This window comes from Micromonospora sp. NPDC092111 (assembly GCF_044755745.1).
Classification (GTDB): Bacteria; Actinomycetota; Actinomycetes; order Mycobacteriales; family Micromonosporaceae; genus Micromonospora.
Map to the genome: position 1 here is coordinate 1 of NZ_JBIVRQ010000019.1, position 57,671 is coordinate 57,671.

The 57,671-nt window shown below is 69.3% G+C and carries 40 protein-coding genes, 1 tRNA gene, 4 pseudogenes and 2 CRISPR repeat arrays (1 of these 47 running past the window's edge); of the genes and pseudogenes, 21 read left to right on the forward strand and 24 right to left on the reverse strand.

Annotated elements, in window-relative coordinates:
- The coding region (locus ACIQG9_RS26235; RefSeq protein ID WP_400407404.1) for a transposase family protein at positions 1–254 on the forward strand (254 nt) is incomplete at its 5' end.
- On the opposite strand, the gene ACIQG9_RS26240 is transcribed toward ACIQG9_RS26235, so the two are convergent.
- Together ACIQG9_RS26240 and ACIQG9_RS26245 are read right to left on the reverse strand one after the other, a co-directional pair.
- Positions 242–760 carry a hypothetical protein gene (locus ACIQG9_RS26240; RefSeq protein ID WP_400407406.1) on the reverse strand — a complete coding sequence of 173 codons (519 nt, stop codon included), beginning with the start codon at positions 758–760 and terminating at the stop codon, positions 242–244. The genes ACIQG9_RS26235 and ACIQG9_RS26240 overlap by 13 nt on opposite strands.
- Before the next feature lie 524 nt (positions 761–1,284).
- Positions 1,285–1,788: a hypothetical protein gene (locus tag ACIQG9_RS26245; protein ID WP_400407408.1), complete on the reverse strand. Its 504-nt coding sequence runs from the start codon at positions 1,786–1,788 to the stop codon at positions 1,285–1,287.
- 185 nt (positions 1,789–1,973) lie between these two features.
- Between ACIQG9_RS26245 and ACIQG9_RS26250 the strand changes: the two genes are divergently transcribed.
- The 3 genes from ACIQG9_RS26250 (at position 1,974) to ACIQG9_RS26260 (ending at position 6,351) form a co-directional block, all read left to right on the forward strand.
- Entirely contained in the window at positions 1,974–3,149 is a 1,176-nt protein-coding gene (locus ACIQG9_RS26250) for a metallophosphoesterase (protein ID WP_400407410.1), read from the forward strand.
- A gap of 585 nt (positions 3,150–3,734) precedes the next feature.
- Entirely contained in the window at positions 3,735–4,007 is a 273-nt protein-coding gene (locus tag ACIQG9_RS26255; RefSeq protein WP_400407412.1) for a hypothetical protein, read from the forward strand.
- A gap of 598 nt (positions 4,008–4,605) precedes the next feature.
- Positions 4,606–6,351, forward strand: coding sequence for a hypothetical protein (locus ACIQG9_RS26260; RefSeq protein ID WP_400407414.1), 1,746 nt, complete (start codon positions 4,606–4,608; stop codon positions 6,349–6,351).
- A gap of 75 nt (positions 6,352–6,426) precedes the next feature.
- On the opposite strand, the gene ACIQG9_RS26265 is transcribed toward ACIQG9_RS26260, so the two are convergent.
- A complete protein-coding gene (locus ACIQG9_RS26265) occupies positions 6,427–8,145 on the reverse strand; it encodes a hypothetical protein (RefSeq protein ID WP_400407416.1) in 1,719 nt (572 codons plus the stop codon).
- 160 nt (positions 8,146–8,305) lie between these two features.
- Between ACIQG9_RS26265 and ACIQG9_RS26270 the strand changes: the two are divergent.
- A pseudogene (locus ACIQG9_RS26270) lies at positions 8,306–9,570 on the forward strand (IS256 family transposase).
- A 186-nt stretch (positions 9,571–9,756) separates the two neighbouring features.
- Here ACIQG9_RS26270 and ACIQG9_RS26275 read toward each other — a convergent pair.
- From ACIQG9_RS26275 to ACIQG9_RS26300, 6 genes are all read right to left on the reverse strand, one after another.
- Entirely contained in the window at positions 9,757–10,113 is a 357-nt protein-coding gene (locus tag ACIQG9_RS26275) for an NADPH-dependent F420 reductase (RefSeq protein WP_400407541.1), read from the reverse strand.
- A complete protein-coding gene (locus ACIQG9_RS26280) occupies positions 10,061–10,237 on the reverse strand; it encodes an NAD(P)-binding domain-containing protein (protein WP_400407418.1) in 177 nt (58 codons plus the stop codon). Before ACIQG9_RS26280 ends, ACIQG9_RS26275 begins: the two co-directional genes overlap by 53 nt.
- Before the next feature lie 65 nt (positions 10,238–10,302).
- A complete protein-coding gene (locus ACIQG9_RS26285) occupies positions 10,303–11,244 on the reverse strand; it encodes an SDR family oxidoreductase (protein WP_400407421.1) in 942 nt (313 codons plus the stop codon).
- Positions 11,245–11,296: 52 nt separating this feature from the next.
- Positions 11,297–11,428, reverse strand: coding sequence for a hypothetical protein (locus ACIQG9_RS26290; protein ID WP_400407423.1), 132 nt, complete (start codon positions 11,426–11,428; stop codon positions 11,297–11,299).
- Positions 11,429–12,003: 575 nt separating this feature from the next.
- Positions 12,004–12,621 carry an NADPH-dependent F420 reductase gene (locus tag ACIQG9_RS26295; RefSeq protein ID WP_400407427.1) on the reverse strand — a complete coding sequence of 206 codons (618 nt, stop codon included), beginning with the start codon at positions 12,619–12,621 and terminating at the stop codon, positions 12,004–12,006.
- Between the two features lie 86 nt (positions 12,622–12,707).
- Positions 12,708–13,454 carry an SDR family NAD(P)-dependent oxidoreductase gene (locus tag ACIQG9_RS26300; protein ID WP_400407433.1) on the reverse strand — a complete coding sequence of 249 codons (747 nt, stop codon included), beginning with the start codon at positions 13,452–13,454 and terminating at the stop codon, positions 12,708–12,710.
- 151 nt (positions 13,455–13,605) lie between these two features.
- Here ACIQG9_RS26300 and ACIQG9_RS26305 point away from each other — a divergent pair, with 151 nt between their 5' ends.
- Both ACIQG9_RS26305 and ACIQG9_RS26310 read left to right on the forward strand, forming a co-directional pair.
- The gene (locus ACIQG9_RS26305) at positions 13,606–14,517 is read left to right on the forward strand and encodes a LysR family transcriptional regulator (protein ID WP_400407437.1); all 912 of its coding nucleotides are present in this window, start codon (positions 13,606–13,608) and stop codon (positions 14,515–14,517) included.
- Positions 14,518–14,758: 241 nt separating this feature from the next.
- Positions 14,759–15,196: a hypothetical protein gene (locus tag ACIQG9_RS26310; protein WP_400407440.1), complete on the forward strand. Its 438-nt coding sequence runs from the start codon at positions 14,759–14,761 to the stop codon at positions 15,194–15,196.
- 758 nt (positions 15,197–15,954) lie between these two features.
- Here ACIQG9_RS26310 and ACIQG9_RS26315 read toward each other — a convergent pair.
- Positions 15,955–16,329, reverse strand: coding sequence for a peptidase inhibitor family I36 protein (locus tag ACIQG9_RS26315; RefSeq protein WP_400407442.1), 375 nt, complete (start codon positions 16,327–16,329; stop codon positions 15,955–15,957).
- Between the two features lie 224 nt (positions 16,330–16,553).
- Between ACIQG9_RS26315 and ACIQG9_RS26320 the strand changes: the two genes are divergently transcribed.
- Together ACIQG9_RS26320 and ACIQG9_RS26325 are read left to right on the forward strand one after the other, a co-directional pair.
- A complete protein-coding gene (locus ACIQG9_RS26320; protein WP_400407444.1) occupies positions 16,554–19,076 on the forward strand; it encodes an ATP-binding protein in 2,523 nt (840 codons plus the stop codon).
- 18 nt (positions 19,077–19,094) lie between these two features.
- Positions 19,095–19,244 (forward strand): annotated as a pseudogene (locus ACIQG9_RS26325) (IS30 family transposase); the annotation flags it as partial.
- Between the two features lie 376 nt (positions 19,245–19,620).
- Here the strand turns inward: ACIQG9_RS26325 and ACIQG9_RS26330 are convergent.
- Positions 19,621–19,845 carry a hypothetical protein gene (locus tag ACIQG9_RS26330; protein ID WP_400407446.1) on the reverse strand — a complete coding sequence of 75 codons (225 nt, stop codon included), beginning with the start codon at positions 19,843–19,845 and terminating at the stop codon, positions 19,621–19,623.
- A gap of 516 nt (positions 19,846–20,361) precedes the next feature.
- On the opposite strand from ACIQG9_RS26330, the gene ACIQG9_RS26335 reads away from it, so the two are divergent.
- The 6 genes from ACIQG9_RS26335 (at position 20,362) to ACIQG9_RS26360 (ending at position 28,369) form a co-directional block, all read left to right on the forward strand.
- Positions 20,362–21,420: a LacI family DNA-binding transcriptional regulator gene (locus ACIQG9_RS26335; RefSeq protein ID WP_400407448.1), complete on the forward strand. Its 1,059-nt coding sequence runs from the start codon at positions 20,362–20,364 to the stop codon at positions 21,418–21,420.
- Between the two features lie 80 nt (positions 21,421–21,500).
- Positions 21,501–22,805, forward strand: a complete 1,305-nt coding sequence (locus ACIQG9_RS26340) for an ABC transporter substrate-binding protein (RefSeq protein WP_400407450.1) — start codon at positions 21,501–21,503, stop codon at positions 22,803–22,805.
- A 63-nt stretch (positions 22,806–22,868) separates the two neighbouring features.
- Positions 22,869–23,840 carry a carbohydrate ABC transporter permease gene (locus ACIQG9_RS26345; protein WP_400407452.1) on the forward strand — a complete coding sequence of 324 codons (972 nt, stop codon included), beginning with the start codon at positions 22,869–22,871 and terminating at the stop codon, positions 23,838–23,840.
- Position 23,841: 1 nt separating this feature from the next.
- Positions 23,842–24,735 (forward strand): carbohydrate ABC transporter permease, encoded by an 894-nt coding sequence (locus ACIQG9_RS26350; protein WP_400407454.1) that lies wholly within the window; start codon positions 23,842–23,844, stop codon positions 24,733–24,735.
- Positions 24,732–26,963: an alpha-xylosidase gene (gene yicI / locus ACIQG9_RS26355; protein ID WP_400407456.1), complete on the forward strand. Its 2,232-nt coding sequence runs from the start codon at positions 24,732–24,734 to the stop codon at positions 26,961–26,963. The genes ACIQG9_RS26350 and yicI overlap by 4 nt, the downstream gene beginning before the upstream one ends.
- A complete protein-coding gene (locus ACIQG9_RS26360) occupies positions 26,960–28,369 on the forward strand; it encodes a GH1 family beta-glucosidase (protein WP_400407459.1) in 1,410 nt (469 codons plus the stop codon). Before yicI ends, ACIQG9_RS26360 begins: the two co-directional genes overlap by 4 nt.
- On the opposite strand, the gene ACIQG9_RS26365 is transcribed toward ACIQG9_RS26360, so the two are convergent.
- Positions 28,335–28,706: a hypothetical protein gene (locus ACIQG9_RS26365; RefSeq protein ID WP_400407461.1), complete on the reverse strand. Its 372-nt coding sequence runs from the start codon at positions 28,704–28,706 to the stop codon at positions 28,335–28,337. The two genes, ACIQG9_RS26360 and ACIQG9_RS26365, sit on opposite strands and share 35 nt — an antisense overlap.
- A gap of 263 nt (positions 28,707–28,969) precedes the next feature.
- On the opposite strand from ACIQG9_RS26365, the gene ACIQG9_RS26370 reads away from it, so the two are divergent.
- Positions 28,970–29,443 carry a carboxymuconolactone decarboxylase family protein gene (locus tag ACIQG9_RS26370; RefSeq protein ID WP_400407463.1) on the forward strand — a complete coding sequence of 158 codons (474 nt, stop codon included), beginning with the start codon at positions 28,970–28,972 and terminating at the stop codon, positions 29,441–29,443.
- 155 nt (positions 29,444–29,598) lie between these two features.
- Positions 29,599–30,552 (forward strand): RNA polymerase sigma-70 factor, encoded by a 954-nt coding sequence (locus ACIQG9_RS26375; RefSeq protein ID WP_400407465.1) that lies wholly within the window; start codon positions 29,599–29,601, stop codon positions 30,550–30,552.
- A gap of 113 nt (positions 30,553–30,665) precedes the next feature.
- On the opposite strand, the gene ACIQG9_RS26380 is transcribed toward ACIQG9_RS26375, so the two are convergent.
- On the reverse strand, positions 30,666–30,800 hold the full coding sequence (locus tag ACIQG9_RS26380) for a hypothetical protein (protein ID WP_400407467.1): 135 nt from the start codon (positions 30,798–30,800) through the stop codon (positions 30,666–30,668).
- Positions 30,801–31,099: 299 nt separating this feature from the next.
- On the opposite strand from ACIQG9_RS26380, the pseudogene ACIQG9_RS26385 reads away from it, so the two are divergent.
- The 3 genes and pseudogenes from ACIQG9_RS26385 to ACIQG9_RS26395 form a co-directional block, all read left to right on the forward strand.
- A pseudogene (locus ACIQG9_RS26385) lies at positions 31,100–31,843 on the forward strand (class I SAM-dependent methyltransferase); the annotation flags it as partial.
- A gap of 493 nt (positions 31,844–32,336) precedes the next feature.
- Complete coding sequence (locus tag ACIQG9_RS26390) at positions 32,337–39,803, forward strand: LamG-like jellyroll fold domain-containing protein (protein WP_400407469.1); 7,467 nt, start codon at positions 32,337–32,339, stop codon at positions 39,801–39,803.
- Between the two features lie 206 nt (positions 39,804–40,009).
- Positions 40,010–40,870 carry a DUF4240 domain-containing protein gene (locus ACIQG9_RS26395; RefSeq protein WP_400407471.1) on the forward strand — a complete coding sequence of 287 codons (861 nt, stop codon included), beginning with the start codon at positions 40,010–40,012 and terminating at the stop codon, positions 40,868–40,870.
- A gap of 31 nt (positions 40,871–40,901) precedes the next feature.
- On the opposite strand, the gene ACIQG9_RS26400 is transcribed toward ACIQG9_RS26395, so the two are convergent.
- From ACIQG9_RS26400 to cas3, 10 genes are all read right to left on the reverse strand, one after another.
- Positions 40,902–41,333: a hypothetical protein gene (locus ACIQG9_RS26400; protein WP_400407472.1), complete on the reverse strand. Its 432-nt coding sequence runs from the start codon at positions 41,331–41,333 to the stop codon at positions 40,902–40,904.
- Positions 41,334–41,577: 244 nt separating this feature from the next.
- Positions 41,578–41,644, reverse strand: a tRNA-Arg gene (locus ACIQG9_RS26405).
- Between the two features lie 299 nt (positions 41,645–41,943).
- A CRISPR array of direct repeats spans positions 41,944–43,491; the repeat unit is 22 nt; unit sequence CCCCCACGTGCGTGGGGAGGAC.
- A gap of 18 nt (positions 43,492–43,509) precedes the next feature.
- Positions 43,510–43,842 carry a type I-E CRISPR-associated endoribonuclease Cas2e gene (cas2e, locus tag ACIQG9_RS26410; RefSeq protein WP_400407474.1) on the reverse strand — a complete coding sequence of 111 codons (333 nt, stop codon included), beginning with the start codon at positions 43,840–43,842 and terminating at the stop codon, positions 43,510–43,512.
- A 12-nt stretch (positions 43,843–43,854) separates the two neighbouring features.
- Complete coding sequence (gene cas1e / locus ACIQG9_RS26415) at positions 43,855–44,817, reverse strand: type I-E CRISPR-associated endonuclease Cas1e (protein ID WP_400407476.1); 963 nt, start codon at positions 44,815–44,817, stop codon at positions 43,855–43,857.
- Positions 44,814–45,434, reverse strand: a complete 621-nt coding sequence (locus ACIQG9_RS26420) for a type I-E CRISPR-associated protein Cas6/Cse3/CasE (RefSeq protein ID WP_400407478.1) — start codon at positions 45,432–45,434, stop codon at positions 44,814–44,816. The genes cas1e and ACIQG9_RS26420 overlap by 4 nt, the downstream gene beginning before the upstream one ends.
- A complete protein-coding gene (gene cas5e, locus ACIQG9_RS26425) occupies positions 45,431–46,189 on the reverse strand; it encodes a type I-E CRISPR-associated protein Cas5/CasD (RefSeq protein WP_400407480.1) in 759 nt (252 codons plus the stop codon). Before cas5e ends, ACIQG9_RS26420 begins: the two co-directional genes overlap by 4 nt.
- Positions 46,186–47,328 carry a type I-E CRISPR-associated protein Cas7/Cse4/CasC gene (gene cas7e / locus ACIQG9_RS26430; RefSeq protein WP_400407482.1) on the reverse strand — a complete coding sequence of 381 codons (1,143 nt, stop codon included), beginning with the start codon at positions 47,326–47,328 and terminating at the stop codon, positions 46,186–46,188. The genes cas5e and cas7e overlap by 4 nt, the downstream gene beginning before the upstream one ends.
- Entirely contained in the window at positions 47,325–47,981 is a 657-nt protein-coding gene (gene casB, locus ACIQG9_RS26435) for a type I-E CRISPR-associated protein Cse2/CasB (protein ID WP_400407484.1), read from the reverse strand. Before casB ends, cas7e begins: the two co-directional genes overlap by 4 nt.
- Positions 47,978–49,468, reverse strand: a complete 1,491-nt coding sequence (gene casA / locus ACIQG9_RS26440; RefSeq protein ID WP_400407543.1) for a type I-E CRISPR-associated protein Cse1/CasA — start codon at positions 49,466–49,468, stop codon at positions 47,978–47,980. Before casA ends, casB begins: the two co-directional genes overlap by 4 nt.
- A gap of 92 nt (positions 49,469–49,560) precedes the next feature.
- Entirely contained in the window at positions 49,561–52,314 is a 2,754-nt protein-coding gene (cas3, locus tag ACIQG9_RS26445) for a CRISPR-associated helicase Cas3' (RefSeq protein ID WP_400407545.1), read from the reverse strand.
- A 138-nt stretch (positions 52,315–52,452) separates the two neighbouring features.
- Positions 52,453–56,566: direct repeats of the CRISPR family, unit length 29 nt; unit sequence GTCCTCCCCACGCACGTGGGGGTGTTCCG.
- 20 nt (positions 56,567–56,586) lie between these two features.
- On the opposite strand from cas3, the pseudogene ACIQG9_RS26450 reads away from it, so the two are divergent.
- Positions 56,587–57,094: pseudogene (locus ACIQG9_RS26450) on the forward strand (transposase); the annotation flags it as partial.
- Between the two features lie 283 nt (positions 57,095–57,377).
- On the opposite strand, the gene ACIQG9_RS26455 reads toward ACIQG9_RS26450, so the two are convergent.
- Positions 57,378–57,671, reverse strand: partial view of a hypothetical protein gene (locus ACIQG9_RS26455; RefSeq protein WP_400407486.1) — the 3' portion only. 144 nt of this gene lie beyond the right edge of the window; the window shows 294 of its 438 coding nt (coding positions 145–438); the start codon falls outside the window, past its right edge; the stop codon is at positions 57,378–57,380.

Here is a 57,671-nt window from a genome sequence, read left to right on the forward strand (position 1 = left end):
AGGGCTATCAAGGCGCCCACGGCAGCGTGCGCACCCCGTTCAAGCGGCGCCGCTTCCGGCCGAAGCTGTCACGCCGGCAGAAGGCCGTCAACCGGACCCACGCGAAGATCCGCGCCCGCGGCGAACGCGCGATCGCCACACTCAAGACCTGGAAAATCCTGGTCAAGCTGCCCTGCTGCCCAAGCCGAGCAACCGCGATCGTGCAGGCCATCCTCATCCTGCACCACGTCGAAGCCAACCGCTACGCAGGATGAAAATGGCTCGGTGCAGAGGTAAGTACAGCTGATCTTGCAGAGGTCAACGCTGGTGCCTGATCCGTCGAGGGCGGCGGCCAGTACCAGGCCGCCTGCAAGTACACCCAGTGCATGTCACCCCACTCGAGGTACGGGTCGTCCGCCAGGTGCTCCCAGATCAACGCCCGCAACTCACCGGCATGACGGCGCACGTACTCCGAGCCGAACTGCGTGATCTTCTTGTCGAACACGACGGCCGGGATCCCACGGCCGTCCAACGCCCCGACAACATGACCGACAGCGGTTGTTTTGCCAGCCCCGTCGGCCAGCCCCAGACTGATCACGTTCTCCACCGCCCCGTCGAGCTTCACCAACGACACACTCACCCCAGCCTCGGCCAGGTACTTCCCGACCAGAGTCGGGTAACTGGTGGCCACACTCAACCCCGACAGGTCAACAAGCCGCTGCGGGCCGTCCGGTCGGGCCGCGACGTGGAACCGCGACCGCGAAAACCCCAACCGCCACACCTCACTTGCCGGAGCACCCGAATCCAGAAGCGCGAGTTTGGCTGGCGCTACGCCGACGGCACCCGCGAGGGCCCCGGTGTCCCGCTCGTTCTACCGGGCCAGCGCCCGCGACCCGCGAGGGAGCACCTGACGCGATTCAGGTCGCCGACCGGTGGCGCCTTCTGAAGAACCTCGGCGACGCGGTCGAGAAGGTCGTCCGGGGGGCATCGCCGGTGCCTGCGGGAGCACACCAACCCGACACCCGCCCTGGCGGCGCCGACCACGGACGAGCCGGTCAGGACGGGCCGCCGGGCGGCGAACACCCGCCAACGCCACGCGGCCGTGCACGCCCTGCGGGCCGACGGACTGTCATCAGAGCGACCGCCCGCCGCCTCGACATGAACGTCAAGGACCGCCCGCAGGTACGCCGACCAGCAGGAACCCGACGAGCGACGAACGCCGGTCGGGGATCAGCGTGGCCGCGGCGAGGCCGCAGGCCGTGACCGTGGCACTGAGGCGAGGTCACGGCGGCCCCTGGCTGCCGATCACCATGTGGGAGACACCGTGGCGGTGGCAACGGTGCGCCCGGTGCCGTCGTGTGCGGTAACCGTCGGCGGCCGGCGAGAGCCCCAGACCACGATCAGGTGACCGTGGTACGGGACGGGTAGGTGGCGGCCGTTGACATGCAGTTCTGCGACCCCATGGCCGACGAGCACCGCCGACCCGCGCACCCATCGCGTGCCCCGGGGCAGCAGGGGGTCGCCGTCGCGCACGACGCCAGCGCCCCCACTGAGCGCCACCTGGTACGGCGCGAGGTCGTCGCGGGCCCGCTCGAACTCTTCCGCAGTGGGGTCTTCGTCGTCCGACGATCCGCCGCCGCCGAGCGTTCGCCAGGCTCCGTGGTTGTCGACGGCCAGCAGGTGCGTCTCGTCCCAGCAACAGCCAACGCCTCGGCGTAGGAACCGTGTGGCGGCGACGTCGCCGTCCACGTCGACCGCGACCGGCGCGAAACGACGGCGCCGACTCAACCGCACGGGGCCGTCCGGCAACCCTCAAATGATCAGGCGCAGGCTCTCGGCCAGGGCGTCGTACGCCACCCGCTGACCGTACCCGAACCGAGGCACCCCCGGGTCGCGGGTCGATCACCTACGGGCCGGATCCGTCCCGGGTTCCGGGCGTGGTCGATCCGGCCCGGACCGTGTCATGCTGCACGGACCCCGACGGGAGGACGACGATGGCTGCTGGCGATGCCGTACAGGTGCGGCCGGCGCGAGAGCTGCTGCGACCGCTGGTGTCCGGGGCGACGCTGGTCGCGGTCCTGGCGTTGCTGTTCGGGCTGCCGTGGTGGACGTTGACGGTGGCGGCGCGGTGGCCGGCGCCGGTGGTGGCGGCCGGCACGAGCGTGTTCGTCGTCGCGCTGGTCGCGTTCCCCGTCCTGATGTATCTCGGGCACGGCCGCCGGCGGTGGGACGCGGCTGCGCGCGCCGGGGACTCACTGCTTGGCCTGATCTGGATCCTGTTCGTCTGGACGCTGATCGCAAACGTGGCCCGGCTCCCGCTCGCCGCGGCGGGAGTCGCCGATCCGGTCCGGTCCCGATCCGTGGCGGTCGGCGCGGCGGCCGTCTCGATCGTCCTGGCCGTCTGGGGCTACACCGAGGCGATGCGGGTGCCCCGGGTCCGGCAGGTGGACGTCACCATCGACCGGCTGGGTGCCGGTCTCGACGGGGTCCGGGTGGTGCTGCTGACCGACACCCACTACGGCCCGATCGACCGGGCCCGCTGGTCCGCCCGTACCATCGAGGTGGTCAACGGCCTGGCCCCCGACATCGTCTGCCACACCGGCGACATCGCCGACGGTACGGTCGACCAGCGCCGGGCGCAGGCCGCGCCGCTGGGCGCCGTCCAGGCCCGGCTGGCCCGGGTGTACGTGACGGGCAACCACGAGTACTACGGCCAGGCGCAGGGCTGGGTCGACCACATGCGGGCCCTCGGCTGGGAGGCCCTGCACAACCGGCATCTCGTGGTGGAGCGGGGCGGCGCCCGGCTCGTCGTCGCCGGGGTGGACGACGTGACCGCCGCCTCGTCCGGCGTCGCCGGTCACCGCGCCGACCACGCCGCGGCGCTCGCCGGCACCGACCCGCGGCTGCCCGTGCTGCTGCTGGCGCACCAGCCGAAGCAGATCGACGACGCGGTCGCGGCCGGCGTTGATCTGCAACTGTCCGGGCACACCCACGGCGGCCAGATGTGGCCGTTCCACTACCTGGTCAGGCTCGACCAGCCGGTCGTGCAGGGCCTCAGCCGGCACGGCCAAACCCAGCTCTACACGAGCCGGGGGACCGGTTTCTGGGGTCCGCCATTCCGGATCTTCGCGCCGAGTGAGATCACCCTGCTCACCCTCCGGGCGGGTTAGCCCGACCGGGCCGGCACCCACGCCCCCACCTGACCGTGGCCGGGATGCCCTCGGTCAAACCCCGTCGGCTATCCCCGGGCCCCGGGATCCACCCGCATACAACCGATGCCAAGCCTCCCGGGCGACGAGGGATCCTCATCTGCCCGGCAGGCTACGTGGTCGCCCTGGAACTCCTCACCCAAAGCCCGGGTAGCGATCGCGCTGGTCATCGGCGCGGTCAGTACGTCACCGACCCTAGATGCGCTGGACCTGGCGTAGCTGCTGTAGGGCCGCCGGCGGGTCGACCGCGAGTTGCTGGCCAACTCGTGATGGAGGCCCGAAGGGAGAACGCCGGCGGACGCGCCTACACCTCGCACCGGATGAACACCGGCACCCATCATCGACCGGCCTGACGCCGGACCGCGTGTACTGTCCGTGCCCGGACACTGGCGGCCAGGCGACAGCGCCCAGCGCGATGCCGATGGTGAACCAGGGTCGCGAGCCACTACGACTGCCGCCTCGCACCAGATTTCGGACGCCATCGCCGGGCCAGGTGGTGGTGGAACGTCAGCCGCCGAGGCGTCCACACCGGATCGACGGCTCACGGTGCGCGTCGACGGCCTGCCCGGTGCCGGCTACGAACTGCGCCACCGACGGGTCGACGCGGAGCACAACAGCATCGCCGGCTCGTGGGCCGCACTCGGCGATGGCGACTGGCCCGATGAGACACGGTGGCAGCAGCCGACGGCCGCGGACCGCCTCGAGGAACTGGACCCGACCCGGGCGGTGACCCCGGCTGACGGCACGGTCCACCTCGACCTCGACCTGCCGATGCCGTCGACCTCCTACTTCGAACTGACCCCTCTCCCGCGTCCGTAGACCGCACGCCCGCCGCCGTCCATCAGCACCCCGGGCGGCGCGCGTTTGCTCCCGAACGTTCTGACACTGCTTGGACGTCGATCGCCAGTTCGAAATGGCCGCCGCCGAAGTTCGATCTCGACAAACGATCTCGGCGTCTTGTCGATGATCGTCTTTCCCTTGACTCAACTTTCGAAGATGATAATATCGTCAACGATATATGCGCTGCGCGGGGCGGCGCTACGCGTCCCGTCGAATGTCGTCTCATCGGACTGCGACCACCCTGGACGGGAGCGTGCACCCCACATTCGCCGCCGCCGGGATGGTCGGGTCGGACAGGCCAGCTTCGACGCCGCGACCTGATCAACAGGCTCGACGGCGCCCACCTGCCCGAGCAGCTCGCCTTCGACGTGCACGAACTCGGGACCGACTTCCTCAGCGGCTTGGATTCGAAATACCCCGGTGCGGCCCGATGGGCACCGGGGTATTGCACGCGCGCACCAAGGTGATCCTTGTACAACCCGCTGCTATTGCCGGCACTCTGGCCAGTCTTGTGGACGCCATGATCAAACTCACCGCCGACATGTCCTGACAGGAGCAAGCCATGTGGAGACAGCACGTGCCGAGACTGCATATCCCTCGTGTCCCCGGCATCGCGGCGGCCGTCGTCCTGGTCGTCGTGGCCAGCACGGGCCTGGTCGCGGCGCCCGGCAGCACGGCCTACGCCGTCACGCAGGTGTCCTCGAGCGTGCGGGGCTCGGACAACCGAACGTACACAGCCACCAACCACCTCACGGCGGCGGCGCTGCGCGGCGGTCCCCGTGAGTGGCTGCTGGCCTGGGCCGGTGCGGCGAACGCATCGGATCCGGCGGCCAAGGACTTCATCGCCGTCATCGACGCGACGCGGGACTCGCGGACGTACGGGCAGGTGGTCAACACGGTGACGTTGAGTCCGCAACGTCAGACCGAGCCGCACCACATGCAGTACATCTGGCACAAGGGCCAGCGGATCTTCGCCGCGAGCATTCTGAGCGACACCAGTTTCGTGTTCGACTCGCGAAGCCTGCCGGCGCTTCGCCTCACCGGCGTCAACCTCGCCGCCGACACGCCGTGCGGCTCCGCGCCGGACGCGTTCTGGTCCTTGCGCGACGGCACCGCCTACGCCACCTACCTCGGCGGTCCCGATATCGCCGGACCCTGCCGCTACACCAACGGTCAGGTCCGCATCGGCAACGGCGCCAACGGCTCGCCCGGTGAAGTGGTCCGGATGGCGGCCGACGGGCGCACGCTGGCCGAGATCCCGATGGCGCTGCCGAACGGCGAGGACCCGGCGATCTGCCACAACAAGCCAAGCATCACCCCGGCGACGTGCGCCAACCCGCACGGGCTGCAGGTCCGCGAGGACCTCAACGTGATGGTCGTGAGCGACTTCGCCGAGCTCAGGAGCTTCGTCGAACCGTCCGATGTGCAGACCGACCCGCTCCTGTTGCGCAGCAGCATTCGGGTCATGGACATCACCAACCGGAACAATCCGACGATGCGCTCCGTGTCGTATTTGACGGACGGGCCGCGCGTGGACGAGTCGACCGCCGTCAACGAAAACCGCATGGTGATGGAGAATGCGGTCACCAACCAGCACCGGCACCGGGGTGCCTTCGCCTCCACGATGGCCGGCGGTGCCATCTTCTACACCCCCGACATCACCAGTCCCTCGCCGAAGTGGCAGGAGGTCTTCGACGACACGACGGCGTACCGCGGGTTCGACTCGAGCGGCGTGCTCACCGGGTCGAATGCCGGCGGCAGCTGGCTGCAGGTCACACCCGACGACCGGTACCTGATCCATACGGTCATGGGCACCGACCCGCGGTTGCCACGCGACGTCACCAGCGGCATGGTCTTCGTGCTCGACATCCAGAAACTCCTCGCGGCCGGCGCAAACCCCGCGTGCCGGATCGACACGATCGAGGAGGTCGCCGCCGGCGGGGCGGAGTCTGACTGTCCCGCCCTGACCAGTGTCGTGCCGATCGCTGACAAGGTGACGCCGAATATCGGCGTCGGGCCGCACTGGGGCAGCCAGGATCTGTTCACCCGCGACCGGAAGGGCTTCTACCGGGAGGCCGACCACATCGAGCGGATCGCGACCTCGAACTACTTCGTCGCCAAGACCGGCCTCGACGGTGACCACCGCATCTGCATGTTCGACCTCAACCACGCCGGCGTCTTGTCCTCCGACACCGCGTTCCGAGATGAGCAGACGCACCAGCCGTGCGTGAGCTTCAACCGACAGGACTGGCCGCACGGCAGCGTCGGCGTGGCTCGCCCGCACGGCGTGCTCTTCGTGGTCAGCGACAGCGTCCTGCGCTGAACCGGTAGTAACCCCAGACGAGGCGCAGCGACCGCTGCGCCTCGTCTGCTGTCGGGGTGTTGTTGGGGGTGTTGGTCAGGGCAGCTGGCCGCTCACCGCCGTGACGGTGCCGTGGGGCACCCAGGTGGTGCTCTGGTGGTGGCCGTCGGCGCCCGGAACGAACAGCTGGCCCGCCGCGTAGAGGCGCAGCGGCTCGGCGGGAACGCCGCGCTGGCGCATCCACGTCGTGTACCCGGTTCCGGTCGGCGGTTCGAGCGGGAACAGCTCGGAAAGCTCGGCCAGGTACGCCGACGGGGTGTCGTCGCGCACATCGAAGCGCAGCGGCAGCAGCGGACTGCTCGGGATGGCCAGCAGCGGGCCGGTCAGCAGCCACGGCGCCAGGTAGCTGCCCTGCGCGGGCAGGCGGTCGGCCGCCACCTCACGGAGGGTTGTTTCGGCCGCCGCCCATCCGGACACCACCAACAGTGGGTGGTCGCCGGGGTCGGTGACCCGGAGGTTCTCGGCGGCGCCGGCGGCCTCGACGACCTGCCGAGCCGCGACGCTGCGGGGCGAGTCGTCGGACCTGACGGAGATCGTGGTGGCGCCGCGCCCCGCGATGAAGGACACCATCGCCCGCAGCGCGTCGGCGTCCTCGGCGGTCAACTCCTGGGCCGGACAGGCAGCCAAGGGTCGCCTGGCGCCGGCGAGCAAGGCCCCCAGGCTCGCGCTGGCGCACTCGGGGCCGTCAGGGGTGGTCACGTCCGGGCCGGGGTCGGCCTGGCCCGTGTCGACGGCGAGGGAGGCGGTGGCGCCACCGTGGGTGAGCCAGAGCCGGCTGCGGCCGGTCGGCAGCCAGACGAGCCCCCACGATCCGGTGGTGCCGGGCCGGGCGTCCGTCGTGGCCAGCCGGCCCGGGTCGAGGCCGACCCGCACGTCGTCGGCGCCGATGTGGACGAGGTTCCAGCCCGGGCGCTGCGGGGTGACGAGCACGGGCAACTGCTGGCCGGCGGCGTCGACCTGCCGCACCATCGGGATCCCGGCGTCGGCCGGCGCGGGCGGCAGCGGGACGCCGACCAGCCCGACCCCCGCCACCAGCGCGGCCGACGCCGTCACCGCCTGGAACCGGCGCGACACGGGCCCCACCGTCACCGCCACGGCGGCGAGCCCGAAGTACGCGATGCTGAGCCAGCCGAACGTGAACCACAGCACCGTGGCGTCCAGCCGCACCTCGCCGCGCACGCAGTACGCCGTGGCGACGCCGGCGGTGACCAACGCCGCCCCGGTGGCCACCGGGCCCAACGCGACCGGACCGGCGCTGCGGCGACCAGCGAGCATCGCGGAGATCGCGCCCACACAGCACATCGCGGCCAGGAGCCCGGCGGCGGTGAGTGTCCGGGCCGGTGACCCGTCCGGCACGGCCTGCAGGACGCGACCCGCGCCGATGACCGCGCCGAGCGCGAGCGCCGCCCGGGGGCGGGTCACCAGCCATGGCAGCGCCAACGCCCCGAGCGCGAGGAGGGTCGAGGGCACCACCGCGGTGCCGCACGCCTGGATCGCGCCGATGTTCGCGACGGCGGCGATGACCGCGGCGACGGATGTCCGCGACCGCCCCGCCCGGCCGCCGCCCCAGGCCGTCGCCACGGCGGCCGCTGTGGCCAGCAGGCTCAGGCAGTGGATGAAGACCGCGCTGCCATCGAACGGGGCCACCCCGGAAGGGGCACCGTGATCGTGCGCCCAGGCCGGGGTGGTGCTGATACCGATCGGCACGGCGGCCAGGACGGCCACCGTCCCGGCGCGGTGCAGATGTTTCCTCATCGGACGGAGCGATTGCTGACGACGCAGCGCAGGATGATCGACACCGGCGACTCCAGTCCCAGGTGATGATGGCGATCAATTACCTCCCGCACCATAGACAATGCCGCCGCAGAATTCCATATCGTGATCCCGCGGTGTCAGTGGGACGGCGCTCCCCCAGATGGCGGCCGAGTTGGGCGGCGGCGAGCAGGTAGTTGTAGCGGGTGGTTTGCGGGTAGGTCCCGGCCCGCAGCGACCGGTCCCAGTCGCGGAGGAACCCGGACCAGGTCCGGGACTGCGTAGATTTCCGTGTTTGACCTGGGTGTGGTCCGTTGGACAGGACGTTGATCCTGTCTGGGAAGGACCACGTCATGGCAGACAAGAAGAAGGCGGTTCAGCTTCCGCAGCCGTCGGCGGTGGAGGTAGAGTTCGTGCAGCAGCTGGTCGAGCGGGCCAAGGCAGACGGGGTGTCGTTGGTCGGGCCGGGTGGGCTCCTCGCCGGGATCACCCGTACGTCCTGGAATCGGCCCTCGATGCGGAGCTGGACGCCCATCTCGACGAGGCCGGAGTCGATGAGACGACCGGTCGGCGGGCCAACGTTCGTAACGGGCACGGGGCGAAGACGGTGCAGACCGAGGTCGGGCCGGTGCGGATCCAGGTTCCCCGGGACCGGGCCGGGTCGTTCACCCCGAGAATCGTGCCCAAGCATGCCCGCCGCCTGGACGGGTTCAACGAGGCGATCCTGTCGCTGTATGCCGAAGGGTTGACGACCGGGGAGATCTCCGCGCATCTGGCGGATGTGTATGACGCCGATGTGTCCCGGGAGTTGATCAGCCGGGTCACCGACAGCGTCCTAGAGGAGATGGAAGCGTGGCGGCAGCGGCCCCTGGACCGGGTCTATCCGGTGGTGTTCATCGACGCGCAGGTAATGAAGATCCGGCAGGGGCAGGTCGCGAACCGGCCCGTCTACGTCGTGGTCGGGATCAGCCTCGACGGGGAACGCGACGTCCTCGGTATGTGGGCCGGGACCAGAGGTGAGGGAGCCAAGCAGTGGGCCGGCTACCTCACCGAACTCCGCAACCGGGGCGTCGAGGACGTGTTCATGGTCTGCTCCGACGGACTCAAGGCATGACCGACGCCATCGAGCAGGTCTGGCCGCAGGCGGTGCACCAGCAGTGCGTCGTGCACCTGGTACGGGCGTCGCTGCGCTACACCAACCGCAAGGACTGGCAGAAGATCACCACCGCCCTGCGAGAGATCTACACTGCTCAGGAGCCGCAAGTCGATACCTCGGCTATACAGTTCTGCCATGTCTGGAGGTCAGCCGAAGCGCGGCAAGTACTCCCAGGTCAGCTCCGGAATCCGAATGAACCCAGTGCCGGGCGAGCCGGCCGGGTCCCCTTCGAGACGCACGAAGACGCCCGAAATTGTGGATCTCCGAAATGATTCCATGCACCACCGCGTTGCGGTGGCCAGTGCGGCGCGGACGGCGTCCTCGCCGGCCGGCTGGCCCTTCTCGTTCGAGTACGGCCCGTACGGGACCCCCCACCGGCATGCCCGTCGCCTGCCGCCAACTGTCGGCCAGTGGTCCCGAGCCCACCACGCTGTACCCAATGGACTCGATGAATTCGGTCACCGCCGCCTTCGCGGGCGGGGAGTCCCCGGCGATCGGCAGGTACGAGCGGTCGCCCGCCCCGTCGGTCGGGCGAGTGACAGCAGGTGCTTGAGGAAGATGTTGTTGGACGCTTTCACGAGCATGGCGTCCGGGAGGTACCGCAGCAGCAGCTCGCTTGAGGTGAGCGACTTGCTGTCGAGCTCGGGGATGTTCCCGTCACGCTCGGGGCCGTAGTTGCACGTGTCGATGACCGTTTTCCCGGCCAGTGGCGCGGCGGGCATGTCGGGGAAGGCATTGACTGGCACCGTGATCACGACGATGTCACCGGCTGCCGAGGCTTCCCCGCTGGTCGCCGCAGACGCCCGCGGCCCCAGTTCCGCGGCCCGTGTCCGCGAGCGTTTCGGGACCGCGTGCGTTGCTGTGCACGACCTGATGCCCGGCCTCGACGGCGAGCCGCGCGATGGTGCTGCCGATGGCGCCGCTGCCGATGAATCCCACAGTAGTCATATTCTGAGCCGTCCTCCTTTCCTGTGCCGGACTCGTTGCGATTCGGGTCCTTCCCGTCAGCTGGCGGGAAAGTAGTGGCCGTTGTCCAGATCGGCGAGCAGGCGGGGCTGAGCGGGTTTCCAGCCGAGGGTCCGGCGGGTAATGAGGTTGGACGCCGGGTAGCTCTGCGTGACGATGTTCGCAAGAAACCCGAAGTATCCCGGCAGCACCAGTTCGTCCACGGGAACGCTCACGGCGGGCAGGCCCAGACGGCTGCCGATGGCCTCAGCAATCTCGCGGAACGGGATGCCCCCATCGTCGACCGCGTGCCAGTAACTGCCGGCCGGGCCCTTCTCCAGCGCCAGGCGGAACAAGGAGGCGACATCGCGGGCATGCACGGCGTTCCACAGGTTCGCGCCGTCTCCGGGGTAACCGACGAAGCCCTTCTCCTTCGCGAGCGCGATCAGCGTCGGGAGGAAGCCGGCACGATCGGTCGTGTCGTGCGCGATATTGGCGATCCGCACGACCGAAGACCGCACGCCCCGTTCGGCGAGGCCGATTACGGTGGTCTCCACGACGTTACGAGCCCGCAGGCTGCCCTTGTGCTCATCGCCGCTGGGAAGGGCCGGGTCCTCCTCGGTGGCCATCCGGCCCAGCAATCGCTGCCCAGGCGAGCCGATGCTTCCCGCCGCGACCAGCGGCTTTCCGGTTCCCGCCAGTGCCTCGCCGTACGCAAGCATGATCGGGACCTCCGCGGCGGCCACGGCGTGGACCCCGCCGGAGAAAAGCAGGTCCTGCCGGTGCGCGACGTGGATGACGCCGTCGGAGTCCGCAGCCGCCTCCTTGAGCCCGTCGAGATCCCCGAGGTCGCCGCGACGCACCTTCGCGCCGAGCGCGGACAGCGCCGCCGCGGCCGTGTCCGACCGGGCCAGGCCGGTGACCTCGTGGCCAGCGGCGATGAGCTCGGGGACGATGTACGAACCGGAATGGCCGGTCCCGCCAGTGACGAAAACACGCATTCTGCTGCTCCGAGTGAGTGATGTGACGCGAGAAGTGGTGGTGCGTGTGTGCTCAGCCGAGATTGCTGACGCCGAGGGAGAAGTTGAAGTCCCCCACGCCGTGGCGGGCCAGGTTGACCATCAGCAGGCCCGTCCCTTCCAGCCAGTGCGCCATCTCCAGGCCGCCGGCATCCAGGGGGCGCAACCCGAGACTCTCGATGAACGCCGACACGCTCGCCTTGGCCGGCACGTCGTCCCACGCCGGCGAAGAGCACGTCCAGTGGGCGTCCCGGGGCCAGGACGTGGCCGAGGACAGTGTTGAACGCCTTCACGACGTGCGCGCTGGCCGGGGCGGCCTTGGCGATCTCCTGCGCGGCGGAAGTGCCGTCGGGGGTGGTCAGCCCGCTCGCGTCGGCTTTCATGGGGTTGGTGATGTCGATTATGACCTTGCCGGCCAGCGCGTCCCCGTGCTGGACAACGACCGGCACGGCGCTAGCGTTCGGCACGGCAAGCATGACGATGTCGCCGGCCGGGCGCTGCCGAACGTCCCGGCCGTGGCGCCGCCGCCGAGCGCGGCAGCCAGGTCCCTGGCCTTGGCCGCGTCGCGACCGACGACCTGGACGGCGTGGCACCAGCGAGCGCCCGGGCGGCCAGGGCGCGGGCCATGGTCCCCAGGCCGATAATGCTGATGCTGCTCATGAAGTGCCTGATTTCCGGAGATGAATGGGGACGCCATGCCCGCCGGTCGCGAGCTGTTTGGCGTAGTCCGGTAGCCGTGCTTCAGCGGACCTCGGCGCCCAGGGCGATGTCGAAGCCGGCGCCGCTGCGGGCCAGGCCCACCAGGAGGATGCCGGCCCATTCGAGGACGTGGGTCATCTCGAGCCCTCCTGCGTCGAGAGCCCGCATGCCCAAGCTCTCCAGGAAGGCAGCGACACGTGCCTTCGCCTCGGCGCTGTCGCCGGCGTAGAACGCGTCCAGGGGCTTGTCCTCGGCGATGACGCCGCCGAAGATCGTGTTGAAGGCTTTCACGACATGTGCGCCCTCGGGGGCGACGGCGGCGATCTGCTGGGACACCGAGTTGCCCGCGGTCGTCACGACACCACTTGCGTCGGCGTTGAACGGGTTGGTGATGTCGATGAGGACCTTGCTGGCCAGCGCATCGCCGTAGTGCTCGACCACGTCGACCGCGCTGGCGTACAGGACGGCCACGATGACGATGTCACCCACCGGCCTTGCGCCGAACGTGCCGACGGTGGCTCCGTTGCCGATCTGGTCGGCGAGCGCCTGAGCCTTGGCCCTGTTGCGGCTCATGATCTCGATGGTGTGGCCGTGCTTCGCGGCCCGGGTGCCGATGGCGGTGGCCATGTTGCCCGAGCCGATGATGCTGATCGTGGTCATGACGTGTGTTCCCCTTGTTGTGTATGAATCAGTTGGTCGGGGGCCCGGCGTGCTGGGCCGGGTGTCGAAGGGTTCGCCGAACGGGCTCAGATCACTGTGGTGCCGCCGTCGGCGACCAGTTCCATGCCGTTGACGTAGCTTGAGTCGTCCGAGGCTAGGAACAACGCGACCGACGCGATCTCCTCAGGGCGGCCCATCTCTCGCCGCGGGATCACGGACTCGAACTGCGCCTTCATTCCCGCGTCCATGACCTGCTCCATCATCGGCGAGGCGACCTGGCCGGGCGTCAGCACGTTCACCCGAATCCGCCGGTCCCTCAGCTCGGACACCCACACCCGGGCGTAGGCGGGCAGCACGGCCTTGCTCGCTGCGTAGACACTCCAATCGGGGTAGCCCCGCAGTGACGCGTTCGACCCGGTCATGAGGATCGAGCCGCCATCATTGAACAGCGGCAGCGCCTTCTGGACCGTGAACAGCGTGCCGCGTGCGTTCAGCGAGAACGCGGCATCGAACTGCTCCTCGGTGATCTCGCCGAGCCTGCCCTGCTCACCCGTCCCGGCACTCGCCCACAACACGTCGACCGTGCCTTTCTCCTGCTTGACAGTATCGAACAAACGGTCCAGATCATCGAGGTCGGTCGAATCAGCCTGCACGCCGGTCACATTCCGGCCGATCAGCTTGACGGCTTCGTCCACCGCGTCCTTCCGCCGGCCGGAAATGAAGACGTGAGCTCCTTCGTCAACAAACAATTTCGCACCGGCCAGCGCCATACCACTTGTCGCGCCCGTGATCACCGCAACCTTGCCATCGAGCTTTCCCACGACTGCCTCCATTCACATAACCGTACCGAGTCGTGTTTCTCGGACGGAATTCAATTCCGGCCCATCAGTCACTTATCGAGCATGCCATTGGCTCGAGTCGGTTGTCCAAGACCTCTTTCGGCCGCTGCGATACCCTTGAGGTATCGCCGGAACGGGAGGCTCCGTGGATCTGGACCTGCGCAAGTTGCGTTACTTCGCCGCTGTCGCCGACAAGCTGCACTTCGGCCGGGCCGCCGATGAGCTGCACATCGCGCAGCCGGTGCTCAGCCGGCAGATCCGCGCACTGGAGAAGGAACTCGGCACTGCGCTACTGACCCGGGACAGCCACGGCGTGGCGCTGACCGACGCCGGCCGGCAGTTGCTGACCGACGCCGGCCCGCTGCTGGCCTCCGCGCACGCGGTCCGCCGCCGGGTGACCCTGGCCGCGCAGGGCAGCCGGCGGCTGATGGTCGGCTTCCGGGCGGGCATCGCGGTCACCCCAGCGGTACGGCAGTTCGCCATCCAGCACCCGGACGTACTGGTGGATCTGCGGCGGATCGAAGGAGACGACCAGGCCGCGATGCTGCTCGACGGCCGCATCGACGTCGGCTATGTGCGGCTGCCCATCGACGAGGCCGGCCTGCGCGTCACCCCGCTGTACACCGAGCCGCGGGTAGCAGTACTTCCCGCCGGCCACCGATTCGCCGGCAAGGAACAGATCACCGAGGCCGACCTGGTCGGCGAGCCGCTGCTCTGGCATGCCGACACGAGCACACAGCCCACCAAACGCCCGCACCCTGACGCCGGATACCGGGTGCGCGGGGTGGACGAGACGCTCGAGCATGTCGCGGCCGGCCGGGGCATCTCGTTCCTGGCCCGTTCGGCGACCGTATTCTATTCGCATCCGGAGGTCAGGTATGTGCCCATCCCGGATCTGGCACCCGACCAGGTGTGCCTCGCTGTGGCGGAATCGCGCACCTCGCCGCTGATCGACGACTTCCTCTCCGCGGCTCAGGTGACGTCCGAGATCACGGCAGAATGTGGGAATTATGAAATGTGGCAGCTTGGAGGCGATGCCGCTTCGAAGCAGGGTTGAGCAGTTCGACCGACAACAGCAGCGCCAACAGAGGGCACGAAGGTTGAGCGTTCTGGCTGGAACTCTGGTCTCGTGTCGCGTTGTTCAGTTGCTCTCGGATGCCCAGTGGTCGTTGATCGAGGGGATGCTCCCGAAACCGACGGGACGCCCGGGCCGGAAGGGAATGGCCGGCGACGTATAGTCGCGGTGAGGGCGAAGCGCCAGGCCGAGGTTCCGGCACCGGTGTGAGGGAGGGGCCAGGATGTTCGGTTCGAAGAAGAAGCTCAACGATCTGATGGCGCAGCTCAGGCCCGACCTGAGTCGGGAATCGCTCGGCGTCGGGCCCGACTTCCCGGGCGTCGCCCCGAACCCGATCCTGAGCAGTGATGCACGGAAGCGCAATGCGGAACTGCGTACGGGGGCGCTTGCGCTCGGTGTTCTCGTCGACTGGCGGGAGGTGAACAGCAACCCTCGCGTGGTCCTGATGTTCGACGTGGAGACCGCCGACGGCATCTCGTTCCGCGGTATCGCAGACGAAGACCTCACGATCACCGAGCTCACCCGACTCGCCCCAGGACAGACGTTGCCCGTGCGTTACCGGCCGGCCGTCATGGACCACTACGTCGCCCTTGCCCGGGACGCGGACCCGGCCCGTGTGCAGCAGCTCTCTGACGAGATCGCGAGCCGCAAGCGGACCTGACCCGAAGCCATTGGCCGGGTGCGGCTAGGATCAGAGGGTCTGGCTTGGGAGCCACGCGTGGAGCCACCGGGTCGAACGGAGCCGGACGAGCCCGGACCGATCCAGTTGCCGAGAGCGCGGCGACCAGGGCGACGCGGACGTTGCCGAGCTGCGGAGTGGTCTTGGGAATCTACGGATCAGAAGGTTAGGGTTTCGAGTCCCTTCGGGCGCACTTCAGGATCAAGGCCGCGACCAGCCGAAACGCGGGTCACGGCCTTGTTTGCGTCCCGGCATGTACCGTGGCCTTCCATCATGTGGACGCGTGGTGCTCCGTTGGTGCTCCTCTGTTTCGACGGGGATGTTTTCCGTTCTGTGCCACAACTGTCGGTAACGGTCTGCTGGTGCGCGATGGGTCCAGGCACGTAGTGCTCGGCGAGCCACCGCAGCAGCTGATGGTCGCGGATGGTGAGGCGACGAAGCCGGTCCAGACGAGCCAGTCGAGGGAACCCCTCTCGTCGACGACATTCGTTGGGCGGAGATCGACGCCGAGCTCGCCCGTGGCGTCGTGCCATACAAAACGCCCTGCTTGGAACGCGGGACCGTTTTGAAGAGCTGGTGCCGCAAGGGAGGACCTCGGATGATCAGTCCGTGGCCCGCCCGGTCCGGGAGATATGGGCTGTCAGCCGAGCGGGACGGAGCCGACAAGGCGCAGGTCCGAGGTTCCCCGTACGGGCTGGCGGCCGCCCGCATGTTGACGCGGACGCTGCCTCACCTCGCAGTCAGCAGGGGGAGGTGATCCACCTGTGCGAGAGCAGGTAAGCAGGGCCGATGTTGCCCTGCCAACCCTGCCCCATGCACCCGTTGTAGCCGGTGTAGTTCGTGCCCGTGTAGAACGCCACCGCCGTGTACGAGGTGGAGGTTCCGCGGTTGTACACCGAGCGTGCCGGAGCGGTCCGGGCCCAGGAACAGCGGTCGATCCCCGACGTCCAGTCCGGGTCGGCGTCCGACCATAGGCACATGTTGCCGGACCCGCCGCTGCCGGTGTAGAAGCACGCGTGGGAAGCGGGGCAGTCGGCGTAGCTGGCGGATGGGGTCACCACGGCCGCGGCGGGAGAGCTGATTGCCAGAAGGGCCGCCGCCGTCGTGGCGGCCACGGCGAGAGCCTGGCTCGGTCGGGTGAGTGCGGACAGCGCTCGCTGAAACATGCAAACCTCCAAGGGACCGCCGGAAAGAACGCCGCGCGGGTGCCGGCCGATCTGTCCGCGCTGACATTCGTCTATGGGTTGTAGTGTCGTGAGCGCACTGGAGACAATCCAGGCGACTGACAGGCGATCAACCGGCGACTTCCTCCACGACGGCTGAGGGAACAGGACAAGCGATGGAGTTCGGTCCTTTGATCAAGTCGCGTCGACAGTCGCTGAACCTCTCTCAGGAGGAACTCGCCACTCGGTCGGGAATCAGCGTGCGGAACCTTCGTGACCTGGAAACCGGGCGGATCCGGAAACCCCGCCAGCAGACCGTGCGGTTGCTGGCCGAGGCGTTGGGGCTGTCCGGTGACGAGCGGCGCGACTTTTACGAGCGGTCACGGGCGGCTGCGGGGCTCAGATCGCCGACGGACAGGGCAAGCGGCGCCTCCCCGGCGAGTCGACCCCGTCCGGCTCAACTGCCGCCGGACACCGCCTCCTTCACCGGACGTGCCGACGCTCTGGCCGCGATGGACGCGCTACTCAGCACAGAGACGCCAACCTTGGGCACCACGATCCTGGTGGTAGGTCCGCCAGGGATCGGTAAGACCTCGCTCGCGGTGCACTGGGCGCACCGGGTGAAGGACCGCTTCCCGGACGGGCAGCTTTTCGTCAACCTTTCCGGATTCGACCCTAGCCAACCGCCGCTGGCTGCCACCTCGGCGGCCCACGCGTTCCTGGACGCGCTGGGCGTTCCCGCAGCGGCTATGCCGGTTGCCGAGACGGGCCAGACTGGCCTGCTGCGGAGCCTGCTCGCCGACAAGCGAATGCTGTTGCTGCTCGACAACGCCCGCGACGCGGAGCACGTACGACTGCTGCTGGTCGCGGCACCGGGATCCGTAGTCGTCGTCACCAGCCGGGATCGGCTCATGGGGCTGGTCGCGGCGGCGTCCGCGCACCCGGTCAGCCTCACCCCGCTCAGCGACGACGAGTCGCGACAACTGCTGCGCCGCCGGGTCGGCGCCGGCCGCCTCGATGCCGAGCCGACCGCCGCGCAGGTGATTGTCGACCGCTGCGGCGGCCTGCCGCTTGCCTTGGCGGTGACGGCCGCCCGCGTCGTCTCCCAGCCCGCAGTGCCGCTGGCCGTCGTCGCGGGTGACCTGACCGGTGCCGTGCCACGGCTCGACAGCCTGGCCAGCCACGACAGCCCGACAGACCTGCGCTCCTGCCTCCTCGGCTCATACCGGCTGCTGAACCCCGGGGCCCGGCAGGTCTTCCGGATGCTTGGACTGCATCCCGGCACCGCCAACGAGGCGGCGGCGGCAAGCCTGGTCGGGCGCCCACCCGCGCACGTGGGCCCGCCGCTCACCGAGCTGGCCCGGGTCCACCTGATCGGCGAGACGACCGACCGCCGGTGGTACCTGCACGACCTGGTGGCCGCTTTCGCCAGGGAACGAGGGCGGCGGGACAGCGATGCCGACCGCCTGTCCGCGCTGCGGCGGCTCGGCGATCACTACCTGCAGACTGCGGTTGCGGGTGCCCGTCTACTTGAGCCTCGCCGGGAACCGCTCCCCACGATCACTCCAGCGCCGGGTGTCACCGTCCACTCGCTCGCCGACGAGGAGTACGCCAACGCTTGGTACCGGGCGCACCGGGCAACCCTCGTCGCCATGGTGCACCTGGCCGCCGAGCACGGCATGGCGGCCCACGCATGGCAGTTGGCGTGGGCGATGACCACGTTCCTGTCCCGCGGCGGCCACTGGGCCGACCAACTGGCGGTGAACCACGTCGCCCTCCGTGCCGCCCGAATGGCGTCCGACGCCCGCGGCATGTCGTACGCACTGCGCGGTCTGGGCCGCGCTCACCTGCGCCTCGGCGACCACGATGCGGCCGAGGTCAGCCTGCGTCGGGCGCTGCGGCTGTCGGGCCGGACCGGAGACCTCGGCGGGCGGGCGCGGGCCCACCACGGGTTGGCGTATGTGCATCAACAGCGCCACGACCTGCCCGGCGCCCTCTACCACTCCCGGCGGGCGAGGCTCCTCTTCCTGCTGGCGGGCAACCACAGCGCTGGTGCCGAAGTCCTCAACAGCTCTGGCTGGTACCACCTGCTGGCTGGCAATCTCCGCCAGTCGTTCCGCCAGACCCGGACGGCGCTGATTCTGTTGCAGCGGTTCGGTGAGCGGCACGGCGAAGCCAGCGCTTGGGATACTCTCGGCCGGCTCTGCACACATCTCGGCGATCCGGGCCAGGCGGACCGATGTTACGAGCACGCCCTTGCGCTGTTCCGGGAACTGGGGGACCAGTTCTTCGAGGCGGAGGTGCTGATGCACCGGGCGGAGGACCGGTGGGCGGCGGGCGACCAGGACGCCGCCAGAGCGGACTGGAGCGCCTCAGCGCGGATCCTTGAGGGCCTGCACCATCCGTTGGCCGTCATCGTGCGCAATCGGATCGGCAAGACCGCTCCGGGCAGCAGTGTGGCCTGGCCTGATCCTGGCCACACGGCCGGGAAGTACCGGACACGGCCACCGCCGTCCCTGAGGTTGGGATCGTTGACCAGTACGCCTTGTCAGCTCGATTGTGGTCGCCGCCTGTGCGGTGGCCGTGACGATCAAGGTGCTGAGCGCCGACGACGTCGTCACCATCAGGCAAGAGCGGGTGCTGGACCAAACGGCGGTGCAGCCGGCGGTAGCCACCAGCATCCAGGGCGTTCGGGATGAGCCGGTAAGGGTGCTGTCGTGCCCGTCTACTTCGCCGACCCCCACAGCCCCTGGCAGCGCGGCACGAACGAGAACACGAACGGGCTGCTGCGCCAGTACTTCCCCAAGGGCACCGACCTGTCCCGATGGAGCGCCAAGGACATTGAGGCGGTCGCGGCCACGCTCAACGCACCGCACGGGATGCGGGTGGCGTCGGCTACCCAGAGCCGATTCGGCCCGTCGGCGGTGAACTGCCGGTGGACCAGATCCGGCGCCGGCGTGTGCCGGGGATCCTGCTTCGTGGAGCCGCCGCCTCCCACCGACATCCAAGTCCGTATTCGGGCCGCCACCAGCGGCGTCAGCCCGGACGAGCACGAAACGGCCCGGCACAGCCGCCAGACCGAGCCGCACTGGTCTGCCGCTGCGCGGACACGCCGGTGGGGTGCCTGCGTCGCAATACCGTGGATGCTGCCGTCGCCGGCTGGCGCCGAGTGCGCCAACCAGACGAGGCCGATGGCGGCCGAGTCGACGTCGACCATGTGCGGCCGGTTCCCGGCCTCCTCATTCAGTTAGCCCACTTCCAGACGGCGTGGAAGCCCTCGGTCTGCCGCATCCAGAAGTAGCCGTACGCGGTGGTGCTTCCGAGGTACCACTTCTCGCAGAGGAAGGTCACCGCCATGAGGTGGGTTTCGAAGTTGTACGGGTCGCGCTTGACCGACTCGCCCATCGCGGCGAGGAACTCGTCGCGCTGCCGGTGGCCGTCGGCGAGCGTCGAGGCAATGCGGGTCACCCATGGATAGGGGTCGTCGGGGTTGAGTTCCACCGCGCGTTGGCTGGCCTGGGCCGCGACGGTGGAGAGCCGGTCGAACTCCTGGAACTGCTCCCGGCTGCAGATCCTCGCCCGCCCGGCCGCTCCCCGCCGCGCCGCCGGGCGGCTACGCGCGGCAAGACCGCCGTACCGGCGGTCAATCCGGCCGCGCCGCTGCGGTGGCCCGCAACGTCGGTGATGTCGGGTGCGGATCGGAACAGCTCGATGAGGCGCTCAACGCTATCCGTGATCTCCTCCGTCTATCGGACACCGGAAGCGGCTGGCGGTGGTGGGATCACGCCATCATCATGAGGCCTCGCCGCACGTGCCCCGAGTGGTGCGCAGCGGACCGTCCGGCCCCTGGGAAGGGCCCGAACTTCTTCCCGAAACCAGCTATTGACGACCCCGCAACACTTGACCTACGGTTCGTCGAAACGCTTCGACACCCCAATGCAAGCGGTTTCGCTGCCGAACTCTGGGAGGTACGCAGTGGCCACCATGCATGACGTAGCTCGCCTCGCCCGTGTCTCGGTCAGCACCGTGTCGTACGTGCTCACCGGCACCCGCCCCATCTCGCAGGCCACCCGGGCCAAGGTGCTCGCGGTCATGGCCGAGCTCGACTACCAGCCGAACGCGATGGCTCGGGGCCTCGCCAGCCGGCGCAGCCGGATCGTCGGGCTGATGATGCCGATGGATGAGCGCGGGCTCGGGGCCACTGAAACCGCGTTCGTGACCGGGGCGGCGGCCGCCGCCAGTGCCGCCGGCTACCACCTGGTGCTCGCCCCGATCGGCGCCGCCGACATCGACGACCTGCGCCGGCTGGCGAGCCAGCGGATGCTCGACGGCGCGGTGCTCATGGAGGTGCAGGTAGAGGACGGGCGGGTCGACGCTCTCCAGGAAGCCGGCGTGCCGCTGGTGCTGATCGGCCGCACCGGCGACACCGCGGGTTTGTCGTATGTGGACATCGACTTCGACCAGACCGTCCGGGAGGCCGTCGACTATCTCGTCGGGCTCGGCCACCGCCGGATTGTGTACGTGAACCACTCGGCCGCCGCCATCGCCGCCGGTTATGGGCCGGCCGTGCGAACCCGGGACGCCTTCGTCGCGGCGATGGCCGGGCACGGTCTGGAGCCCGTGATGATCCCTGCCGAGGACAGTGCCGCCGGCGGGAGGGGGGCGCTGAGCGCCGCCCTCACGCAGGCTCCCGACCTGACGGGCGTGCTGGCCATGAACGAGAACGCGATCTTCGGCATCCTCGGCGAGCTGACCATCCGCGGCCGCACGGTGCCCGACGACGTCTCGGTGGTGTCGATGGTGACCTCGCCGCAGGTCGCCGAGTTGGCCCACCCGGCCCTGACCGCGATGACCTCTCCCGGCTCGGCGCTGGGCCGGATCGCGGTCGAGGCACTACTGGGCCAACTGGAGGAGGGCGGCGACAACCACCAGCAACTGCTGCCGTGCGCGCTGGAGATCCGCGGCTCGACCGGCCCAACCGCCCGGCCCGCCGTCGCCACCGGCGACACGGTCCCGACCGGCTCCCACCTGCCGGAAAGGTAACACCTAACGGCCCGCCGCCGCGCTGCCACGCGACGACGGGCCAGGTATGTACCGGATCGATACTTACCAGGAGGATAGCAATGGGGCGATTCCGCAAGGTGGTCGTCACGGTCACGTTGGCCGTGACAGCCATCACGACGGTGGCCGCGTGCAGCGGCGACGGGGGCGGCGACGGCAGCGACGCCAAGACCCTCAAGCTCTGGCACTACGAGAGCGCGAACAGCGCCATGGGCGTCGCCTGGGACCGGGCGATCCAGATCTTCAAGGATGAGCACCCGGGCGTCGACGTGCAGTTCGAGCGCAAGGCGTTCGAACAGATCCAGCAGAACGCCGGCATGATCATCAACTCGTCCGAGGGCCCGGACATCATGGAGTACAACAAGGGCAACGCCACCGCCGGTCTGCTGTCCTCCCAGGGGCTGCTCACCGACCTCACGGACGAGGCCGCCAAGCGTGGCTGGGACGACAAGCTCAGCCCCAGCCTGCAGACCACCGCCCGCTACGACGACAAGGGCGTCATGGGTTCGGGCAAGTGGTACGGCGTGCCGAACTACGGCGAATACGTCATGGTCTATTACAACAAGGATCTCTTCGACAAGTACGGCGTGACGGTGCCGACGACGCTCGACGAGATGACCAAGGCGATGGACACCTTCGTCAGCAAGGGCGTCACCCCGCTCACCGAGGCCGGCGCCGAGTACCCGGCCGGTCAGCTGTTCTACCAGCTGGCGCTCGCCAAGGCCGACCGCAAGTTCGTCAACGACTACCAGCTGTACAAGAACCCGGTCGACTTCCACGCCGACCCGCTGAAGTACGGCGCGGACTCCTTCGCGAGCTGGGTGCAGAAGGGGTACGTCGCCAAGGACTCCGCGAGCCTGAAGGCCGAGGACATGGGCACCGCCTTCATCTCCGGCAAGGCACCGATGATCGTCTCCGGCAGCTGGTGGTACGGCCGCTTCAAGTCGGAGATCAAGTTCAACTGGGACTCGTTCCTGTTCCCCGGCAACAAGCTCCACGCCGGCTCGTCGGGCAACCTCTGGGTGGTCCCCACCAACAGCAAGGCCAAGAGCCTCGCCTACGACTTCATCGACATCACCCTGCGCCCGGAGATCCAGGCACTGATCGGCAACAACGGCGGTGTTCCGGTTGCCGCCGACGCGTCGCAGATCAGCGACCCGAAGGACAAGAAACTGATCGAGAACTTCAACACGATCAGCCAGCAGGACGGCCTGGCCTTCTACCCGGACTGGCCGGTGCCCGGCTACTACGACGTGCTGGTCTCCGGCTTCCAGGGCCTGATCAACGGCTCGAAGTCGCCCGACCAGACGCTCGACGCGATCGCCAAGCCCTACGCCGACGGCGTCAAGGAGATCACCGGCAAGTGAGACGGCGAGGGTGGGCGCGTCCGGCCACGGCCGGCGCGTCCACCCCACCGGGAAGGATCTCCCATGGCACTCACCCAAACCGCGGCCGGCCGGCAACAGCCCGCCACGTCCGCCCCACCGCCCGCGAGTCGGCGCCGGCGCCGTAGCAGCACCGCCGGCTACTGGCCCTACTTGCTGCCCGGCGCGGTGCTCTTCATCCTCGTCATCGCCGCGCCGCTCGCCGGCACCATCTATTTCTCGCTGACCAAGTGGTCCGGCGTCGGCGACCCCACGTTCATCGGCCTGGACAACTACCAGCGCCTCTTCCAGGACGAGGTGTTCTGGACGACGTTCCGGAACACCATTGCGATGATCGTCGCGATGGTCGGGGTGCCGACCCTGGTCGGGCTGGTGCTCGCCGCCGTGCTCTTCGACGTCATCGGGCGCCGGTTCCGGCCGCGGACCGCCGCCGCGCTACGCGCCGCGTTCTACCTGCCGCAGGTGCTTCCGGTTGTGGTGGCCGGCATCGTCTGGGGCTGGATCCTGCGCCCCGACGGCGCGTTCAACGGCCTGCTCGACGCGATCGGCCTCGGCGCGCTGCGCCACGACTGGCTCGGCGACCCGCACACCGCCCTGCCCAGCGTCATGGCGGTGATGATCTGGGTGCAGATCGGCTACCCGGTCGTCGTGTTCATGGCGGCGCTGCAACGCATCGACCCCGAGCTGTACGAGGCGGCCGAGGTCGACGGCGCCAACTGGTTCCACCGGTTCCGGGCCATCACCCTGGCGCAGATCCGGCCGGAGACCTTCGTCGTCGCGCTCACGTGCACCATTGCCGCGCTGAAGGTGTTCGGTCCGGTGTTCGCGCTGACCCGCGGCGGGCCGGAGAACACGACCAACGTGCCCTCGTACTTCGCCTACTACACGTTCTTCAAGAAGCTCCAGGTCGGCTACGGCTCCGCGATCTCCACCGTGCTCACCCTGATCATCGTCCTGGTGGCCGTGGTGTTCATCTGGTTGCAGAACCGCAGCGAGCGCCAGGACCGGGGGGTCTGACATGGCCGTCGCGCTCACTTCCGCCGACCGGGCGGTGCCCCCGACCCGGCACCGGCCGTCCCGGGACCGCCACCACCGCGGTGCGAGTCGCTGGATCGTCCTCGCCCTGGTCACCATCGGCGCGCTCGTCATGCTGGTGCCCTTCGCGTTCATGCTGCTCAACGCGTTCAAGTCACCCGGCGACTACTCGACGGGCGGCCCGCTGAGCTGGCCGGCGGAGTTCTACACCAAGGGCCTGCGGACCTACTGGACCGAGGTCAACTTCCCGCTGAAGCTCTGGAACTCGGCGCTCATCGCCGGCTCGGTCGCGGTGCTCGGCGTGGCCGTGTCACTGCTCAACGCGTACGCCCTCGGCATCGGCCGGGTCCGCGGCCGGCTCTGGATCGTCGGTCTTCTCCTGCTGGCCAACATGCTGCCGCAGGAGGCCCTGATCTACCCGCTCTACTACGCGGCGAAGCAGGTCGGCCTCTACAACACCCAGCTCTCGGTGATCATCATCTTCACCGTCATCCAGAGCGCGTTCGGCACCTACCTGCTCGCCTCGGTGCTGAGCACCTTCCCCCGCTCGCTGCTCGAGGCAGCGGCGCTGGACGGCGCGGGCAAATGGACGATCCTGTGGCGGGTGGTCTTCCCCAACCTGCGGCCGACCCTCTCGGTGCTGCTCATCTTCTTCTTCATCTGGACCTGGAACGAGTTCCTCATCCCGTTGGTCATGCTGATCGACAACAGCACACAGACCATTCCTGTTGCGTTGGCCTCGTTGCAGGGCGACCGGCTGATGGACGCGCCGACCACAAACGCGGGCGCGCTGATCAGCCTCGTCCCCGCCATCGTCTTCTTCCTCATCTTCCAGCGCACCCTCGCGCACGGCATCACGGCAGGAGCCGAGAAGTGAAGTTCACCGACGGGTACTGGCAACTACGACCGGGGATCAACGTGCTACGCCCCGGCACGGTCGAGTCGGTCGAGCCTGACGAGCGCGGATTTACCGTCTTCGCCCCCACCGGGCGGATCACCGGTCGCGGCGACACCCTCAACCGGCCGGTCGTCACGGTACGGTTCTTCTCCCCCGCCGACGGCGTCATCGGCGTCACCGTCGCCCACCACCTCGGTGAGGTGTCAAAGCTGCCCCGATTCGAACTGGCCACCGCGGACGGCCACCCGGTGACCGTCGACGTCACGGGTCTGTCCGCCACGCTGACCACCGGCGCGCTGAAGGCCCGGGTCGCGCTCGTCGACGGATGGCGGGTCGACTTCCTGCACGGCGACCGGGAGCTCACCTCGTCCACCGGACGCAGCATCGGCGTGGTCACCGACGCCGACGGCCGGGCGTACGTGCACGAGGGGCTGGCACTCGGCGTCGGCGAGACCGTCTACGGGCTGGGCGAACGGTTCGGCGCGTTCGTCAAGAACGGCCAGACCGTCGACATCTGGAACGCCGACGGCGGCACCGCCAGCGAGCAGGCGTACAAGAACGTCCCATTCTATCTCAGCAGCCGCGGCTACGGAGTCTTCGTCGACCACCCCGAGCACGTCTCGTTCGAGCTCGGCTCGGAAGTGGTGTCGCAGAACCAGTTCAGCGTCGAGGGCCAGTCGCTCACCTACTACCTCATCGACGGGCCCACCCCGAAGGACGTGCTGCGCCGCTACACCGCGCTGACCGGCCGACCGGCCCGCGTGCCCGCCTGGTCGTACGGGCTGTGGCTGTCGACGTCGTTCACCACCTCGTACGACGAGAAGACCGTCACCGAGTTCATCGACGGGATGGCCGAGCGGGACCTGCCGCTGTCGGTGTTCCATTTCGACTGCTTCTGGATGCGGCAGTTCCACTGGGTCGACTTCGTCTGGGACCCGGCGACGTTCCCCGACCCCGAAGGGATGCTGCGCCGGCTGCACGATCGCGGCCTCAAGGTGTGCGTCTGGATCAATCCGTACATCGCCCAGCGGTCATACCTGTTCGAAGAGGGGCGCCGCAACGGCTACCTGGTCCGCCGGGCGGACGGGTCGGTCTGGCAGTGGGACAAGTGGCAGGCCGGCATGGGACTGGTCGACTTCACCAACCCGGACGCCGTCGCCTGGTTCACGGGCAAGCTCAAGGTGCTGCTCGACATGGGTGTGGACTGCTTCAAGACCGACTTCGGCGAGCGCATCCCGACCGATGTGGTCTGGCACGACGGCTCGGACCCGCAGCGGATGCACAACTACTACGCCTACCTGTACAACCGTACGGTCTTCGAACTACTCGAGACCGAGCGCGGCAAGGGTGAGGCGCTGGTCTTCGCCCGGTCCGCCACCGCCGGCGGGCAGCAGTTCCCGGTGCACTGGGGCGGCGACTGCGAGTCGACCTTCCCGGCGATGGCCGAGTCGCTGCGCGGCGGGCTGTCGCTCGCCGCGTCGGGCTTCGGCTACTGGAGCCACGACATCGGCGGCTTCGAGGGAACCCCGGACGCGGCGGTGTTCAAGCGGTGGATCGCGTTCGGGCTGCTCTCGTCGCACTCCCGGCTGCACGGCTCCGGCTCGTACCGGGTGCCGTGGGCGTTCGACAGCGAGGCGGTCGAGGTGCTGCGGCACTTCACGCGGCTCAAGCTGGGCCTCATGCCCTACCTGGCGGCCGTCGCCGACGAGGCGCACCGCGAGGGCGTGCCGATGATGCGCCCGATGCTGCTGGAGTTTCCGGACGACCCGACCGCGGCGTACCTGGACCGGCAGTACATGCTCGGCCCCGACGTGCTGGTGGCGCCGGTCATGAGCGCTGACGGGGAGGTGACGTTCTACGTGCCGGCCGGCACCTGGACCCACCTGATGACCGGCGCTCAGCTCACCGGCCCGGCCTGGGTCATCGAGAAGCACGAGTTCGACAGCCTGCCGGTGCTGGCGCGGCCCGGCGCGGTGATCCCGTTCGGCGAGCGCGACGACCGGCCGGACTACGAGTGGGCCGACGGCGTGCGGCTGCGGTGGTACGCGCCGGAGGAGGGACAGCGGACGCGGGTGCGGGTACCGTCGCCCGGCGACGGGCCCGGCGCCGAGTTCGAGGTGCGCTTCGACCACGGGACGGTCACCGCCGAGCTCGTCTCGGGCGCGTCCGCGGGATACCACTGCGAGCTCCAGGGGGTACGGCAGTGACGGAGTACGCCTTCCCGGAGAGCTTCGTCTGGGGGTCGGCCACGGCCGCATACCAGATCGAGGGCGCGGCCACCGAGGACGGCCGGGGACCGTCCATCTGGGACACCTACAGCCACACCCCGGGGCGGACACGTAACGGCGACACCGGTGACGTGGCCGCGGACCACTACCACCGCTGGCAGGAGGATCTCGGGCACATCGCGACGCTCGGCCTCGACGCGTACCGGTTCTCCATCTCCTGGCCCCGGGTGCGGCCGGGCGGTTCCGGACCGGTCAACCGGGCCGGACTCGACTACTACTCGCGGCTGCTGGACGGGCTGCTGGAGCGCGGGATTCAGCCGGTGGCCACGATGTACCACTGGGACCTGCCGCAGGAGCTGGAGGACGCCGGCGGGTGGGCGGTGCGGGACACCGCGCTGCGCTTCCAGGAGTACGCGGCCGGCATCGTCGAGGCGCTGGGCGACCGGGTGCACACCTGGACCACGCTGAACGAGCCGTGGTGCTCGGCGTTTCTGGGATACGCCTCCGGCGTGCACGCGCCGGGCCGTACCGAACCGGCGGCAGCCCTGGCCGCGGTACACCATCTGAACCTGGCGCACGGCCTGGCTGGACGGGTGGTGCGGGAGTTGGCCCCGGCCGCGAAGCTGTCGGTGACGCTGAACCTGCACGTCCTGCGGCCGGCGTCGGACTCAGCGGCGGACCGGGACGCGGTGCGGCGGATCGACGCGCTGGCGAACCGGGCATTCCTCGGCCCGATGCTGGAGGGTGCCTACCCGGCCGACCTGCTGGCCGACACGGCCCCCGTCTTCGACTGGTCGGTCGTCCGTGACGGCGACGAGAAACTGATCGCGGTGCCACTGGACGTTCTCGGCGTCAACTACTACGCCAGCACGCTGGTCCGTGCCTGGGACGGCGTCTCACCGCGGTCGGACGCGGACGGACACGGCAAGTCCGCAGCGTCGGCGTGGGTGGGCGCCGACGGGGTCGAGTTCCTGACGCAGCCCGGTCCGTACACGGCGATGGGTTGGAACATCGCCCCGGAGGCGCTGACGGAACTGCTGCTGCGCCTGCACCGGCGGTATCCGGGCCAGCCGCTGATGATCACCGAGAACGGCGCCGCGTTCGACGACGTGGTCTCGCCCGACGGCACGATCCAGGACGACCGGCGGATCGACTACCTGCACCGGCACATCGCCGCGGTGGCCGAGGCGCGGGCGCAGGGCGCGGATGTACGCGGCTACTTCGTCTGGTCCCTGCTGGACAACTTCGAGTGGGGTTACGGCTACGACCGCCGGTTCGGCATCATCCGGGTCGACTACAACACACAGGTGCGCACGTGGAAGCAGAGCGCGCACTGGTACCGCCGGCTCATTACGGCCGGCCGCCTGGAGCGGCCGGCGGGCTGATCGACTGGCCAGCCACTCGAACGCAGGTGCTGGCGAACGCGGCAGGGGCGATGGTGCGAACAGGCGCGAAGTCGAACAGGCACGCGAACTGCGCGCCGCCACCCAGGCGACCCAACCTGGCCCTGTCGCTGTCGATGCTGCCCTCATGCGCCCCACCGTCCCACAGGTCCAGCGGCGTGATCTGCGTTTGATCGGCCAGCGTGAACCGGTGCATATGGGCCGGGTCCAGCGGGCAAACGCCTGGGCCGATCGCGTCAGCGAACTGGGCGAAGGAATGCGATCGGCTCGCCGCGAAGACCCGGCCAGGTCGAGGCCGCCCGAACTCGTACACCGGCACCGGGCCGACCGCTGGCGCGAACCTACACCGGCGTGAGGTTCCCACCCTCGATTCCGCTTGCTGCTCGGTCACATCGAGGATTCCGGGAGCGGAGCCCGGCGGATCCGCACATCCGGCCTGGGTGGCCGTGCCCGCCAGTGGTCAGCCTGTGCCGCGCGATGCGCCGACGCCAGGTGACGGGGGCCACATCCGCCCATGTCACTGGGGGTCGGGCCGCCCCGTCTCAGGGGGTGTAGCCAACAACGACCGCAGAGGAGCACACCATGGACGCGCGACTGAACTTCCTCGCCGACCCGACCGCCGGCAAGGCCCTCAAGCACGTGATGTCGGCGGGTAGGGCGATCAGGGAATCGCCGCTGCCGACCGCCACGCAGGAATTGGTGGCGCTTCGCGTGAGTCAGATCAACGGCTGCGCCGTCTGCATCGACATGCACACCAAGGAGGCCGCCGCCGGCGGCGAGGAGTCGGTGCGGCTGAACCTGGTCGCGGCATGGCGGGAGGCCACGGTCTTCACCGACGCCGAGCGTGCCGCGCTGGAGCTGGCGGAGGAGGGGACCCGGGTAGCGGATGCGGCCGGCGGGGTCAGCGACGAGGTGTGGGCGAGCGCCGCGAAGCACTACGACGGGGAGCAGCTCACCGCGCTGGCGGTCCTGATCTCCTTCATGAACATGGCGAACCGGCTGAACATCATCACCCAGCAGCCGGCCGGCGACTACCAGCCCGGGCAGTTCCACTGAACGGCACCGGCAACCGGCTCGGGGCCCGTTACGGGCTCCGAGCCTCCGGGCCCGGGGCGCTGTTCTGGCCCGCCCGTAGTCTGGGTGATCACCATGAGATGCCGGTGCCGGCGAGCACGGCGGGGTGAGCGGGCGTCAAGGGGAGGGAGTTCGGCGTGAGCAAGGTCGAGGAGTTCGAGGGCCTGCGACCGCTGCTGTTCTCGATCGCCTACCGGATCCTGGGCAGTGTGGGTGAGGCCGAGGACGCGGTGCAGGAGACCTGGCTGCGCTTCGACGGCTCGGCGACCCGGCCCACGTCGACCAAGGCTTTCCTGTCGACCACGGTGACGCGGATCTCGATCGATGTGCTGCGCTCCGCGCGGATGCGGCGAGAGGCGTACGTGGGTCCGTGGTTTCCCGAGCCGCTGCTGAGCGATCCGTACCAGGATCCGGCGCGGGCGGTGGAGCTGGCCGACTCGGTGTCGATGGCGGCGCTGCTGTTGCTGGAGCGGCTCAGCCCGCTGGAGCGGGCGGTGTTCGTGCTGCGGGACGTGTTCGCCTTCGGGTTCGACGAGGTCGCCGCCGCGGTGGGGCGTTCGGAGTCGGCCTGCCGGCAGCTACTGGTGCGGGCGCGGCGGCACATGGAGGCCGGGCGGCCACGGTTCGAAGCGGACCGCCAGGAGCGGCAGAAGCTGGCGACCCGGTTCTTCGACGCGCTGAGGAACGGCGAGGTGGACGGGCTGCAGGAGCTGCTGGCCGCCGACGTGCGGCTGGTCGGGGACGGCGGTGGCAAGGCCCCGCAGCTTGCCAAGGCCGTCATGGGCGCGGAGAACGTGGCCCGGGTGCTGGGCACGCTCCTGCCCTGGCTGATCCGGATCAACGTGTCGTTCACGCCGCACGAGGTCAACGGCCAGCCCGGGGCGATCTTCCGCGACCGGGACGGCAGGGTGCTTCATGTCCTCGCCCTCGACGTGCGCGACGGGCAGGTGCAGACCATCCGCGTGGTGCTCAATCCCGACAAGATCGACCATATCGGGCCGGTGGCCGACGCCTGGGCCATCGACCGCGAGGTGAAGCAGGCCCGCCGGCACGGCCTCGGGAACGGTGCGGACCGGAGAACCCAGGGCTGATCCGGTGGCCGTCCCGCGCTTGGCTCCGTTCCGGTGCGGCACGGCGCGGCGACGCGGAAGCCCATCGTGGACAGGTGAGGAACGGCCGCGCGCAGGGTTGCCTCGATCCGACATCAGACCCGGTCGTAGCGGGTTCCCGTCCAGCGGTAGGTGCGCTGTACCAGGGCCTCGGGATCGGCGTACTTCCTGGTCGAGGTGATGGTCAGCCGCCCGCCGTCGATCGCCACCTCGTTGATCACCTCGGCCACCGGCCCGACCCACTGCCGACCAGTCGACCGCTGCGTCCGGTGACGACCAGGAGTTGACCGGAGGCGTCCTCGTCGCCGGCGCCCGCCAGGCAGGATGCCCACACCACCGCCTCGTCGCGGCCGTCACCGTTGAGGTCACCGACGGTCGCGACGCCGCCGGAGTGGTCGGCGGATGGCCGCTGCCGGGTCGGCGGCCGGCGAACGTGGTGGGATGCCGCGCAGGTGGCCTACCCTCCAGGGCAGTGGCGCCGGGCCCCGGGTTCGGCGTGGGGCTGGTCCGGCAGGAAGGCGGGGACATGTCCGGCGCACAGTTGTACGACACCATCGGAGCCACCTACACCGTGACGCGGCGCACCGAGCCGCGGATCGCCGCAAGGGTCTGGGCTGCGCTCGGCGATGCGCGGACGGTGTTGAATGTCGGTGCTGGCACCGGCTCCTACGAGCCCGCCGACCGTGACGTCACCGCAGTGGAACCGTCGGCGCTGATGCGTGCGCAGCGGCCCGCAGGCGCGGCGGCGTGTGTGGCTGCCGCCGCGGAGAGCCTTCCGTTCGACGACCAGTCCTTCGACGCGGCGATGGCGTTCGCCACCATCCATCACTGGAAGGACCCGATCGCGGGCCTGCGCGAGATGCGACGCGTCGCGCGTCGCGTGGTGGTGTTCACGCACGACACCAGTGACACCGGATGGCTTCGCCGGTTCTGGCTTACTCGCGATTACCTTCCCGAGGCCGCGGATCTCCTTGTCGGCCGGCCTTTGGTAACCGAGTTGGCCAGCGCGATCGGAGCCCGCCTGGAGCCGGTGCTCATTCCCTGGGACTGCGCTGACGGCTTCTTCGAGGCATATTGGCGCCGGCCCGAGGAATACCTGGACGAGAACGTCCGTCGCGGGGTATCGGTCTGGGCCAGAGTCGGGCCGGACGCCGAGCAGCGGGCAGTGCACAGCCTCCGTGATGACCTCGCCTCGGGTCGGTGGGCAGAGCGCAACCGCGACCTCGTCGATCTCGATGCGGCGGAGCTCGGCCTTCGCCTGCTCATCGCCTGAACCCGCCAGATTCGGGCACGACTTCGCCCCCGAAGCCACGGGCGGTCCGGGGCCCACCCGCATCGGCCAGAACGGTTGGCCTGACCCAGCGGCCGTCGTCACATGTTCGGTAATGTCCACGACAGACGGTCGTTCGGCATGGGCCGTCCAGCGCGTCTCGATGCGATTCACGGTGCATAGCTGAATGCGCGGGCTTGGCTTTCGGTAGGGCTCGCCGAAAGGCGTGAGGGGTCGCGTCCGGGTGGCTGGGGTTAACTGTTATCCGCTGTCTGTGCTCGCGACGGGCGACACGCCAGCGGCGGCGGGTACAGATCCGGCATTTCCATAAACACATCCTTTGTCGACTATGTCGGCAAGGTGCCTGGGTGATAGCTGGGAATCCCAACCCCGTCAAGATATTGAACGGATCGTGGGCCTGTGCGTACGCTCCGCTCGCCTCATCGGGAGGCGTTACGGGGAGGGCGTTGTGCAGACGCATCGCTGGCGTTCGCGCGTGTTCATCACTCTGACGGCGGAGCCGTGTGCGGGTTGGACCCGACGGCTGTGGATCGTGATGGTGTTCGTCCTGGTGGCGACGTTGTCGGAGGTGCCGATGCGGCCGGTTCGCCCGGCGGCGGCTGCGGTGTCGAAGCCTGCGTCGAAGCCGGCGTGCCCGACTGACCGTCCCGACGAGGTGTCGGCGGCGATCGCGGCCCGGCTGTGTGGGTCCCGGGTGGAGGTTGCCGGCCGGCGGACCGAGACAACCCAGGTGTTCGCCAACGCGGACGGCACGTTGACCGAGGAGCAGGCCCTCGCCCCCGTCCGGGTACGTGCCGGTGACCGGTGGGTGCCGGTCGACCTCACCCTGCGGCGTCAAGCGGACGGGTCGATCGCGCCGGTGGCGCATCCGCGTGGTCTGACCTTCGCCGGTGCGACCGCCGGTGGCGGCGAGCACGAGGTGGCGTCCATCGGTACGGGAGCCGACCGGTCCGGTCTGGCCTGGACCGGGGCGCTGCCCGAGCCGGTGCTCGACGGCCGGACGATCACCTACCCGGATGTCCGGCCCGGCGTCGACCTGGTGTTCCACGCCCACGCCACCGGCTATGAGCAGCACGTCGTGGTCAAGGACCGGGCCGGGCTGGCGCAGGTGCGGAAGCTGTCGCTGCCGCTGCGGACCGGCAAGCTCACCGCCGTCCGCGACGGGATGGGCGGGCTGGTGCTGAAGAACGGCAAGGGTCGCCAGGTCGGTCGGGCGCAGACACCGTTGATGTGGGACGCCGAGGTGGCGCCGCTGTCCGGGGAGCGCGTCAACCACGCTCCGGTCGGGCTGCGGACGGTGGCCGGGGGCACGGGCCGCACGGTCCTGGAGCTGACGCCGGATCCGGCGTTCCTGGCCCGGACGGATCTGGCCTTCCCGGTGACCATCGACCCGCCGACCTCGCTGTCCGCCTCGTTCGACGCCTTCGTGCAGAACAGCTACTCCAGTGACCAGTCCGGGTCCGCGGACCTGAAGCTGGGGTACTCCAACGACGGCGGCTCGTTCACCGCCCGGTCGTACCTGCGGTTCAACACCACCGGGTTCGCCGGCAGCCGGATCATGTCGGCGAAGCTGCGGCTGTGGAACTACCACTCGTGGTCGTGCACGGCGGCCTCCTGGGAGGCGTGGCGGACCGACTACGTGGACTCGTCGGTGCGGTGGACCGACCAGCCGACCGCGCGGGCCAAGGTGGGCACCTCCACCGAGACCCGGGGCTACAGCTCGTCCTGCGGCGACGGCTACGTCTACGTCGAGGTCGGCGGGGCGTTGCAGTACGCGGCGGACACCAGCGCGTCCAGCGCCAGCGTCATGCTGCGGGCGACGTCGGAGACGTCGACGGCGGGGTGGAAGCGGTTCGACTCGGCCGAGGGCACCCACCCGCCGCTGGTGTCCATCACCTACAACAGCGCGCCGTCCGCGCCGTCCGCGCTGGCCGTCGCGCCCTGCTACACCGTCTGCGGGTCGGGCGCGCAGACCTCGTCGCTGCGGCCCACCGTGTCGGCGAAACTGGCCGACGCCAACGCCGGGCAGACGCTGCAGGCCGAGTTCTCCGTCCGGAACAAGACGACCCTCGCGGTCGTCAGCTCGTCCGGCCTGCGCTCGGGCAGCCCGGCGTGGACCAACGGCTCCACGGCCTCCTGGCAGGTGCCCGTCGACCTGACCAACGGCACCCAGTACGAGTGGCAGGTCCGGGGCAAGGACCCGTACGCCTACGGCGCCTGGACGGCGTGGACCCCGCTGACGGTCGACACCAGCCCGCCGGGGGTGCCGTTCGTCGCCGCGACGATCTACCTCAACGACGCGCAGCCGCACGGCGGCGCGGGTCAGGCCGACACCTTCACCTTCACCCCGGCGTCGGGCAGCACCGACCTGGCCGCGTTCGTCTACAAGTTCGACTACGACAGCGCCGCCACCACCCTCGCCGCGACCGGCGCCAAGTCGGTGACGTTGAGCCCCCGCGACGGCCACCGCACGCTGACCGTGCAGGCCAAGGACTCGGCCGGCAACCTGTCCAGCCCGAACCTGTACGTCTTCGACGCCGGCAACGCCGCCCTCGCCGAGCCACTGCCCGGCGCCACGATCGTCAAACGCACCAAGCTGCGGATCACCACCCCGGTGGCCGGCTACACCAGGGCGTACTACGAGTACCGGCGCGGACCCGGCGGGGCCACCCTGCCGGTGCCGTCGGCGAACCTGACCTCCGCCACCGGAGCGCCGATCACCGCCACCGCCACCGCCCCGGTCGGGCTGTCCACGCTCGGCGGCTACGCGATCTGGAACGCCACCGACACCCTCGGCCTGATCGGCGGCGTGGTCGAGGTCCGCGCCCACCTCTACACCGCCACCGGCACCACCCCGGCCTACACCGTGCCGTGGGTCCGGGCGAACGTCGACTCCAGCGGCAACGGGGCGGCGCGGGACGACGTCGGTCCCGGGTCGGTGAACCTCCTCACCGGTGACTACTCGTTGTCGTCCACGGACGTCGACCAGCTCAGTCTGTCGGTCTCCCGCTCATCGGCGTCCCGCGATCCGGCTGACGGCTATCAGCGGATGGCCGAGGTGCTGGACGGCAACCAGCAGCAGGTTTCCACCGACCTGTCCGGCTTCACCGTGGCGGCGACGTCGTCGGCGATTCGCTCCACCGCTCGCGGTCAGGGCGAGACGACTCCGCTGGATTCGCTGGAGATCACGCCGGTCACCACCACGAGCAACGACACGTACGTCGCCGTCGGGGGCGACGGCGGGGCCCTGCGGTTGGGGATGGCACCGGGCAAGACGTACCGGATGACCGGTTGGATCTACGTTCCCGGCGCCACCGGGCTGCTGCCGGCGCACACGCAGCGGGGCCTGCGGATCGTCGGTCTCTACAAGGTCGGCACCGTCTACACCGAGGTCACCTCGGCGATGGCGGGCTACACCGACGGCTGGCAGGAGCTGTCGGTCGACCTGACCGTGCCGGCCGGCGCGACCGAAGCCTTCTTCCGGCTCTACAACGGCATGCAGGGGGGCTCCGGGCGCAAGGTCTACTGGGACAACCTGTCCTTCACCGAGATCGTCGCCCCGTTCGGTCCCTCCTGGACCGGGGGCGCCACGGGCGGCGCCGCCGGTGTCGCCTACACCACCCTCACCACCCCGGAGCCCTCGTTGGTCGAGGTGACCACCGCCGACGGCGGTTGGATCACCTTCGCCAAGAACTCCGACGGAGTGAGCTTCACCCCGGAGCCGGGCGCGGAGGTGCTGACCCTGAAGAAGGTCAGCGGCACCGCGTACCGGCTGTCCGACCAGGACGGCAGCATCACCGAGTTCACCGCGCAGGGTGGGGTGTGGGCCGCGACGTCGACCTGGAACGGCGAGGCCAACACCACGTCCCGGCTCGTCTACGACACCACCGGCAACCGGCTGCTGCTCAAGAAGGTGGTCAACCCGGTCGAGCCGGGCGTGGACGACACGAACAACTGCGTCGCGGCCACCCCCGCGCGCGGCTGCGAGGTTCTGGAGTACGAGTACGCCACCGCCACCACCTCCGGCCTGAGCCAGACGGTCTTCGGTGACTACACCGATCGGGTCGCCGCGGTGAAGTTGTGGGCGTGGAACCCGGTGACCGCCACGGTGACGGCCACGGTGGTGGCCCGGTACGCCTACGACAACCTGGGCCAGCTCCGCGAGGTGTGGGACCCGCGGATCAGCCCGGCCCTCAAGACCGCGTACGAGTACGCCGGCGGCCGGGTCACCAAGGTGACGCCGCCTGGTCAGTTGCCGTGGAACGTCGACTACGGCAACCCGGACGTCGACTCGGCGGCGCTGCGCTGGGACCTCGACGCCGGGTCCGGCACCGCCGTCGCCGACTCGTCCGGCGGTGGGCGTACCGGCACCATGGCCACCGGGGTGACCTGGGGGCGGGGCAACGACCCGGCCAACCCGGCGGACCGGGCCGCGGTGTTCACCGGCGGCGCCGGTCAGCAGATCAGCGTCGCGGGCACCGCCCTGTCGAACACCTCGTCCTACACCGTCGCGGCCTGGGTACGGATCAAGGACAAGTCGGTCAACCGGACCGCCGTGTCCAAGGACGGCACGAGCACCAGCGGCTTCTTCCTCAACTACGTGGCCGCCGAGGACAAGTTCGCCTTCTCCCGGGTGACCTCGGACAGCGAGAGCGCCACCCCGGTCCGGGCCACCGCCAACACCACCGCCGTCGCCGGCCAGTGGACCCACCTCGCCGGGGTCTACGACACCTCCGCCAGCAAGATGAGGCTGTACGTCAACGGGGTGCTGCAGAACACCACCGCGGCCACCGGCGGCTGGAACGCCAGCGGCAACTACGTCATCGGCCGGGCCAAGTGGGCCGGCGCCGCCGCCAACATCTGGGACGGCGAGATCGACGACGTCCGCGTCTACGGAAAGGCCCTCACCGACGACCAGGTCACCGACCTCGCCGGCGACGAGAACGCCGGGAGGCTGCTGCGGGTGCGCAGGGCGGGCCTGCAGCAGGGATCGAAGACCGTCGTCGACGGTGAGACCGCCGCCAACGTCGTCTACAACGTCCCCCTGACCAAGAGCGCCGGCGGCCCGCACGACCTGAACGCGGCGGCGATCTCCACCTGGGGGCAGGTCGACCTGCCGACCGACGCGACCGCCATCTTCGGCCCGGAGGACAACCCGAACCGCAACAGCGCCACCCCCGCCGCGCCGGGCACCAACGGCTACCCGTACGCCCTCGTGCACTACCTCGGGGCCGGCGGCAAGGAGACCAACACCGCCACTCCCGGCAACCACATCGACACCCAGGAGTACGACCGGTTCGGCAACCCGGTCCGGACGCTGGAGGCCACCAACCGGGAACTGGCGTTGGGCATCCTTCCCGGTGCCGCCGGCTACCTGGAGGAACTCGGTCTCGCCAACTCGGACACGGCGAGCAGGGCGCTGGCGCTCTCGACCGTGCGGACCTACAGCACCGACGGGATCGACCTGGTCGACACCCTCGGGCCCACCTCGACCGTGGTGCTGAAGAGCGGCGCCCCCGACCCGGACGGCACCGGGCCGCTGGAGGCGATGCCCGCCGGCGCCACCGTCATCGGTAGGCACCACGTGACGACCACCTACGACGAGGGCAAGCCGGACGGCGCGACCTACCATCTCGCCACCACCGAGAAGAAGGGCGTACAGATCGTCGGCTACGCCGACGCGGACGTCCAGGTCGCCCGCAACGGCTACGACAGCGTGGGCGGCGGCGCCTCCGGGTGGACGCTGCACAAACCCACCACCCGCGTGACCGATGCCGGCACCGGCGGCGCGAACCTGACCTCCACCACCGTCTACGACACCGCTGGCCGGGTGGTCAAGACCAGCGGGATCGACTCGACCGGCACCGACGCGCGAGCCCAGCAGACGATCTACTACACCGCCGGCGTCAACGGTCAGGACAGCGCGTGCGGCAACCGGCCAGAGTGGGCCGGCAACGAATGTGTGACCAGCACGGTCGGCTCGGTCACGGGGCACGATCCGGATCGGATGACCAGTGCACTCCCGGTCGGCCGGGTCGTCTCGTACGACACCTTCGGCGGCCAGGCACAGTTCACCGACGGCGTCGGTAGTCAGACCCGTACGATCGTCACAGCCTACGACGCGGCCGGCCGACCCGTCGGGAAGACGGTGACAGCGTCGCAGGGTGTCGCTGTCGACCAGGTCACCACCGGCTACAGCCCGACCACCGGGGCGGTCACCACCACCACGATGGGCAGTGCGTCCATCGTGAGGGACTACGACTCCCTTGGCCGCCTGGTGAGCTACACCGATGCCGACGGTGGCACCACGACCACCGAGTTCGACCGGCTCGGCAAGACGGTGAAGATCGCCGACCCCACCGGCCACACCACGTACGCCTACAACCGCGCGGCCGAGCCGCGCGGCATGGCCACCAGCATCACCGACAGCATCGCGGGAACGTTCTCGGCCACGTACTCCCCCGACGGACATCTGACCCAGATGACGTACCCGGGCGGGATCACCCGCGCCGACCGGCAGGACGCCAACCTCGAAGCGACGGAGCGTACCTACACCCGCGACTCGGACGGCACCGTCATCTACGCGGAATCCGTGGTGGAGAACAGCCACGGGCAGTGGACCACCCACAGCTACACCGGTGGCAGCAAGAACTACCGCTACGACCGCCTGGGCAGGGTGACCCGGGTGCAGCACCACACCTCGATGACCGAGGGCTGCGTCACCCGGACCTACGCCTACGACAACCGGGCGAACCGCACCAGCAACTCCCGGTTCGCTCCGGCGACCGACGGATCCTGCGACGAGGGCTCTCCCACCGAGCAGCTCACCCACACCTACGACACCGCGGACCGGCTGACCGACGCCGGCTACACCTACGATGCCTTCGGCCGTACGACGGCGACCCCGGACGGCCTCGCCAACACCTACTACGTCAACGACCTGGTCCAGGGGCAGCAGCTCGACGACGCCCGGCAGACCTGGACCCTGGATCCGATGCAACGGTCCCGCGCCTTCACGGCGGAGACGCAGGTGGACGGCACCTGGACCACCTCCTCGACCAGGACCAACCACTACGGCAACGACTCGGACGCCCCCCGGTGGATCGTCGAGGACGCGGCGAGCGGATCGGTCGCCCGCAACGTGCCCGGCCCGGACGGCGACCTGGCCGCGGTGACCTCCGGCACGGGAGACGTTCGCCTCGCGCTGACGAACCTGCACGGAGACATCTCCGTCACGATCGACACGGCGCTGGTCGAGCCGGAGTTCTTCGACTACGAGGAGTTCGGCGCGCCGGTCGTCGGGCAGGCCGACCAGCGTTATGGCTGGCTGGGCGGCAAGCAACGCTCCGCCGAGGCACTCGGTGGTGTGGTGCTCATGGGGGTCCGTCTCTACAGCCCCGCACTGGGCAGGTTCCTCCAGGTCGATCCGGTGCCGGGCGGCAGTTGCAACCCGTACGACTACGTCTGCGCGGACCCGGCGAACGAGACCGACCTCTCCGGAAAGTGTCCCCCCTGCGCGGTCGCCGCGATCGCCGCGGATGTCATCGTCGCCGTCCTGCTGCTCGCGCTGATCTACGCGGTCGCTCGCTGTGTGATCACCGGCTGTGGAATTGCCCCCGCCATCCGGAGCATTCCCTGGCCGAGCATCCACGCACCCAGCGTCAAACGTTTCCGCCTGAAGAGGTACATCGTCTACCAGATCTCCTACTTCAAGGGTGGCAGTTGGCGGACCTGGAAGTACGGGATCTCGCGGGTGGGCACGTCGCGGCCGTCCGGTCAGCTCACCCAGTGCCGGACCAGCATGCGGGCGAGTTGCCGCTACGTGGTGAGGAACCGCGTCACCGGCTGGTTCGCCGCGCGGAGCCTGGAAGCCGGCTACATCACGGCCTACTACATGCGACACGGACACTGCCCGCCGGGCCAGTACTACAGTTGTCGGTGACCTGCCCGGAACCGCGCGGACCGCAGGTCGGACCATGACGACGACGTGACGACGAACGCCGTGCCGCTCCCGCCACTCTCGGATGGCGGGAGCGGCACGGCCCTTCTGGTGACGGCCAGCCTCCCGGCGTCCGACCGACGCGGGCAGGTCGAGTCGCCATCGCGGGTAGCCAGACGACAGCGCGAAAGCATTGGAAGGATCTTCCTGTGACCTCTGAGAAGTTCTGGCGCTACGTAGACGTCCTCGGCGGTGCGGCGACTTCCAGCGGGTGCGGACGCCTTGTCGAGGTCCTGGGTTCGGCCGGGGAGGCCGACGTACGGCAGTTCGCGGATGATCTCGTGACGGCGGTGCGCGCGCTCGCCACGCCGCGACACCAGACGCAGGCGGTCTGGGACGTGTCAGAGCCGGCGACCGCTGCGGCGCTTCCCATGTCCGACGACGTATTCCTCTACGCCAGGCTCGCCGTCGTCGCCGCCGGCCAGCGACAGTGGCAGACGGTCGTCGCCGACCCCGACGTCATGTCGGGGCGCTGGCAGGTAGCGGACGCCGAGGAACTGTTGGAAGTGTTGCCGAGGGCGTTCCGACGCGCCACCGGGCTGGACTGGGACGACGAGCTGATCTTCGACGCGTCTCCCGGCAGCGACCAGGTCGGAGCCCCGGCCGACGCCACCGACGGCCAGGAGAAGTGGTGGAACTGGTATTCATGCGGCCACCTGTACGACGTGAAGGCCGAGCGCGACGAGTTCGACAACCCGTCCGTCGCGCTGGAGAGGGCGATCGACACCGATCCCGCCTGGATGGCCTGGTGGAGCAACTCCGGCGTACCCGACCTTGAGACCTACCCCTTCTACACCTGGGACGCCCCACCCAGGCCGCGCCTCAGCAGGGGGCGGAAGGTGGTACGAATCCACCTGGGCTTCGATGCCGCGCTCCTGCATCACACGCCCGTCCAGGATCTGCCACGGCTGGCGGCCGAGCATCAGCGGGCGATGCTCCAGTATGCGCAGTCGAAACTCGGGCTGCCGGAGCTGCCACCGCTGCCCACGCCGGATCGGGAAGGCAGGTGACGTGACGTGGCGCCGAGGCCCGCCTCGGCCCCTACGCCTTGACCGTGACCTGGTGGTTCTCACAGGCCGCGACAAGCCCGGAAACAGCACGGGCCAAGGTGACCCGCCTGAAGTCCGCTGTCGCCTCGACGCCGCGAGGATCCTGCACCCGCTGCACCATGCCCACCGCGAACACGCCCGCGGACTTCAGATCCTCGTGAGCGGAGCGCTGGAACAGCTCACCCACCCGCTGTACCTCATCGGCGGGGGCGACGTGGCCCTGCGTGGCCCGCACCACGAACCCCGCCGAACGGCACGCGGTCACCCCCGGATCTTCATCCTCCCGGTCAGCCGACTGCCAGTACGCCGCCGCGCCGCCGACCAGGACGAGCAGCACAAGGGACGCCAGCGCGGGGCCGATCCAGCGACGCCGCTGCCTCGGCGCGTCAGTGGAGAAATCAGCTTCGGAGTGCCCGTCGGTCACGCCAACTTCCGTTTCTCAGCTTGAGCAACAAGAGGCCGGTAAGTTACCACCAGCGGCTACCCGGGAGGCCGTGGGTGTCCTCGGCGGATCCGGGCATCGAGTCGATCCCGCGCGGATGGCGACACTGCGGGAAGCGGATATGCCGTCGTGTCATGTCTATGCCGGAGCGGCATACCGGTGTCGGGCATGACATCCACGGGTGAGGGAAATTCGGGCGGAATTTCCGTTTCGTCGATCGGCGGCGTGGTGGCAGCCGGACCGACCAACCCGGCATACGGTTTAGGAAACCGATGCTCTATCCCCTGAGCTACGAGGGCGCGAGTGGCCAGTGTAGCGACCTGCGGGTCCAGCCGCGTTGGCAGGGAGTGACCCAGGTTGACGTGCGTTGACCCGGCGAAGCACCCCGACCGTCGACCACACGCGGATCACACCCGGACGGATCTGCGACCATGATCGTTAGCTCCGGATGACCTGGAGTGGCACGGATTGACCCGGGGTGATTTCCGCTGGAGACCACACGGCGACCACATCATCAAGATCAACCGGAATCTATCGGCGGCCCCTCACCCCGCGCCGACGCCCGAGCGACATGAAATCGGTCTGCGGAACACCCCCACGTGCGTGGGGAGGACCGCCGCCGGCCGCCCGCTTTCTTACCGCCCGCCGTAACACCCCAGTTGCGTGGGGAGGACCGCATCCACGTACGCCAAGCCGCGTCCCAGTCCGGAACGCCCCCACGTGCGTGGGGAGGACGCCGGCATGATGCTCAACCTCGGGTCGCACTACGGAACACCCCCACGTGCGTGGGGAGGACTTCTCGTCGCGGCGGAAGCGGACCACTTCCACCGGAACACCCCCACGTGCGTGGGGAGGACAGCAGCCCGTCCGGGTCGGCCTGGCGCTCCCACGGAACACCCCCACGTGCGTGGGGAGGACTCCGCCATCTCGGCCGCGTACTCGGCCAACTCCGGAACACCCCCCCACGTGCGTGGGGAGGACTTCGTGTAGTCACCGCGCGACTCGTAAATCTGCGGAACACCCCCACGTGCGTGGGGAGGACGTCCACCATGTCTCCCCTCACTCCCCGAGCAGCGGAACACCCCCACGTGCGTGAGGAGGACCTCTCCGACGGCACGGCGTTGTGGGCCGACGCCGGAACACCCCCACGTGCGTGGGGAGGACGCTGCCCGAAACAGCGTGGAGCGCAACATGCACGGAACACCCCCACGTGCGTGGGGAGGACTACATCAAGCCGGCGTTGGCGGCGCTGCGGGACGGAACACCCCCACGTGCGTGGGGAGGACGGGTCGGGCACCCAGTCGAGCCGGGCGCGGCACGGAACACCCCCACGTGCGTGGGGAGGACTTCGGCCACGACGCCGGCCGCCGCCCGGGCGACGGAACACCCCCACGTGCGTGGGGAGGACCGGTCGACGCTGTTGAGGGCCACGTAGGCGGCCGGAACATCCCCACGTGCGTGGGGAGGACTGCCGGGCGGCGATGATCGCGGCGGCGAGTTCCGGAACACCCCCACGTGCGTGGGGAGGACGTCGACCGGTGCCCGCAAGCTGCTCCCCCCGTCGGAACACCCCCACGTGCGTGGGGAGGACGCTTTCTTGCCCAGCCCCGATGTGCCGAGGATCGGAACACCCCCACGTGCGTGGGGAGGACGATGAGCTGGACGACGTGCCGCTTGTCGATGCCGGAACACCCCCACGTGCGTGGGGAGGACGTCCAGTCGATCCCGGAGGGCCGCTCCGTGGACGGAACACCCCCACGTGCGTGGGGAGGACGAGCCGCTCCCGCTGCCGCCCGGCGACATCCACGGAACACCCCCACGTGCGTGGGGAGGACTCATTGACCCGGTCCTGAGCCATCTGCAGCGCCGGAACACCCCCACGTGCGTGGGGAGGACTCGGTCAGCGCCAACACCTGGGCGCTGATCGACGGAACACCCCCACGTGCGTGGGGAGGACGGCAGAGCGACCGGACGGACGGACTCCTCCGTCGGAACACCCCCACGTGCGTGGGGAGGACGGCATAAAGATGGACATCTTCAAGCCGTTCCCCGGAACACCCCCACGTGCGTGGGGAGGACGCGCGCTCCGCCCCGCGGCTGCCTCGCACGATCGGAACACCCCCACGTGCGTGGGGAGGACACTTCGCGACCTGCGGTTTTACCAGCCGTCTGGCCAGATTCTCTCAGCGGTGGCGGTGTCGGGTGGTTGGGCCTCGAGTGGGCTCATGGCTACGAGGGTGAGGCCGTCGAAGTCGGTTGGGCGGCGTCGACGTTGTCCTGCGGTGCGTAGGGTGAAGCCTTGCTCGGTGTCGTCGGGGTGGATGAGGACGGCGGCGCCGTCGCCGACGACGGCGCTCGCGGCGTTCCAGAGTTCGTCGCGGACTTTGGCTGAGAGGGTGCCGACGAACATGCCGGGGGTGACTTCGATCATCCAGCGGCTGAGTGCGCCTCGTAGGTGGTCGGGTACGGCGGTGGTGGCGAGGACGACCATTGAGGCCATGGTTCAGTCCCAGGAGTCTGAGCCGTAGTTGACCCCGGATGGCATGGCGCCGGTGTCGGGGTCCCACAGGGAGGTGATCTCGGCTGTGGGTTGCCTCTGGCGGGGTGTGCTGTCGGGGTCGAGCAGGTGTTGGATGTCGGTGACGATGGCGGGCATCAGTTTCAGCAGGCGGAACTCTTCGCGGAGTTTGCGTCGGACGTCGCGTTCGGGTTGTGCGGAGGTGCTCATGGAGAAGGCGAGCGGGGCCGTGACTTTCGCCTTGTAGAGGTCCGCGACGTCGTAGACGAAGGCGTGTTGTGTGCCGCTGTGGACGAAGCCGAGCGCTGGTGAGCAGCCCAGGGCCAGGATCACCGCGTGGACCACTCCGTACAGGCAGGCGCTGGCTGATGACAGGGCCAGGTTGACGGGGTCCTGGGTGTCCCAGGCGTCGGGGTCGTAGTTGCGGCGGAATTTGCCGGTGCGGTACTTGTGTGCCAGGAGTCGGTAGAGGGTTTTCATCCGCTGGCCTTCCATGCCGCGGAGCTGTGCCAGGGTGGTGCCCTCGGGGACGGACTCGCCGAACCGACGTTCGTACATGCGTATAGCTACCTGTAGCCGCTTGTCGTCGTCGGCCCAGCAGCGGACCTGCTTTTCCAGCCAGGTGGTGGTCAGGGAGGTGGGGGTGATGCCGGCGTAGCAGCGTACGGCGCCGGAGCCGACGCAGACGATGGTGGTGCCGTGTCGGGCGAGGGTGGACATGGCGCGGTGGGTGATCGAGGTGCCGGGGCCGAGGAGGAGGCAGCTGATGGCGGCGGTGGGCAGGTAGACGCGTTCGGTGCCTTTGGGGGTGTCGACCTGGGCGAGGACTCCGGTGTCGTCTTGGACGATGCGGACGATGTCGGCGTACAGGAAGCTGAGGGAGTCCGCGACGCGGGGCAGCATGGCCAGGGTCGGGGCGGCGAGTCGCCGTCGTGCGTTGGGTGTCATCGAGTCGGGGCGAGGCTGAGCAGTCCGCAGCCGAAGGAGCGTCCGCGGCCGATTCCGGACAGGATGGCCGCGCGTGTCTGGTCGGGGTCGGCGATCACCGCTTGGCCTTCGAAGAGGGTGATGGCGTGGCGTACGGGGGTCGCGCGGCCGATCGCGGCGGGTTGTGGCTGGGCGTGCAGGTGGCGTAGGTGCAGGCCGTTGGCGTCGGCCTTGCGCTGCCACCACTGTTCGGCGTGCTGGCCGGACAGTGCGACGACCTTGCCGGCGTTGTCGCCTTTCCAGGCGCGTTTGGAGGCGTTGGCGGCGATCCGGTAGTGCACGGCCATCCCGCTGGTCAGGGCTTTGAGGAGCGGGAGGATGTCGCGGGTCTGGACGTTTCCGTAGCCGTCGGGCAGCCGGCTGGGGTCGGGTGGCATGGTGGTCTGGATCAGTAGTGCCGGGCCGGTGGTGGTGTGGTCGAGCCGGAAGAGCACACCTGCCTGGTGGCGTGGTTGATCGCCCAGGTCGTCGGGGAGCAGCGACATCACGCGGCGGTGTATGGCGGTGATGTCGCGTAGGTCGCGTCGTGCCGCCGGGTGTCGGAGGTCGGGTGCGATCCGGGTCAGCCAGGCGGTCACGTTCCGGCTCCTTGCAGATAAGCGTCGAGGGCGTCCAGGTAGTCGATTCCGGTGCCGGCGCAGAGGTCGGCCGGCAGGGTGCGGGGGGTGACGTGGACCTGGCGGGGGAGGTAGCGCCGCCGGTTCGGGTGCAGGTCCACGGGTACGTCGTTGAGGGTCATCCGGTGTGCGGCGCCGTCGCTGCTCGGTGCCTCGGTCACGAAGTCGACCGTGACCGTGGCGTCGTCGCCAGCGGGGCGACGCCGGTGCAGCGGGAGGTGGTCCAGGTGGTCGACCGCGTCGCTGGTCGGGCCGGTCAGCACGAAGGGGTGCTCGACGGGGCAGGAGCGGCGTCCGAGGTAGGGGGCCCAGACGGGTGTCGTCAGCGCCTTGTGTGCTCGCTCGATGAGGTCGTCGGGTCCGGTGACTGCCACGGTGAACACCGCATCTGCCAGGTAGAACCGGCGCGAGACGATCGTCGCGGCACCGGATGGCCGTCGTTTACCTTCGGCGGTCGGCACGGTCCGGTCGGCGGGGAGGCCGCCGCCGACGGTGTGGAAGTCGTACATGAGCGTGCCGGGCCGGTCGACGCGGACCGTGAAGCCCATCGCCGTGAAGTCGTGGAGGGACTCGCCGCGGCGTCGTCCCAGGGCTGCGGCGATGAGGCCGATCATCGCCGACCGGGTCGGGACTTTGGTGGTGTCCCGGACGCTGAAGGTGCTGTGGTCCCCCCAGGATTGCATCGGCCCGGCCAGCCGCAGCAGCAGACCGGTCACCGCGTCCTCGCGTGTTCGACGGCGGCGGCGATCAGGCTGTCGAAGCTCTGGCGGGCGTCGCCGAGTTCCTCCAGGCCCTTGTCGTCGATCGTGGCGTGCCCGTGGAAGATGAGGCCCTGGTCGCCGAGGAGTCGGTGGATCCGTCCGGCGTAGTCGGCGAGCCGCTGGCGCGACGGTTCGGCGTAGCCGCTGTCCAGGGGCGCGCGTACCGGGGTTTCGAAGGCGCTGGCCAGGGAGACCGGCCGGTCGGCCCGGACCGTGATGTAGGCCAGGTCGGGAACGGTGAAGGGTGCGGTGGAGTTTTTCTTGGCCTGCGGCATGGCGGTGATGAACGCCGACAGGAACGCCGTGGTGAGCTCGACCGCTGTGGTGTGGTCGCCGAGGTTGTTGGTGAGGTCGTCGAGGTTGACGCTGGCGTACCGGTAGAACGTGCCGGTGCTGAACTCGGCGCTGTTCATGTGTCCGCTGCCGGTCTGGTCGGCGTCGGCTTTGAGGTCGTCCACGGCGGTGAAGAAGTCGACCTGCGGGTCGGTGGCGTGGGTGGTGAAGGCGTGGGCGACCTGGACCGCGCCGTCGACGTTGGTGCCGGGCAACTCGGCCAGCATCCGCCCGAACAGGTTGATCACGTCGTTGCGTCGACCCATCGCCTCGCGGACGCCGTCGGCGGGCAGGGGCGCCTCGCCCTTCTTGAGCTTGACCGTTCCCGACTGCAGACCGGTGAGCCGCTCGCGCTGCTGAACGCAGATGTCGGCCAGTTCGTCGAAGGCCCGCTCGGGCAGGTAGAACAGCACCTGCGCCTCGCCGGTCTCCTTGTCGACCTTGAAGCCGTCGGCCTTGACCGCGATCGTGGCGAGCGTGGCCATGACCTGCGCTGCCGCGTAGGTCGCCAGCTCAGGCTCCCAGCCTTGCTTGACCAGGCGGCCCTGGATGGCCTGGGGCAGCCGTCGGGTGCGCTTGGCCGTGTCGCCGGTGGAGGTTTCGACCTCCTGCCGCACGGCGCGTTTCCAGCACTGGCTGGACACCCGGGTACGGTCGGCGTAACCGAAACGTACCGATTTGGGTGAGCCCAGGTCGTCGCGGTTGAGGTTGGCGTACGGGATCGTCTGCAGCAGGTGGATCTCGACGTAACGGGCGGTCATGCTGATTCCTCCAGGCTCTGGTGGTGCTTCTCGGCACGGCGGTCGGCGTCGTGCAGGATGCGGTAGTACGACTGGAGCCACTGTTTGGCGACCCGGTCGCGGCGGTACCGCCACTGGCAGAGATCGTCGAGGAGTTGTCCCCAGCTCACCGGGACCTCGACCACGCCCAGATGCCGCACGACCCCTGCAAGTTGCTGGTACACGCCCGGGTGGCCCTGCCGGACCAGCAGGTGAAGCCGCTTCTCGGCGGTTGCCCGGTTCATCGCCCGGCGGCCCTTGCCCGGTCGGCACACCGCCCAGGCCAGGGATGCCCCCAGGTTGGGCCGGATGGTCGGCTCACCGTCGGCGCCCGGCACGGTCGCTTCCTCGACGGCCCCCTCCTCAGGCACCTCCCCGCTCGTACCGGCGTCCGGCCGGTCACGGGTGGCCGCCGCGATCATCGCCGCCACGGCGTAATAGGCGTACTCACGATCCCTGGACACCTCAGCCGGGAGCAGTGGCGCCACGACGGCATGCATCGTGTACGCCTGCTCAGGAGGACGACGCAGGCCGCGACGCAGAGCCGCCCGCCGGCCGCGATCACGCCGACACTGCTCCGCGACCCGCCCGACGAACCAGTCGGAATGCCTCTGTGCGATATCCGCAGACGTCACGGGGTAGATCCCTTCTTCGCCGGAGTGGGAGCGGACAGCAGCCGGTGCGCTGTCTGCACGGCCCGAACCATCCGAGGTGGGCTGGCCTCCCCGTCCGCGGCATAGTCGATAGCCTCATGCCCGAGCCGAGCGAAGGCCCGGCCACCCTCGGTGAACCGGCCCTCCCGGACGCACTCCCAGAACATCGCCTCCGCCCGCGCCCAGTAGTACGCCTCGCCCGCCCGCGCCCACGGACCATCCCGGTCCTTGACATTGGCCACGTCCCGCCACGCCTGCCGCAACGCCGTACCCATCCGTCGACCGATCCTCTCGGCCGACCGGGTCAGCATGGCCACCCCGTTCGCCGTCACCGGATCGCGTTCCCGCAGCCAACCCAGCACCGGTGGGGTCACCGCGGTGAACCACTGCCGGTCCTTGGCCTGCCCGTCCTGGTCGAACCCGTACGCCCGCACCCGACCACCCAAACCGAGGTCGGCCGCAGCGATCATGATGTGCGGACGGTGGGTCGTGACCTCCGTGTTGCCGCCCAACAGGGCGTCGACGTCACGCCACAGCGCCCGGGAGCCGTCGGCCGGAAGCTGGTACCAGCCGCCCTCCTTGTTCTGCCGACGCACCACGTACGGGTCGACCTGCTCCGGGCTGGGAAGCCGCCACGCCCACGTGACGTAGGCGTCGGTCACGGCTTTACCCGTAGCGTCGGGAACCAGCAGCACCGCATGCCGGGCCCGGCCCGTCAATGCACCGCACGGCCACGACGCCGACCACGGCACACCGAGCGGATCCGGCAGCTCATCACGCTCCCAGGGACACAGGTCGGGCCCCTCGTCCTGCCCCGACGACCGCGGCGCAACGCCCACGACCAGCGACTCGAACAGGTTCTCCCCGAGCGGGTGGTATGACATGGCGCCCCGCAACGGGCCGGCGTTGCTGTTGGCGAACTTCTGTCCGCCCACCTCACGGCTGCTACACCGACCCGACGCGCCGTAGTACAACTGCGCAATCAAGTACCAGGCCGCCTCACCGGCCGCCACAGCCACCGCACCAGCATCCGTGTGGTGACCGAACCACACCTGCGTGTTGCCGGCCGGCCGGTCGAACACCAGTTTGTTCACCCCCGACGACTTGGGACACTCCACAGCCAGCCGAGGATCCTGCATCCACGGACGGACGGGATCGAACAGGTCAAACCGCCCCTGGTACCTCGCGAAATAGGCGTCCACATCAGCCGCAACGAACGCCCTACGATCCAGCACCTGCTCCTGGCGCTCCCGCCACCGCGGCCCACCCACAGCATCCAGCCCGGTCACCCGAGCAGCGATCGCGTACAGGATCCGCCACAACCCCGACGCCGCCGGCGGCACCGGCAGCACCAGATCATCGAACTCCGCCGCCCGTACGAACAACTCTCGGAGCCCGACCAGCACAGACTCACCTCCGGCCACCACCGGTATCCACGGCCGATCAACCAGATCGAACGATTTCGTCATCAGATGACACTCCCTGAGAACAGGCCGGCCTGAGGCTGCCGAACCAACAGCTCGACGCACAGCCTCGTGTCGGATGGATGACCGAAGCGGAGCTACGACGCTCCCCCAGTCGACAGCACCTCAAGACCGAGCTCGTGGTCGAGGCGGGCCATCCTGCCACCCCACACGGCGGGTTCCGGGCCGGCCGCTTGGAGGGGCAACCACAGTGGTCGTAGATCCTTGAGCCAACTGTTGTCACCCCAACTCGCCGGCAAGTCCCGGGGCGGGTCATATCCCTTCAAGAGGCCCGCACGTACCGGGAGCGTCTCTTGCAGGATCGCCCGTACCTCGCTCTGCCGGAACCGACCGCCAGCGCCGGAGCCACGCTGCGGCAGCGGCGTGCGCCGGTTCGGGTCCAACCACTGCTGACCGTCGGCGTCGAGGTAACAGCACAGGACACGGTCGGAGTCTGCTCCCAAGCGCGTGGTCGCCAGCCACTCCGGGGTGTCGTTGTGGCTCAACACCGCCAGGTCGGCCACCTCCGCCGGGTCAGGAATGACGCCAAGCTCGGCCGCTCCCCGCACCGCCATCCCCTGAGCCCGGTACTCGTCATACTCCGCGCCCAACACCGGGTCGTCGCTGATCAATCCCGGCACATAGACCGCCTCCACATGCTCCTGCACGGACTGCGGCACGGCGATGCTGTCGATTCCCGCCAGGCGAAGGTGCGTTGCCCGCAGCAGGTAGCGGGCATACACGTCCCCCCACGCTGGTGGACGGACGTGCTCATCTCCGGACGTGCCGCCCCTCGGGTCGAGTACCACCACCCGCGGCCGCTCAGCCCACGACGGCCTCGTCCGACGGTGACGCTGACACCGGCCCGCCCGCTGCAACAGCTGCGCCATCGGTGCAAGATCCGTCACCAACAAGTCAAGATCCAGATCGAGCGACTGTTCGATCACCTGGGTCGCGACCACGATCACCGGAACCGACCGGTCACCGTCCCTGCCCAGCCGGCCAGTGATCTCGGCGGTGATCTCCTCCCGGCGACGCGCCGGGAACCGGGAATGCAGTAACAGAACGTCCACCCCGGCCGGCGCCCAGTCACGAACGAGGCGATAGGTCTGCTGGGCATCGTTGACCGTATTGCACACCACCGCGGCGCAGCCACCACCCTGCACTACCGGCGCCAACACCTGCCGCACAACGGCCCGGCGGTCCATCGGGTCGACTTCCGGTCCCGACAGGTGACGGACCGGACGCACGTCGAGCTGAAACCGCATCCTCCTGCCCGCCACGACCCGCTCGCGCGAAGCAGGTGAGATCGTGACCGCACCCCTGTCCATAGCCGGCACGAACATCCAACCCGGATACGGCACCGACACCTGGGTCGGCTCCGCCCCAGCACCCTCCTGATAGGCCTGCACGAGAGCCGACGCCTGCGACGACGGCAACGTCGCCGACAGCAACACGACGGGACATCCGTACCGGCCCAGCCAGCTCATCAGCCGCCGCAGCAGAGCAGTCATGTACTCGTCATAGGCGTGCGCCTCATCGACGATGAACACCTTCCCGGACAGGCCGAGCAACCGCAACGCGTTGTGCTTCGTGGTCAGGGCCGCCAACAGCGCCTGGTCGACCGTACCCACCGCCATCGGAGCCAACAGCCCACGCTTACGGCCACGCAACCAATCCGGAGCCACCACATCCCGGGCCGGGTCGTCCGACAACACCCCGACGTGCTCCCCCACCCCCGCAACTGCTCGTGCTTCATACTCGGCGTTCAGCCACGACATGCTGTGCAACAGCGTCACCGGAGCCGGTCCGTCGGCGAGCTTGACAGCGAACTTCCGGACCCGGCGATACATCTCGTCGGAAGTCGCCATCGTCGGCAAAGCGAAGAAGAAGCCACTCGCCCCGCAGACCTCGGCCAACCTGCGAGCCGTCACCAGCCCAGCTTCGGTCTTACCATCCCCCGTCGCCGCCGTCACGACCAACAGCCCCGGACCATTCACCACCGGCAACAACTCGTCGATAAGCGACCGTTGCAGCGCGTTCGGAGGATGCGGAAACAAGTCCTCGAAGCCAGCCGCACGGTACGACGGTGCCACCAGCCCCGCCTCGTCGACCAGAGCCGTAGCCGGTCCTGCCAAGGCCGACAGATATGCCGCGGCAGACTCCACCGTCATCGACCGCGGCACACGCGACAGCTGCTCACGCAGGAAGTGCTCCTGGCTGGCCAACCAGTCCGCCAAAATCACCAACCCCGTGACCAGGACACATGCCGCAGCATCCACCGCCGCAGGTGGCTGCGGTGAACCCACCGCGCCATAGACCACCCCCACCAGGGCCTCACGCTGCCTGGCCCAGGCTCCCCCACCCAGTTGCAGACGACCGCCGTGAGGGCCGCTGCTCTGCTGGAAACGCCCATGGTGACCACCGGCGATCTGCGCCACCCGATACGCCACACGACTACTGGCCCGCCGACCCAACTGCGGGTACCCGAAAGCGCCGAGAAGCTCCGGCAGCGCCAACTGACCAGCGATGTCATGCCCCAACCAGCAGTCGCCAGACACATCCTCATATGAGCCACCACGGCGTAGCGCGGCGAACGCGCGCTCGTCCTGCTTCTGGAAACTGGGACTCGCCTTACCGACATCATGCAACCCGGCCCAGAACATGATCAACGACCTGGCATGCCCCTCATCGACGGCCAGACCCTCCGCGATGATCCTGCGCTGGTTTGGAGCCAGGTACCGACTCCACAAGACACCAGCAACCGCAGCCGTATCCATCAAGTGCCACAGCAGCGGATACGGCATCGGAAGACCCTTAGACTTCCCCCAAAGCCCGGCATCGATCCACATCTGATCGACACTCACCTCGATGCCCCCCACCACACCCCCGACAACAACGGCAACCGCATGCAACCACAGCCATACGACACTCCAAGCCGACCCACCAAAAACTGCACCCAGGCCCGATAAACCCGCAGGTCGCGAAGTGTCCTCCCCACGCACGTGGGGGTGTTCCGCTGCCCGAGATGGTCTGCGCGGCCAGCGGCGAGTCCTCCCCACGCACGTGGGGGTGTTCCGGATCTGCCCGCCGGGGCCGTGGTTGAGACGTTGTCCTCCCCACGCACGTGGGGGTGTTCCGGATCTCGGGTTCTCCACCACGGCGATGATCCGGTCCTCCCCACGCACGTGGGGGTGTTCCGTTCCGGCGTGCCCGCACCGCCGACGGTGAGGAGTCCTCCCCACGCACGTGGGGGTGTTCCGTCCTCGATGGCCCGCTCCGACGGCGGTTTGACGTCCTCCCCACGCACGTGGGGGTGTTCCGCCGAGCCGGGTCGAGACGTCGCCCCCGTTCGGGTCCTCCCCACGCACGTGGGGGTGTTCCGCGGGCACCCTGTCGGTGGAGCGGCAGGCCACCGTCCTCCCCACGCACGTGGGGGTGTTCCGCCGAACGATCCGGAGGTGGACGGGCCCCGGCGGTCCTCCCCACGCACGTGGGGGTGTTCCGCAGCCCCGATGGCGACACTGGTACCGGTTGCGGTCCTCCCCACGCACGTGGGGGTGTTCCGACGCCGGTCGACTCGATCTGGAGTCGCCAGTAGTCCTCCCCACGCACGTGGGGGTGTTCCGGAGTCGACCGCCGCCCGAGCGGCCCCGGTGTTGTCCTCCCCACGCACGTGGGGGTGTTCCGTCGCCTGTCCACACGGCCAGGCCGACCATCAGGTCCTCCCCACGCACGTGGGGGTGTTCCGGCCGTCAAGGTCAGCGCCAACGGGCAGGCCAAGTCCTCCCCACGCACGTGGGGGTGTTCCGGCGACCGGCCAGCCCTGCTGATCCTCCTGTCCGTCCTCCCCACGCACGTGGGGGTGTTCCGCTCGCCAGCCTCGGCGTGCTGCTCGTGGTCTAGTCCTCCCCACGCACGTGGGGGTGTTCCGGCATCGCCAGCTCCGGGGAGTGGGGCGCGATCGTCCTCCCCACGCACGTGGGGGTGTTCCGCCGCACAGTCACCCGTGGGATTTCGCCTCGCAGTCCTCCCCACGCACGTGGGGGTGTTCCGGCTGCCGCACTGGATGCCCGCGCTGATGCGGAGTCCTCCCCACGCACGTGGGGGTGTTCCGTCGTCCGACCAGGATCCACCCGCCGGGGTGAGGTCCTCCCCACGCACGTGGGGGTGTTCCGCCATCCGTTGCGGCGGCAGTTGGCGTAGGTGGGTCCTCCCCACGCACGTGGGGGTGTTCCGCCGCTGTGGTGTCGTGTCGTGCGCCCGTTCCAGTCCTCCCCACGCACGTGGGGGTGTTCCGGCCGGACCGAACCAACGGCGCGGCAGGCCGGCGTCCTCCCCACGCACGTGGGGGTGTTCCGCCGATGACCACCCCACCGTCCCCGCCGGCCGCGTCCTCCCCACGCACGTGGGGGTGTTCCGCTGACCGTGTCGGGCCTGACCGCCGACACGCAGTCCTCCCCACGCACGTGGGGGTGTTCCGTTCATTCAGGACCTCATTCAGACCCACAACGAGTCCTCCCCACGCACGTGGGGGTGTTCCGTCGTGGGCCGCGCTGGGCGCTCGGGCGCAGTGGTCCTCCCCACGCACGTGGGGGTGTTCCGCTCGTCTCGCAGGGCCTCGATCCGCTGCTGCGTCCTCCCCACGCACGTGGGGGTGTTCCGGGCAACGCCCGGCAGGTCGGTGACCTGGAGGCGTCCTCCCCACGCACGTGGGGGTGTTCCGCTCGTCGGGATCGCACGGCAGCCGGAGGACAAGTCCTCCCCACGCACGTGGGGGTGTTCCGCCCACTGCCACAGCGCCAGCTCACGCTCCCTGGTCCTCCCCACGCACGTGGGGGTGTTCCGCTGCTCCTGGAGATGATCGACGGGTTCCCGTTGTCCTCCCCACGCACGTGGGGGTGTTCCGCTGCCAGCACCCTCGCGAGTGGAACGCCGACGGTCCTCCCCACGCACGTGGGGGTGTTCCGGCGGCGGAGATGCTCGACTCCACCAGCAACGCGTCCTCCCCACGCACGTGGGGGTGTTCCGGGTTAGATCCACTTCGGATTCGGGCCTGATCAGTCCTCCCCACGCACGTGGGGGTGTTCCGCCAGCCCCGGAGCCGGAGCCGGAGCCGGTGGCGTCCTCCCCACGCACGTGGGGGTGTTCCGCAGCTCTACCAGGACACCCTGGGGCCGTGGTGGTCCTCCCCACGCACGTGGGGGTGTTCCGGCGCAGAAGATCATGACCGCTACGCACACCGAGTCCTCCCCACGCACGTGGGGGTGTTCCGCTGGAACAGGGCCACCGCGAGCCCAAGCTCACGTCCTCCCCACGCACGTGGGGGTGTTCCGCCGCCGCCGTACGTCCTGGTGTACGTGGCGGTGTCCTCCCCACGCACGTGGGGGTGTTCCGCAGATCGCGATCATGGCCGTGATCGCGCTGGCGTCCTCCCCACGCACGTGGGGGTGTTCCGCCATTAGCCGCCCAGCTCGACGGGATCTCCTCGTCCTCCCCACGCACGTGGGGGTGTTCCGTCGTTGCCCGTCAGGGCGGCGTGCGGACTGACGTCCTCCCCACGCACGTGGGGGTGTTCCGCCGGCCAGGGATGACAGCGTCGAGCGCCAGCGGTCCTCCCCACGCACGTGGGGGTGTTCCGGACCCACCGTGCCCCTGCACGCCGGCGTCACCGTCCTCCCCACGCACGTGGGGGTGTTCCGGACCCACCGTGCCCCTGCACGCCGGCGTCACCGTCCTCCCCACGCACGTGGGGGTGTTCCGACATCGGACCTGATGACTCTTTCAGTACAGCAGTCCTCCCCACGCACGTGGGGGTGTTCCGTCGGTGACCCCGGAGATCACATCTCCGGCAGTGTCCTCCCCACGCACGTGGGGGTGTTCCGCTGCTGGTGGCGCTCGCCCCACTGGGTGCGGTGTCCTCCCCACGCACGTGGGGGTGTTCCGTGGGCCGCCGCCCAGGCGTTGCGCAACGCGGTGTCCTCCCCACGCACGTGGGGGTGTTCCGGCAAGCGCATTCCCGCTCGACCTGGCGGTGGGGTCCTCCCCACGCACGTGGGGGTGTTCCGGACGGACTCTGCCTACCAGGTGGAGGCGGTGGGTCCTCCCCACGCACGTGGGGGTGTTCCGGATGAGACCGGCCTCCGGCTGGTCGCGCCTCGGTCCTCCCCACGCACGTGGGGGTGTTCCGCACGCGGCCGTCTCCCGCGACGGACGCTGGGTGTCCTTTCCACGCACGTGGGGGTGTTCCGAAGCCGGCCCGGCCAGCGGACCCCGGTGTCACGTCCTCCCCACGCACGTGGGGGTGTTCCGTCGAAGGCGACGGCCACCCCCCTGGAAGCGGCGTCCTCCCCACGCACGTGGGGGTGTTCCGGGTTGGAAGGGTTCTCTATAACTTTTCCTACGGTCCTCCCCACGCACGTGGGGGTGTTCCGCCCTGGGAGGGCCGGTCGGCTCGCCACCAGTCGTCCTCCCCACGCACGTGGGGGTGTTCCACAACTACTCTGCCGAGTGGGATCGCAGCGGCAGTCCTCCCCACGCACATGGGGGTGTTCCGGCCGGCGCGAAGGGCCTGGAGATCGGCGGCCGTCCTCCCCCACGCACGTGGGGGTGTTCCGCCGGTGCCGAGGGCGACACCGAACCCGCCGGCGTCCTCCCCACGCACGTGGGGGTGTTCCGTGGGCGTGCCGCCGCGCTGACCTGGACTACGAGTCCTCCCCACGCACGTGGGGGTGTTCCGTACCTAGCCGACCTCGCCGACCGCTCTGAGCGGTCCTCCCCACGCACGTGGGGGTGTTCCGATCGCGCCGAGCAGGGTGCGCGGGTCGAACGCGTCCTCCCCACGCACGTGGGGATGTTCCGCGATCCTGGCGCGCGCCGGAAGGCGACGCTAAGTCCTCCCCACGCACGTGGGGGTGTTCCGGCGCTGGTCGAGCAGCTCCGTAAGGAGCAGGGGTCCTCCCCACGCACGTGGGGGTGTTCCGGCCAGGGCCGCCAGCACGGCGCACACGGCGACGTCCTCCCCACGCACGTGGGGTGTTCCGATGAACGACGGGACGAGGGCGTCATTGGCGCGGTCCTCCCCACGCACGTGGGGGTGTTCCGACGTACTACATCGGGGGGTCAAGACCCATCTGGCCTGCGAGCAAGGCCGTAACCTGATGGCCCTGGTAGTGACCGCCGGACAGCGCGGCGACAGCCCACAGTCCATCCCCGTGCTGGCCAAGATCCGCGTCACCCGAGCCGGTGGCGGCCGGCCACGGACCCGCGCCGACACAGTGCTGGCCGACAGACAAGGCGTACACGTTCAAGGCCAAACGAGCCCACCTGCGATCCCGGGCATCCGCGCGTGCATCCCGAGCAAGGCGGACCAGGACGCACACCGCAAAGCCAAAGGGTCCAAAGGCGGACGACCGCCCGCCTTCGACCCACGTCTACCGCCTACGTCACGCCGTGGAGTGCCGCATCAACCAGCTGAAACCACACCGCGCCATGGCCACCAGGTACGACGCACTCGCCGTGCGCTACGAAGCCACCCTCACCATCACCGCCATCAACCAATGGCTCCGAGCCCTACGAAACACCGCCTCGTCCACATCGGTTGGAGTGATCCACACGCCTGCGGGCATGTAGTCGAAGGCGGTCAGCCCGTCCACCACCAGCCAGCGGCGGTCCGCGCCGGTCAGGCATTCCGGCGCAGCACCCCGATCGAGAGCCACTACACGATCGGGGGCGCGAGTGGACCGCCGACCCACTCTCGACCCGCGTCTGCCGGCGGGAGTTCGCGCAACCCGCATGTCAGGCCTGCCCCCGCCTGGGGGCATCGCCCCCTTCCTGCCAGTGAGCTGCGGACTCATGGACGACAACACCAAGGCGCTCGCCATTATCGCTGGTCAACTCGGTAGGGGGCGGCTCGTTAGTTCTGCAGGTCTGGCGGCGCGGGGTCGCTTGCGCTGTCCCGCGCGGTCTTCTCGACTTGCAGGAACTCGTGGATGACTCGCGCGAGGCTCTTCCTCGTCCTAGGGGTCAGTTCGTCGAAGGATCTGGCCATCACCCTTGCCTGTCGGCTGGTCGTTTCGGGTTCGTCGTCGCCGAGTAGGTAGCCGGCGGGCACGTTGAAGAACTCGGCGAGTGCGCGCAGGGTCGTGGCTTTGGGGTTGATGCGGGCGGATCGTAGGAGGTTGCGGATGCCTTCGGTGGTGATCTTGTG

What these genes read in the sequence shown, in the direction of transcription:
- ACIQG9_RS26250 (WP_400407410.1), top strand. Translation starts at nt 1,974, where the DNA reads ATGGCTGCTGGCGATGCCGTACAGGTGCGGCCGGCGCGAGAGCTGCTG.
- ACIQG9_RS26265 (WP_400407416.1), bottom strand. Translation starts at nt 8,145, where the DNA reads ATGAGGAAACATCTGCACCGCGCCGGGACGGTGGCCGTCCTGGCCGCC.
- ACIQG9_RS26285 (WP_400407421.1), bottom strand. Translation starts at nt 11,244, where the DNA reads ATGCGTGTTTTCGTCACTGGCGGGACCGGCCATTCCGGTTCGTACATC.
- ACIQG9_RS26295 (WP_400407427.1), bottom strand. Translation starts at nt 12,621, where the DNA reads ATGACCACGATCAGCATCATCGGCTCGGGCAACATGGCCACCGCCATC.
- ACIQG9_RS26300 (WP_400407433.1), bottom strand. Translation starts at nt 13,454, where the DNA reads ATGGAGGCAGTCGTGGGAAAGCTCGATGGCAAGGTTGCGGTGATCACG.
- ACIQG9_RS26310 (WP_400407440.1), top strand. Translation starts at nt 14,759, where the DNA reads ATGTTCGGTTCGAAGAAGAAGCTCAACGATCTGATGGCGCAGCTCAGG.
- ACIQG9_RS26320 (WP_400407444.1), top strand. Translation starts at nt 16,554, where the DNA reads ATGGAGTTCGGTCCTTTGATCAAGTCGCGTCGACAGTCGCTGAACCTC.
- ACIQG9_RS26335 (WP_400407448.1), top strand. Translation starts at nt 20,362, where the DNA reads ATGCATGACGTAGCTCGCCTCGCCCGTGTCTCGGTCAGCACCGTGTCG.
- ACIQG9_RS26340 (WP_400407450.1), top strand. Translation starts at nt 21,501, where the DNA reads ATGGGGCGATTCCGCAAGGTGGTCGTCACGGTCACGTTGGCCGTGACA.
- ACIQG9_RS26345 (WP_400407452.1), top strand. Translation starts at nt 22,869, where the DNA reads ATGGCACTCACCCAAACCGCGGCCGGCCGGCAACAGCCCGCCACGTCC.
- ACIQG9_RS26350 (WP_400407454.1), top strand. Translation starts at nt 23,842, where the DNA reads ATGGCCGTCGCGCTCACTTCCGCCGACCGGGCGGTGCCCCCGACCCGG.
- ACIQG9_RS26370 (WP_400407463.1), top strand. Translation starts at nt 28,970, where the DNA reads ATGGACGCGCGACTGAACTTCCTCGCCGACCCGACCGCCGGCAAGGCC.
- cas2e (WP_400407474.1), bottom strand. Translation starts at nt 43,842, where the DNA reads ATGGTCGTCCTCGCCACCACCGCCGTACCCGACCACCTACGAGGCGCA.
- cas1e (WP_400407476.1), bottom strand. Translation starts at nt 44,817, where the DNA reads ATGACACCCAACGCACGACGGCGACTCGCCGCCCCGACCCTGGCCATG.
- cas7e (WP_400407482.1), bottom strand. Translation starts at nt 47,328, where the DNA reads ATGACCGCCCGTTACGTCGAGATCCACCTGCTGCAGACGATCCCGTAC.
- casA (WP_400407543.1), bottom strand. Translation starts at nt 49,468, where the DNA reads ATGACGAAATCGTTCGATCTGGTTGATCGGCCGTGGATACCGGTGGTG.
- cas3 (WP_400407545.1), bottom strand. Translation starts at nt 52,314, where the DNA reads ATGTGGATCGATGCCGGGCTTTGGGGGAAGTCTAAGGGTCTTCCGATG.